The 56,936-nt window shown below is 64.7% G+C and carries 53 protein-coding genes and 3 pseudogenes (1 of these 56 running past the window's edge); 27 read left to right on the top strand and 29 right to left on the bottom strand.

All coding sequences use genetic code 11. The annotated features are described in order from the left end of the window. From GSQ79_RS06055 to GSQ79_RS06045, 3 genes are all read right to left on the bottom strand, one after another. Positions 1-116 carry the start of a bifunctional diguanylate cyclase/phosphodiesterase gene (locus GSQ79_RS06055; protein ID WP_256378989.1) on the bottom strand. The gene continues 853 nt to the left of window position 1, outside the view, so the window shows 116 of its 969 coding nt (coding positions 1-116); it begins with the start codon at positions 114-116; its stop codon lies beyond the left edge, outside the window. 32 nt (positions 117-148) lie between these two features. Beyond that, positions 149-709 (bottom strand): GGDEF domain-containing protein, encoded by a 561-nt coding sequence (locus GSQ79_RS30035; protein WP_158807829.1) that lies wholly within the window; start codon positions 707-709, stop codon positions 149-151. A 324-nt stretch (positions 710-1,033) separates the two neighbouring features. After that, positions 1,034-1,882, bottom strand: coding sequence for a major royal jelly family protein (locus GSQ79_RS06045; RefSeq protein WP_246725131.1), 849 nt, complete (start codon positions 1,880-1,882; stop codon positions 1,034-1,036). A 1,062-nt stretch (positions 1,883-2,944) separates the two neighbouring features. On the opposite strand from GSQ79_RS06045, the gene GSQ79_RS06040 reads away from it, so the two are divergent. The 3 genes from GSQ79_RS06040 (at position 2,945) to GSQ79_RS06030 (ending at position 7,434) form a co-directional block, all read left to right on the top strand. Then, positions 2,945-4,477, top strand: a complete 1,533-nt coding sequence (locus GSQ79_RS06040) for an FAD-dependent oxidoreductase (protein WP_158807827.1) — start codon at positions 2,945-2,947, stop codon at positions 4,475-4,477. A gap of 399 nt (positions 4,478-4,876) precedes the next feature. After that, on the top strand, positions 4,877-6,832 hold the full coding sequence (locus tag GSQ79_RS06035; RefSeq protein ID WP_158807880.1) for a PAS domain-containing sensor histidine kinase: 1,956 nt from the start codon (positions 4,877-4,879) through the stop codon (positions 6,830-6,832). A 134-nt stretch (positions 6,833-6,966) separates the two neighbouring features. Next, entirely contained in the window at positions 6,967-7,434 is a 468-nt protein-coding gene (locus tag GSQ79_RS06030) for a VOC family protein (protein ID WP_158807826.1), read from the top strand. An 89-nt stretch (positions 7,435-7,523) separates the two neighbouring features. Here the strand turns inward: GSQ79_RS06030 and GSQ79_RS06025 are convergent, their stop codons facing one another. Both GSQ79_RS06025 and GSQ79_RS06020 read right to left on the bottom strand, forming a co-directional pair. Then, positions 7,524-8,336, bottom strand: coding sequence for an NAD-dependent protein deacetylase (locus GSQ79_RS06025; RefSeq protein WP_158807825.1), 813 nt, complete (start codon positions 8,334-8,336; stop codon positions 7,524-7,526). Positions 8,337-8,566: 230 nt separating this feature from the next. After that, a complete protein-coding gene (locus GSQ79_RS06020; RefSeq protein WP_158807824.1) occupies positions 8,567-8,707 on the bottom strand; it encodes a hypothetical protein in 141 nt (46 codons plus the stop codon). Positions 8,708-8,868: 161 nt separating this feature from the next. Between GSQ79_RS06020 and GSQ79_RS06015 the strand changes: the two genes are divergently transcribed. The 4 genes from GSQ79_RS06015 to GSQ79_RS06000 all read left to right on the top strand — a co-directional run bounded on the left by GSQ79_RS06015 (position 8,869) and on the right by GSQ79_RS06000 (position 15,480). Then, a complete protein-coding gene (locus GSQ79_RS06015; protein ID WP_158807823.1) occupies positions 8,869-9,633 on the top strand; it encodes an ImuA family protein in 765 nt (254 codons plus the stop codon). After that, complete coding sequence (locus GSQ79_RS06010; RefSeq protein WP_158807822.1) at positions 9,548-11,071, top strand: DNA polymerase Y family protein; 1,524 nt, start codon at positions 9,548-9,550, stop codon at positions 11,069-11,071. Before GSQ79_RS06015 ends, GSQ79_RS06010 begins: the two co-directional genes overlap by 86 nt. After that, complete coding sequence (locus GSQ79_RS06005) at positions 11,068-14,337, top strand: error-prone DNA polymerase (RefSeq protein WP_246725125.1); 3,270 nt, start codon at positions 11,068-11,070, stop codon at positions 14,335-14,337. Before GSQ79_RS06010 ends, GSQ79_RS06005 begins: the two co-directional genes overlap by 4 nt. Before the next feature lie 519 nt (positions 14,338-14,856). Next, the gene (locus GSQ79_RS06000; RefSeq protein WP_158807821.1) at positions 14,857-15,480 is read left to right on the top strand and encodes a hypothetical protein; all 624 of its coding nucleotides are present in this window, start codon (positions 14,857-14,859) and stop codon (positions 15,478-15,480) included. A 194-nt stretch (positions 15,481-15,674) separates the two neighbouring features. Here the strand turns inward: GSQ79_RS06000 and GSQ79_RS05995 are convergent, their stop codons facing one another. The 5 genes from GSQ79_RS05995 to GSQ79_RS05975 all read right to left on the bottom strand — a co-directional run bounded on the left by GSQ79_RS05995 (position 15,675) and on the right by GSQ79_RS05975 (position 19,023). After that, entirely contained in the window at positions 15,675-16,499 is an 825-nt protein-coding gene (locus GSQ79_RS05995; protein WP_158807820.1) for an AAA family ATPase, read from the bottom strand. 281 nt (positions 16,500-16,780) lie between these two features. Then, complete coding sequence (locus tag GSQ79_RS05990; RefSeq protein WP_158807819.1) at positions 16,781-16,990, bottom strand: hypothetical protein; 210 nt, start codon at positions 16,988-16,990, stop codon at positions 16,781-16,783. A gap of 82 nt (positions 16,991-17,072) precedes the next feature. Next, entirely contained in the window at positions 17,073-17,702 is a 630-nt protein-coding gene (locus tag GSQ79_RS05985; protein ID WP_158807818.1) for a hypothetical protein, read from the bottom strand. Positions 17,703-17,821: 119 nt separating this feature from the next. Beyond that, entirely contained in the window at positions 17,822-18,412 is a 591-nt protein-coding gene (locus GSQ79_RS05980) for an RES family NAD+ phosphorylase (RefSeq protein WP_158807817.1), read from the bottom strand. Then, positions 18,409-19,023, bottom strand: a complete 615-nt coding sequence (locus GSQ79_RS05975; protein WP_246725124.1) for a hypothetical protein — start codon at positions 19,021-19,023, stop codon at positions 18,409-18,411. The genes GSQ79_RS05980 and GSQ79_RS05975 overlap by 4 nt, the downstream gene beginning before the upstream one ends. 271 nt (positions 19,024-19,294) lie before the next feature. Between GSQ79_RS05975 and GSQ79_RS05970 the strand changes: the two genes are divergently transcribed. The 3 genes from GSQ79_RS05970 to GSQ79_RS05960 all read left to right on the top strand — a co-directional run bounded on the left by GSQ79_RS05970 (position 19,295) and on the right by GSQ79_RS05960 (position 25,879). Then, positions 19,295-21,895, top strand: a complete 2,601-nt coding sequence (locus GSQ79_RS05970; protein ID WP_158807816.1) for a PD-(D/E)XK nuclease family protein — start codon at positions 19,295-19,297, stop codon at positions 21,893-21,895. Further along, positions 21,892-25,200 (top strand): exodeoxyribonuclease V subunit beta, encoded by a 3,309-nt coding sequence (locus tag GSQ79_RS05965; protein ID WP_158807815.1) that lies wholly within the window; start codon positions 21,892-21,894, stop codon positions 25,198-25,200. Before GSQ79_RS05970 ends, GSQ79_RS05965 begins: the two co-directional genes overlap by 4 nt. 148 nt (positions 25,201-25,348) lie before the next feature. After that, positions 25,349-25,879, top strand: a complete 531-nt coding sequence (locus GSQ79_RS05960; RefSeq protein WP_158807814.1) for a hypothetical protein — start codon at positions 25,349-25,351, stop codon at positions 25,877-25,879. 56 nt (positions 25,880-25,935) lie between these two features. On the opposite strand, the gene GSQ79_RS30030 is transcribed toward GSQ79_RS05960, so the two are convergent. After that, positions 25,936-26,283, bottom strand: a complete 348-nt coding sequence (locus GSQ79_RS30030) for a helix-turn-helix transcriptional regulator (RefSeq protein WP_158807813.1) — start codon at positions 26,281-26,283, stop codon at positions 25,936-25,938. A 90-nt stretch (positions 26,284-26,373) separates the two neighbouring features. Between GSQ79_RS30030 and GSQ79_RS05950 the strand changes: the two genes are divergently transcribed. The 3 genes from GSQ79_RS05950 to GSQ79_RS05940 all read left to right on the top strand — a co-directional run bounded on the left by GSQ79_RS05950 (position 26,374) and on the right by GSQ79_RS05940 (position 27,705). Beyond that, positions 26,374-26,712 carry an HNH endonuclease gene (locus GSQ79_RS05950; protein WP_158807812.1) on the top strand — a complete coding sequence of 113 codons (339 nt, stop codon included), beginning with the start codon at positions 26,374-26,376 and terminating at the stop codon, positions 26,710-26,712. Beyond that, positions 26,705-27,274, top strand: a complete 570-nt coding sequence (locus GSQ79_RS05945; RefSeq protein WP_158807811.1) for a hypothetical protein — start codon at positions 26,705-26,707, stop codon at positions 27,272-27,274. The genes GSQ79_RS05950 and GSQ79_RS05945 overlap by 8 nt, the downstream gene beginning before the upstream one ends. Before the next feature lie 164 nt (positions 27,275-27,438). After that, a complete protein-coding gene (locus GSQ79_RS05940; protein ID WP_158807810.1) occupies positions 27,439-27,705 on the top strand; it encodes a hypothetical protein in 267 nt (88 codons plus the stop codon). 99 nt (positions 27,706-27,804) lie between these two features. Here GSQ79_RS05940 and GSQ79_RS05935 read toward each other — a convergent pair whose 3' ends face one another. Further along, complete coding sequence (locus tag GSQ79_RS05935; RefSeq protein ID WP_158807809.1) at positions 27,805-28,986, bottom strand: hypothetical protein; 1,182 nt, start codon at positions 28,984-28,986, stop codon at positions 27,805-27,807. A 328-nt stretch (positions 28,987-29,314) separates the two neighbouring features. Further along, positions 29,315-31,066 (bottom strand): tyrosine-type recombinase/integrase, encoded by a 1,752-nt coding sequence (locus GSQ79_RS05930; RefSeq protein WP_158807808.1) that lies wholly within the window; start codon positions 31,064-31,066, stop codon positions 29,315-29,317. Here GSQ79_RS05930 and GSQ79_RS05925 point away from each other — a divergent pair, their 5' ends adjacent. Then, positions 31,067-31,612: a hypothetical protein gene (locus GSQ79_RS05925; protein ID WP_158807807.1), complete on the top strand. Its 546-nt coding sequence runs from the start codon at positions 31,067-31,069 to the stop codon at positions 31,610-31,612. It begins immediately after the preceding gene. A 280-nt stretch (positions 31,613-31,892) separates the two neighbouring features. Here GSQ79_RS05925 and GSQ79_RS05920 read toward each other — a convergent pair whose 3' ends face one another. Next, positions 31,893-32,804: a YafY family protein gene (locus tag GSQ79_RS05920; protein WP_158807806.1), complete on the bottom strand. Its 912-nt coding sequence runs from the start codon at positions 32,802-32,804 to the stop codon at positions 31,893-31,895. Positions 32,805-32,975: 171 nt separating this feature from the next. Here GSQ79_RS05920 and GSQ79_RS05915 point away from each other — a divergent pair, with 171 nt between their 5' ends. Together GSQ79_RS05915 and GSQ79_RS05910 are read left to right on the top strand one after the other, a co-directional pair. Continuing rightward, positions 32,976-34,178: a DUF2235 domain-containing protein gene (locus tag GSQ79_RS05915; RefSeq protein WP_158807805.1), complete on the top strand. Its 1,203-nt coding sequence runs from the start codon at positions 32,976-32,978 to the stop codon at positions 34,176-34,178. A 200-nt stretch (positions 34,179-34,378) separates the two neighbouring features. Then, positions 34,379-36,622 carry a CHAT domain-containing protein gene (locus GSQ79_RS05910; protein ID WP_158807804.1) on the top strand — a complete coding sequence of 748 codons (2,244 nt, stop codon included), beginning with the start codon at positions 34,379-34,381 and terminating at the stop codon, positions 36,620-36,622. A gap of 85 nt (positions 36,623-36,707) precedes the next feature. Here GSQ79_RS05910 and repC read toward each other — a convergent pair whose 3' ends face one another. From repC to GSQ79_RS05880, 7 genes are all read right to left on the bottom strand, one after another. Next, positions 36,708-37,919, bottom strand: a complete 1,212-nt coding sequence (gene repC / locus GSQ79_RS05905) for a plasmid replication protein RepC (protein ID WP_158807803.1) — start codon at positions 37,917-37,919, stop codon at positions 36,708-36,710. A gap of 184 nt (positions 37,920-38,103) precedes the next feature. Continuing rightward, positions 38,104-39,135, bottom strand: coding sequence for a plasmid partitioning protein RepB (gene repB / locus GSQ79_RS05900; protein ID WP_158807802.1), 1,032 nt, complete (start codon positions 39,133-39,135; stop codon positions 38,104-38,106). Then, positions 39,132-40,346 (bottom strand): plasmid partitioning protein RepA, encoded by a 1,215-nt coding sequence (gene repA / locus GSQ79_RS05895; protein WP_158807801.1) that lies wholly within the window; start codon positions 40,344-40,346, stop codon positions 39,132-39,134. Before repA ends, repB begins: the two co-directional genes overlap by 4 nt. Positions 40,347-40,630: 284 nt before the next feature. Continuing rightward, positions 40,631-40,816, bottom strand: a complete 186-nt coding sequence (locus GSQ79_RS30275) for a DUF6527 family protein (RefSeq protein ID WP_368669921.1) — start codon at positions 40,814-40,816, stop codon at positions 40,631-40,633. A 185-nt stretch (positions 40,817-41,001) separates the two neighbouring features. Beyond that, the gene (locus GSQ79_RS05890; RefSeq protein WP_158807800.1) at positions 41,002-42,414 is read right to left on the bottom strand and encodes a ThiF family adenylyltransferase; all 1,413 of its coding nucleotides are present in this window, start codon (positions 42,412-42,414) and stop codon (positions 41,002-41,004) included. Positions 42,415-42,416: 2 nt separating this feature from the next. Next, the gene (locus tag GSQ79_RS05885) at positions 42,417-42,836 is read right to left on the bottom strand and encodes an E2/UBC family protein (protein ID WP_210253012.1); all 420 of its coding nucleotides are present in this window, start codon (positions 42,834-42,836) and stop codon (positions 42,417-42,419) included. Between the two features lie 2 nt (positions 42,837-42,838). Then, entirely contained in the window at positions 42,839-43,219 is a 381-nt protein-coding gene (locus tag GSQ79_RS05880) for a multiubiquitin domain-containing protein (protein ID WP_158807799.1), read from the bottom strand. 138 nt (positions 43,220-43,357) lie between these two features. On the opposite strand from GSQ79_RS05880, the gene GSQ79_RS05875 reads away from it, so the two are divergent. Continuing rightward, complete coding sequence (locus GSQ79_RS05875) at positions 43,358-43,690, top strand: helix-turn-helix domain-containing protein (RefSeq protein ID WP_158807798.1); 333 nt, start codon at positions 43,358-43,360, stop codon at positions 43,688-43,690. Then, positions 43,690-44,568: an ImmA/IrrE family metallo-endopeptidase gene (locus GSQ79_RS05870; protein ID WP_158807797.1), complete on the top strand. Its 879-nt coding sequence runs from the start codon at positions 43,690-43,692 to the stop codon at positions 44,566-44,568. Before GSQ79_RS05875 ends, GSQ79_RS05870 begins: the two co-directional genes overlap by 1 nt. Positions 44,569-44,596: 28 nt before the next feature. Here GSQ79_RS05870 and GSQ79_RS05865 read toward each other — a convergent pair whose 3' ends face one another. Both GSQ79_RS05865 and GSQ79_RS05860 read right to left on the bottom strand, forming a co-directional pair. Further along, on the bottom strand, positions 44,597-45,778 hold the full coding sequence (locus tag GSQ79_RS05865; protein WP_246725122.1) for a site-specific integrase: 1,182 nt from the start codon (positions 45,776-45,778) through the stop codon (positions 44,597-44,599). Between the two features lie 103 nt (positions 45,779-45,881). Continuing rightward, positions 45,882-46,277, bottom strand: coding sequence for a hypothetical protein (locus tag GSQ79_RS05860; RefSeq protein WP_158807796.1), 396 nt, complete (start codon positions 46,275-46,277; stop codon positions 45,882-45,884). A gap of 173 nt (positions 46,278-46,450) precedes the next feature. Between GSQ79_RS05860 and GSQ79_RS05855 the strand changes: the two genes are divergently transcribed. Then, complete coding sequence (locus GSQ79_RS05855; RefSeq protein ID WP_158807795.1) at positions 46,451-47,578, top strand: RHE_PE00001 family protein; 1,128 nt, start codon at positions 46,451-46,453, stop codon at positions 47,576-47,578. Here GSQ79_RS05855 and GSQ79_RS05850 read toward each other — a convergent pair. After that, positions 47,554-47,871: a WGR domain-containing protein gene (locus GSQ79_RS05850; protein WP_174243167.1), complete on the bottom strand. Its 318-nt coding sequence runs from the start codon at positions 47,869-47,871 to the stop codon at positions 47,554-47,556. The genes GSQ79_RS05855 and GSQ79_RS05850 overlap by 25 nt on opposite strands. Positions 47,872-48,059: 188 nt before the next feature. Between GSQ79_RS05850 and GSQ79_RS05845 the strand changes: the two genes are divergently transcribed. The 6 genes and pseudogenes from GSQ79_RS05845 to GSQ79_RS05825 all read left to right on the top strand — a co-directional run bounded on the left by GSQ79_RS05845 (position 48,060) and on the right by GSQ79_RS05825 (position 51,208). Next, a complete protein-coding gene (locus tag GSQ79_RS05845; protein ID WP_158807794.1) occupies positions 48,060-48,479 on the top strand; it encodes an ImmA/IrrE family metallo-endopeptidase in 420 nt (139 codons plus the stop codon). 687 nt (positions 48,480-49,166) lie between these two features. Continuing rightward, entirely contained in the window at positions 49,167-49,541 is a 375-nt protein-coding gene (locus GSQ79_RS05840) for an integration host factor subunit alpha (RefSeq protein WP_246725121.1), read from the top strand. A gap of 378 nt (positions 49,542-49,919) precedes the next feature. Continuing rightward, positions 49,920-50,312 (top strand): annotated as a pseudogene (locus GSQ79_RS05835) (IS481 family transposase); the annotation flags it as partial. 36 nt (positions 50,313-50,348) lie between these two features. Further along, positions 50,349-50,471 carry a hypothetical protein gene (locus GSQ79_RS30270; protein ID WP_368669920.1) on the top strand — a complete coding sequence of 41 codons (123 nt, stop codon included), beginning with the start codon at positions 50,349-50,351 and terminating at the stop codon, positions 50,469-50,471. 107 nt (positions 50,472-50,578) lie between these two features. After that, positions 50,579-50,749 (top strand): hypothetical protein, encoded by a 171-nt coding sequence (locus GSQ79_RS05830; RefSeq protein ID WP_158807793.1) that lies wholly within the window; start codon positions 50,579-50,581, stop codon positions 50,747-50,749. 54 nt (positions 50,750-50,803) lie between these two features. Beyond that, entirely contained in the window at positions 50,804-51,208 is a 405-nt protein-coding gene (locus GSQ79_RS05825) for a hypothetical protein (protein WP_158807792.1), read from the top strand. A 166-nt stretch (positions 51,209-51,374) separates the two neighbouring features. Here GSQ79_RS05825 and GSQ79_RS05820 read toward each other — a convergent pair whose 3' ends face one another. Then, the gene (locus tag GSQ79_RS05820; RefSeq protein ID WP_158807791.1) at positions 51,375-51,947 is read right to left on the bottom strand and encodes a hypothetical protein; all 573 of its coding nucleotides are present in this window, start codon (positions 51,945-51,947) and stop codon (positions 51,375-51,377) included. 79 nt (positions 51,948-52,026) lie between these two features. Next, a protein-coding gene (locus tag GSQ79_RS05815) for an IS5 family transposase (protein WP_158807790.1) occupies positions 52,027-52,787 on the bottom strand; the annotation gives its coding sequence in 2 pieces (ribosomal slippage) (positions 52,027-52,454 and positions 52,454-52,787; 762 coding nt in all). Positions 52,788-52,862: 75 nt separating this feature from the next. On the opposite strand from GSQ79_RS05815, the gene GSQ79_RS05810 reads away from it, so the two are divergent. Beyond that, a complete protein-coding gene (locus GSQ79_RS05810) occupies positions 52,863-53,057 on the top strand; it encodes a hypothetical protein (RefSeq protein WP_158807789.1) in 195 nt (64 codons plus the stop codon). Positions 53,058-53,571: 514 nt separating this feature from the next. Next, positions 53,572-54,127 (top strand): annotated as a pseudogene (locus GSQ79_RS05805) (SOS response-associated peptidase); the annotation flags it as partial. An 86-nt stretch (positions 54,128-54,213) separates the two neighbouring features. Here the strand turns inward: GSQ79_RS05805 and GSQ79_RS05800 are convergent. The 3 genes and pseudogenes from GSQ79_RS05800 to GSQ79_RS05795 all read right to left on the bottom strand — a co-directional run. Then, positions 54,214-54,828 (bottom strand): cytochrome b, encoded by a 615-nt coding sequence (locus tag GSQ79_RS05800; protein WP_158807788.1) that lies wholly within the window; start codon positions 54,826-54,828, stop codon positions 54,214-54,216. Between the two features lie 107 nt (positions 54,829-54,935). Next, positions 54,936-55,061, bottom strand: a complete 126-nt coding sequence (locus GSQ79_RS30265; protein WP_368669918.1) for a hypothetical protein — start codon at positions 55,059-55,061, stop codon at positions 54,936-54,938. A 317-nt stretch (positions 55,062-55,378) separates the two neighbouring features. After that, positions 55,379-56,701: pseudogene (locus GSQ79_RS05795) on the bottom strand (ATP-binding cassette domain-containing protein); the annotation flags it as partial. Between the last annotated feature and the right edge of the window lie 235 nt (positions 56,702-56,936).

Here is a 56,936-nt window from a genome sequence, read left to right as displayed (position 1 = left end):
CGATACAGCGCGATATCGGCCTTGCGGAGCAGGTCCGCCGCATCGTCGCCGTCCTGCGGCATCAGTGCGATGCCAAGGGCTCCTCCCACGACATGCGGGCGGCCGCCGGCCTGGATCGGCGCGCCGAGCTCTTCGATGATCCGTAGTGCTAGGCCGGTCGCCGCTTCGGGCCCGTCAGCTGCGTCGCGACGACCGCGAACTCGTCGCCACCGAGGCGGGCGACGAGGTCCCCTTGCCGTACCGCCCGGGTCAATCGCGCGGCGACATGGATCAGCACGTCGTCGCCGGTCCCGTGCCCGAAGACGTCGTTGACGCGCTTGAAGCCGTTCAGGTCCAGCATGATGATGCAGTGGCAGGCGTCGGCGCCAGGCATTGCGGCCGCCGCCGCCTTCAGCGCGTCGTCGAACTGCCGGCGATTTGGCAGCCCGGTCAGCGTGTCGTGGAAGGCCAGGGCCCGGATTTCCCGCTCGGCAGCCATGCGCCGAACGCTTTCGCGGCGTTCGCTCAGCAGACGCTGGATCGCCCAGGCGAGGCCGACCGCCAAGACGCCGCACACCAGGAGCAGTTCGTCCCATTCGAGGGCTTCCGGCGCCTGCGTTTCTCCAGGCGCGTCGCTAAAGATGTTGCGAGTGAGGGCGAAATAGAGGACCGCGAGACTAGCCGTCGCGACGGCCGTGAAGTCGATTAATCGGAATTTATGTCGCCGCACGAATGATCCCACGTTCCGCATTACATCCGACCTTGGCGCGCTTCTGCTGGACGATGGCTGCGCAGACCTAATTTTGGCGCTACGAATATAGTTAAATCCCGGGGGATTCTGTTATGTGCTCATAAAAGAGTTTGCATGCCCACCATGCTGCGCTCGGCCTAGAGGATCAACGCATGAAGACGGCGAGATCTTGCGAAACTTGTAGCGGTGCGTTCGCCGGCGCTCGAGGCTCCGGTGCCGGCGGGTTCAATAATTAACGGCGCTTCTCGGGTTGACGTTCGGTCGGATTGATCTTCGGTGCTTCAAGAGAATGCCTGGCTTCAGCTAGCCGGGACGCCCTGTGACCGCAGCGCCGAGAGGATGTCCGTCGAGGCTTGTCGGCAGGTCCATGGCGAAGACCAGAAATGGCGCGTTCGTTCGATCCTCACCTCCGTCATGCTGGGCGAGATATTCGATTTGCGGCGCTGGAATGTACAACCGTCGATTATGGTCGATGAAGAGCGCGTCCGGACTGACAAGCCTATCGTCGGTGACGAGAACCGCCCGCTCGCCCGTAGGCGCCAAGACCAGGATCTGACGGTTCTCGACATCACTGAGCAGAAGATTGCCCAACGTATCGATGCCGGTGCCTCCGATCGTGGGAATCTCGGCGACGGTCTCGATGAGCCCTGCAAGTCGCTCGTCGGTGACGTTCCGATCCCGAAGAGGATCCGTCGGCAGTCGAAGCAGCGGCCCGGTCGGCGCAGATAGATAGATCCAGTCGCCGGCGTCGGTCACTTCGAGCATGTCGCTGTGCACAGTCGGGCGCTCGTCATGGTCATCCGCAAGGACCCTGCCGCCCTTGCCCTTCATCGCTGCCGTCTTCTGTTGCCGGAGCGACGGGTGTCCGGAAAGTCTCCTAATCGTCCGTCCATTTGCGAGGTCATGAACGATTACGCCACCCACTCCGGAATCGGTGACATAGATCACCTCTCCGTGGACACGGAGATCGTTCATCTGGGCTCCCGGCGGCAGGATGTCCGTGCCGAACCGTAAGACGGACAACAACCTTCCTGTGACTGCATCGACTTGGACTAGCTTCTGCGCGCCGGGCGCCGGTGTGTTGCCGGGCGGCGCACCCTGGTCGACAACCCACAGCGTGTCGTCGTCGAAGACATGGACGGAATTGACCATCACGAAAGCGTCTTGGCCCGTTTCGCCGTGGCGCCACTCGTTCCACGGGCCACCTGGGAAGGGTCTTGGTGTTCCGCTCGTGTCGACCTTGGCCAGCGATGGCGTCTCATCGTGTCCCGCGAAGCGCGGCAAGCCGAGGAAGATGCCGCCGCCCCGCGTGACGGTTACGCCATTGCAGAGCCAGGGCGAGCGCGCGGCGATGGACAGGGCACGAGGCTTGGGGCCGGCACCCGCGGATCCAATCGACAGACACGCACCGGAAGCCACAAGGCCACGCAATGCCCCGCGCCGAGAAAGGAACGCCTGCATGAATAAGATCTCCGGCCAACGTCGGATTCGGCCAACGGCCATCGAAATCATCGTAATGGACCATGGGCCCGTTCAGCAGCCCTTGCAGATGCTTCCTTGAATCTTGTCGTCCTGCTTTTGAACGCCACGATCCATTGCGGTCGTACCCCCGCTTTGAGACGCACCTGGATTGGGCACGGTCTCACCAGTGGACGTTATGTTGCCAGTGCGCCGTCCGGCGTTGCCGGTTGAGGGCGCGGCACTCTGCGAAGTCTGCGATATTGCTGCACTCCCGGTCACGAGGACGATCGCGACAGCTGAACAAAGTCGTTTTATCATAAACGTTCTCCTTGGGTCGGGAACGCACCTTTCGAACTAGGGTTGCAGAACGCATACCTGCCCCAACGTTACAGCCGGTCGAGGCTAGCAGATGGACAATCCCCTCATTATCACCACCGTGCTGCTCTGCGCTTCCATGGCGGGACACCGAAGGACGTCAGTCGGCCCTTAAGCCGATGAACAGCAAGGCAAGGAGCTTCGAAGCAGAGGACACGGCCTCGCACCACCGATACGACTTCTCCATCCTTCGTCGCGACGGGGCCTTCGGATCTAAGTCCGAGCCCGTCAGGCTCGACGAATGGGCACTTCGACTCGCATGCGTTCTCGAAGTCCCCGCACCGATTAACGCTGACTCGATCCAAACCACGAGCCTCGCCGCCCGTTGACTGCGGTCGGACGTCGACCTCGTCTGGAACTCGATCGTAGGATCCTCTGATGGACTATGAGATTTGCGAAGCACACGACCTGGCTGACGGCGCGATGCGGACCGTCGAGGTTGGCGGCCACAAGATACTCCTGGTCCGCGATGGCGGACGCTATCATGCGGTGGGCGCCACATGCCCGCATGCAGGCGCGCCTCTGGCCGATGGCGTTCTGCAGGCCGGCGTCGTGAGGTGTCCGTGGCACAAGGCCGCCTTCTCCCTGTCTACGGGCAAGTGCGTCGAGCCCCCGGCAGTCGACGATCTGCCCCGCTTCGCGGTCCGCGTCGTCGATGGCCGCGTGATGCTCACCGTACCCGAACAGTCGGGTCTCGAGCCGATGGCGCATGGGCCCTCCGACGCCCGTTGCATGGTGATCATCGGCGCCGGCGCAGCCGGTGCGATCGCCGCCCAGACCCTGCGCGGCGCCGGCTTTTCGGGGCGCGTCGTGATGGTAGGCCTGGAAGAGGCGCTTCCCTATGACCGAACCGTGCTCAGCAAGTACGCGCTGTCCGGCCGCAAGGGCGGCGAGAAGACACCTTTGCAGGACGAGGCGTTCTACGCTCGGCATCGCATCGAGCGCCGGACGGGCAGGGTGGTTTCCCTCGATACCGAGGCTCGGACGATCACGTTCGAAGACGGCCGCTCTCTTGGCTACGATTCAGCCCTGCTTGCGACCGGCGGGGTGCCCCGACCTTTCGACGTGCCGGGACACGCTCTGTCCGGCGTGCACCTGCTCCGGACGCCCGCGGACGCGGAAGCCATCGTCAAGACGGCGGAAGGCGCGCGACGCGCCGTTGTGGTCGGCGCGGGCTTCATCGGACTTGAGGCCGCAGCCAGCCTTCGGGAACGCGGCCTGGACGTGACCGTCATCGCGCCCCAGACCGCTCCTCTCGAAGACCGGCTTGGTACCGAGATCGGCAACGTCTTCCGTCGTGTGCACGAGCGCGAAGGCATCGTGTTCCAGCTCGGCCAGCAGGTCGAGGCGTTGGAAGGCGAGGACGGCCGGGTGAGCCGTGTGCGGCTTAAGGGCGGCGCCGTCCTGGAGGCCGATCTGGTCCTTGCCGGGCTGGGCGTCACCCCTGCGACCGATCTGTTTCGCGGCGCTCGACGGGAAGACGGCGGACTTGCCGTCGATGCTCATCTCAAAGTCGTCGACGGCCTCTACGCGGCCGGCGACATCGCGGCGTTTCCGCTTTACGGAGATGGACCTCGAACCCGGGTCGAGCACTGGCGCGTCGCCGAGCAGCACGGCCGGATCGCAGCCCTCAACATGATCGGGCAGGCGACGCCGTACGACGCGGTGCCGGTGTTCTGGACCATCGGCTTCCTCAAACGCCTCGACTACGTCGGGCATGCCGCGACATGGGATGATGTCGTCGTCGACGGGGACCTGGAGAAGCCCGAATTCCTCGCCTTCTATGTCGAGGGCGGCACGGTCAAGGCATTGGCTGGATGGGGCCGCGATCAGCAGATGGCCGAGGCTGTCGGCTTCATGGCGCAACGTCAGGATTGGACGGTGCCGGAGCTGCTGCAAGCGCTCACATAACGGTCCGCTCGTTTGATCGGAACTACGCAGGTGATATGTCGATGTTTCATGGCTGCTCGGCGACCGTTCAGGCGGCCTTGAGCTGTTCCAACTGCATGGCCAGAAGGATCCCGAATTGCTCGGCAATGTTGCTAGCCGACCGTACGGTGGGAAGACATAGCCGACGAGATACGATGTCGTTCTGGGCGGGTCGCGCTTTCGGGGCGGGGGACAGGCGCGCAGGATCCTTGCCTCGGCGCGGTACAAGACGCGACCTTCTGAACCTTCTCGGTCGAAGATGCTTTCGCCCATGGCGAAGCTAGAGTTGGTCGAGTCGTGAAGAACTATGCGCCTCCGTCGGATCGGATCCCCGGTTCGGACAAGTCGATCGATTCGAACGTGTTGGCGGGCGGTGGGCGTATGGGCACGGCCATGCGCGACCACGACTGGGACAGCTCTTACCTCGGCAGACCGGAAAACTGGCCGCAGCCCTTGAAGACGCTCGTCGGAATCTTGCTGGCGGCGGACCAGCCGATGTTCGTCGCTTGGGGCGCGGAGCATGTGCTCCTCTACAACGACGGCTACGCCCCGATGCTGGCGGATCGCCATCCGGGCGCCCTCGGCCGCCCGTTCTTCGAGGTCTGGCCCGAGGTCGAAGCGGAGCTCACGCCCCTCTTCGATAGGGTCGCGGGGGGCGAGCCGATCCACATGGCCGACATATCGCTCGAGCTCGATCGCGCGGGCCGGGCGCGGGAGGCGCATTTCGCGTTCAGCTATACGCCGATCCGCGACGAGGCCGGCCAGGTCGCCGGCTTGTTCTGCGCGTGCACGGAGACCACCGACAGGGTCCTGGCCGACCGACAGTCGTTGGCGGCCCGTAACCGCCTCTTCGAGATGACGAGGGACCTCTTCGGCGTCGCGACCTTCGACGGTTACCTGAAGACGATCAATCCCGCCTGGTCGTCCGTGCTCGGGCGCCCCCATGCGGACCTCATCGCACGCCCGTTCTCGGAGATCATCCACCCCGACGACCTCGGCGAGACCAGCGACGTCGTCGCGGTCCTCCTGAGGGGCGAGCCGGTCCACCAGTTCCGGGTTCGCCTTCTCAAGGCCGACGGCACGCCCGTCTCCTTCGCCTGGTCCGCCATCCCCGACGCGGACCCTGAGAGCGGCATCTTCTACACGGTGGGCCGCGACATCACCGAGGAGTTGCGGCGGGAGGAGATGCTAAGGCAGAGCCAGAAGATGGAGGCCGTGGGCCAACTCACGGGCGGTTTGGCCCACGACTTCAACAACCTTCTGACCGGCATGATGGGCAACCTGGAACTGCTGCAGGTGCGCCTCGCTCAGGGCCGTAGCAAGGACGTCGGGCGCTACGTCGACGCGGCCCAGGGGGCGGCGAAGCGGGCCGCCACCCTGACACACCGGCTCCTCGCGTTCTCGCGGCGCCAGACCCTTGAGCCCAAGCCGGTCAACCTCAACCGGCTCGTGGCGGGGATGGAGGAGCTGATCCGGCGGACCGTGGGGCCCGAGATCGCGGTCGAGCCGATGGTCGGGGCCGCCGGGCTGTGGACAACGTTCGCGGACCCGGGCCAGCTCGAGAACGCGCTTCTGAACCTCTGCATCAACGCCCGCGACGCCATGCCGAACGGCGGCAAGATCACCATCGAGACCGGCAACCGCTGGCTCGACGACCGCGGCGCGCGCGACCGCTCGCTGCCGCCAGGCCAGTACGTGTCGCTTTGCGTGTCGGACACGGGCACCGGGATGGCGCCTGAGACCATCGCCAAGGCGTTCGACCCGTTCTTCACCACCAAGCCCATCGGCGTGGGCACCGGCCTCGGCCTGTCGATGATCTACGGGTTCGCCCAGCAGTCGGGCGGGCAGGTGCGGATCTACTCCGAGGTCGGCCATGGCGCCATGGTGTGTATCTACCTTCCCCGCCACCTTGGCGTGGAGGAAGGCCAGGGGTCGGCTTCCGAGGTTGTGGAGATACCGCGCGCGGAGGTCGGTCAGACGGTCTTGGTGGTGGACGACGAGCCGACGGTCCGGGGATTGGTGACAGAGATCCTCGAGGACCTGGGTTACACCGCGCTCGAGGCGCACGATGGCGCCTCGGGGCTCAAGGTCCTGCACTCGGATGTGCGCATCGATCTGCTGGTGACCGACGTCGGGTTGCCTGGAGGGTTGAACGGTCGGCAGGTAGCGGACGCGGCGAGGGCGTCGCGGCCCGATCTCAAAGTGCTGTTCATCACCGGCTATGCCGAGAACGCCGTGCTCAGCCACGGCCATCTCGATCCCGGCATGCACGTCCTGACCAAGCCATTCGCAATGGAAGCGCTCGCCGGTCGGATCAAAGATCTGATCGGCGATTGAGCCGGCAACAGGGCGCAGGCCATCCTACCGAGCGCCCGATCGACCGATCCCGCCTACGCGACGGCGCTCATGACCGCCTCGAAGGCGTTGGTCGCCCGGTCGATCCATGCGGAAGCGATGACGGAGACGATGCCATGAGCGTATCCAGGCCAAGCCTTGTCGGCCTGAACCACATAGCTCTTGAAGTCGAAGACGTCGAAGAGGCGCTTCGCTTCTACGAAAGCGTTTTCGAGTTCGAGTTGCGGGGAAGCCTGAAGGACGATCAGGGGCGCCTGACGATGGCGTTCATCGACATGGGCGACCAGTTCTTGGCGCTGAGCGGCGGCCGTACCCAGCCTCCGGACACCGGTAGGCACTTCGGCCTTGTCGTCGATGATCGCAGCCGGGTGATGGATCTGGCTAAGGCGGCTGGCGCTAAGGTCGCGGCCGGCGACTTCAACTTCCTCGATCCTTGGGGCAACCACATCGAGGTCGTCGCGTACCGCGACGTCCAGTTCTCGAAGCGGGACGAGGTGTTGCGCGCGATGGGCCTGGATCTGGAGAAGAGCGAGGAGGCGCGAAAGCAGCTCCGCGAGAAGATGCGCTCAGGCGAGAAGGATTAAGGATCGGCTTCACGACCTCGCCCATTTGGTTTCCGCGTTAATGTTGGGCACCGCTCAAAGTTGAAAGCAGGGCGGCATCCTCTTCCAGATCAATCCGAAAGGAAGGCCAACGCCACACCGCAGGGCTCCTCGACCTTGAGGGAGAGGAACGCGTCGGCGCGGGTGAGACCGAGGTTGACCGCCGCGATGGGCTTGCCCGCGCTCGCGGCGGCCTGCGCGAACCGGTAGCCGGAATGGACCATGAGCGATGATCCCACGATCAGCATGGCGTCCGCTTGGGCGAGGTGCGCCTTCGCGGCCTCTAACCGGTCGCGCGGCACGCTCTCGCCGAAGAAGACGACATCCGGCTTGAGCACGCCGCCGCAATGGCGACAGGCCGGTACGATGAAGGACAGGACTTCGGGACCTTCCAGGTCGGCGTCGCCGTCCGGCGCGTCGGATGCCTCGAGGCCAACCCAGGACGGATTGAGCCGGTCGAGCTCATCCTGGAATTCTCGGCGTGGCGAGCACCGATCACACCCCATGCAGCGGACCTGGTCGAGCCGGCCATGCAGATCGATAACCTGGGTGCTGCCTGCGGCCTGGTGGAGCCGGTCGACGTTCTGGGTCAGCACGAGCTCGCTCCTACCCGCCGCCTCCAGACGGGCGAGCGCGCGATGGGCGTCGTTCGGTTGGACATGGCTGAAGTGACGCCATCCGATCGCGCTGCGCGCCCAGTAGCGCTGGCGCGCGTCGTGGTTGCGCATGAACGCCTGGTAGGTCATCGGCTGGGCGCGTTTCCAGTTGCCCTCGGCGTCGCGGTAGTCGGGGATGCCAGATTCCGTGCTGCAGCCGGCGCCGGTCAGGACGAACAGGCGCCGATGCCGATCGATGAAGTCGGATAAGCTGGTGAATGACGTCATCTGGCTTTCTAGCGCGGCCGGTCGCACGTCTCCACGACCTCCGCGTCGGCTCGTTGATGCCGATAGGATCCGCCGGGACGACCGCGGAAGGTCCGGCGCTCGGGGTCAAGAGGTATGATCGCCGGGGTGGCGGCCCCGTAGCCTCATCTATGGTCGGCGTTGGGGTGGGCCTCGGCAGGCTTGAGAACCTCGCCCGGCCCTGACAGGATATCGTCGATGGCCTTCTCGAACTAGAGCCTCTTCTCCGGCGGCACCGTGGTCGCGGCGCTTCGGTGGGATGCCGTCGCCTCATGGGTGCCAACCGGCACCTCCTGGGCGCCCGCGTTGCCGACGAACGCACTCACGAGGATCGCTGCCAATAACGTACGCATTGGAATGTCCCTGCTTGCCCCCGGAACACGTGGGGGGCTCCGGCGCCGCTTCAAGATCACCATGCCGTTCGGCGACACATTGACTCATGGCTCCCATTAAGAACAAATAAGGAACATTCAGTCAGCTTGCGACAGGGAACCATGCGTCCGGGTAGATCTCCATGCACGACATCACATCCGTTAGGCCAGTCATCGCCGATCTCCGTGCGCGCATCGAGCGGCTCGACGGCGGACGGGGACGGGACCGCGCGGTGCTGTCGTTCGGCGTCGAGGCGATCGACCGTACGCTTCCGGGCGGCGGCCTCGCGCTCGGCGCGCTCCACGAGGTCGCGTGCGGCGGGAACGGCGCCATCGACGGCGCGGCGGCAGCGCTCTTCGCCGCCGGCATCGCGGCGCGGAGCAGGGGCAAGGTCCTTTGGTGCGTCACCCGGCCCGACCTCTTCGGTCCCGCGCTCGCCCAGGTCGGATTGCAGCCCGGCCGGGTAATCTTCGTCGAGGCCGGCGACGAGAAGACGGTCCTGGCCTGCTTCGAGGAGGGCCTCCGCCACGGCAGCCTCGGCGCCGTCGTTGCCGAGGTCGCCCGGCTCTCGATGACGGCCTCGCGCCGCCTCCAGCTCGCAGCCGAAGGCAGCGGATCGGTCGGCATCGCGATCAGGCGGTGGCGACGGCAGACCGAAGCCGCCGACTTCGGCCAGCCGACCGCTTCCGTCACCCGTTGGCGGGTCTCCGTCCTGCCGTCCACGCCGCTGCCGATACCCGGCGTCGGCCAGGCACGGTGGCTTCTCGAACTGATCCGATGCCGCGCCGGCGAGAGTGCCGACTTCGAGGTGGACGCGTGCGATGCCCAGGGTCGTCTCTCTCTTCCTGCCGACCTGGCCGACCGATCGGGTCAGAAGGACGCTGGCATCCGCCGCGCCGCCTCGTGACGTCCCCCTCGTGCTCGTTGGGCATGATGGCCGCCGACGCGTGGTGACCGCAGTCGACGTCGCCGCACGCCGCTCGGGACTGCGCGTCGGCATGCCGGCCACGAAGGCGCAGGCGCTCGTCGCCGACCTCGTCGTGATGGACGCCGAGCCTCTCGCCGATGCCGATGCGCTTGAGCGCCTCGCCCTTTGGGCCCTCCAACGCTACGCACCGATCGCCGCCGCCGATCCACCGGATGGGCTGGTCATCGACACGAGCGGCGCGGACCATCTCCATGGCGGCGAGGAGGCGATGCTGGCCGGCATGGTCCAGCGGTTCGCGGACGTCGGCATCGCGGCGCGCGCCGCGGTGGCGGATTGCTGGGGCGTCGCGCACGCCACCGTGCGCCATCGCGCGAGCGGCACCACCATCGTTCCGAGCGCGCATGGCGGCGAGGTGATCTTCGATCTCCCGATCGGCGCCCTTCGATTGTCAGCGCCGATGGTCAAGGCGCTACGGGTCCTTGGCTTCGAGCGCATCGGCGACCTTGCGGCTCAGCCTCGGGCGCCGCTGGCGCTACGCTTCGGTCCCGAACTCGGACGCCGCCTCGATCAGGCGATGGGCCGCCTCGCCGAACCGATCGTTCCGGTCCGTACGCCAGATCTCATCGAGGTCAACCGCGCGTTCCCGGAACCCATCGGCGCGCCGGAAACCATCGCGCGCTACGTCGGCAAGCTCGTCGTCGCGCTGTGCGAGGCGCTTGAGGCGAAGGGCCTCGGCGCCAAGCGCCTCGACCTCATGTTCCATCGCGTCGACAATCGCATCGAGGCGGTCCGCGTCGGCACGGCTTTGCCGGTGCGCGACGTGAAACGTCTAACGCGTCTCCTCTGCGAGAAGATCGAAACAGTCAGTCCGGGCTTCGGCATCGAGATCATGACGCTGACGGCGACGCTCGCGGAGCCGCTGTCCGAGAAGCAGGTGGTCTCGTCTCTGGTCGAGGAGCCTGAGGCTGACGTCTCCGGGCTCATCGACATTCTCGCCAACCGCGTCGGCGAGCATAGGCTTTATCGCCTGGCGCCGTTCGCCAGCGATGTTCCCGAACGGTCCGTCCGCCGGGTCGGCCCCATGTCGGCCGACGACGGCGCGGCATGGCCGAACCACTGGCCGCGACCCATCAGGCTATTAGGATCGCCAGAGCCGATCGAGACCGTCGCCTTGTTGCCCGACCAACCACCGGTGACCTTCACCTGGCGCGGCATCCGACGCCGGGTGCGACGCGCCGATGATCCCGAGCGCGTCTTCGGCGAGTGGTGGAAGCGTGATGCGGAGTTGGAAGCGGTGCGGGATTACTTCCGCATCGAGGACGATGCCGGCGAACGCTTCTGGGTCTTTCGCGCTGGCGACGGCGAAGATCCGGCGACCGGGTCCCATCGCTGGTATCTTCACGGCATCTTCGGATGAGCGCCGCGCGTTACGCCGAGCTTCAGGTCACGTCGCACTTCTCGTTCCTGCGCGGCGCAAGCTCCTGCGAGGAGCTGTTCGCCGCTGCAGCGGTGCTCGAAATCCAGGCGCTGGCGGTGGTCGACCGCAACAGCGTCGCCGGCATCGTGCGCGCCCACCAGGCGGCCAAGGAGACCAGCGTCGCGCTGATCGTCGGCTGCCGCCTCGACCTCGACGATGGCACGTCCATTCTGGTCTATCCGATGGACAGGCCGGCCTACGCCCGCCTCTGCCGTCTGCTGTCGCTCGGCAAGAAGCGCGGCGGAAAGGCCAAGTGCCGGCTCGACTGGTCCGACATCGTCGCCTACGCCGACGGCCTTGTCGCGATCCTTGTCCGGACGACGCCGACGAGACCTGCGGCTTCCGCCTACGCCGCCTCCGCGAGACCTTCGGTGATCGCGCCTATCTCGCCCTCACGCTGCGCCGCCGCCCGAACGACCAGCTTCGACTCCGAGCTCTCGCACCTGGCGATGCAGGCCCGCGTGCCGACGGTCGTGACCAACGACGTGCTCTTCCACGTGCCCGCGCGACGCATCCTTCAGGACGTCGTGACCTGCATCCGGCACAACGTCACCATCGACGGCGCCGGGTTCCGGCGCGAGCGGCATGCCGACCGCTACCTCAAGCCGCCCGAGGAGATGCACCGCCTGTTCGCGCGCTATCCCGAAGCCGTGGAGCGGACAATCGAGATCGCGCGGCGCTGCCGCTTCTCGCTCGACGAGCTCGCCTACCAGTACCCGGAGGAGGACACGATCCCAGGCTTGACCCCGCTTCAGGCGCTTGCGAGCCTGACCTGGGAAGGCGCATCGATGCGATATCCCGAAGGTGTGCCCGACAAGGTGCGCGGCGCGCTCGAACACGAACTCCAGTTGATCGAGAAGCTCGATTACGCCCCGTACTTCCTCACCGTGAACGCCATCGTCCGCTTCGCGCGATCGAAGGGCATCCTCTGCCAGGGCCGGGGATCGGCGGCGAACTCCGCCGTCTGCTACGTGCTCGGCGTCACCAGCATCGACCCTGAACGCAACGACCTGCTGTTTGAACGCTTCGTTAGCGAGGAGCGGCGCGAGCCGCCCGACATCGACGTCGACTTCGAGCACGAGCGACGCGAGATCGTCATGCAGTGGGTCTTCGAGACCTACGGCCGCGACCACGCCGCGCTCTGCTCCACCGTCATCCGTTACCGCTCCAAGGGTGCCCTACGCGATGTCGGCAAGGCGCTTGGCCTGACCGAAGACCTGATCAAGATGCTGTCGTCGCAGATCTGGGGCTGGTCGGAGGAGGGGGTCGAGCAGAAGCACGTCGAGGCCTTGAACCTCAACCTCGGCGATCGCCGGCTTCGTCTCGCCCTCGATCTCGCCCGCGAGCTGATGGGCGCGCCTCGCCACCTGTCGCAGCATCCCGGCGGCTTCGTCCTTACTCGCGATCGCCTCGACGAGCTGGTGCCGATCGAACCCGCTGCGATGGTCGATCGCCAGGTGATCGAGTGGGACAAGGACGACATCGACATTTTGCGCTTCATGAAGGTCGATTGCTTGGCGCTCGGCATGCTGTCGTGCATGAAGCGCGGCTTCGATCTCCTCGCCGACCACAAGGGCATCGAGCTCGATCTCGCGACGATCCCGGCCGAGGATCCACGCACCTACGCGATGATCCGCAAGGCCGACACGCTCGGCACCTTCCAGATCGAGTCCCGCGCCCAGATGTCGATGCTGCCGCGCCTGAAGCCCCGGACGTTCTACGACCTCGTCGTGCAGGTCGCGATCGTAAGACCCGGACCGATCCAGGGCGACATGGTGCATCCCTACCTGCGTCGCCGCGAAGGTCTCGAGCCCGTCTACTATCCGACACCGGAGCTGGAGCAGGTGCTCGGCAAGACGCTCGGCGTGCCGCTGTTCCAGGAGCAGGCGATGCGCGTCGCCATCGTCTGCGCCGGCTTCACGCCGGGCGAGGCGGACCAGCTCAGGAAGAGCATGGCGACCTTCAAGTTCACCGGCGGCGTCAGCGCCTTCAAGGCGAAGCTCGTCGACGGCATGGTCGCCAACGGCTACGACGCCGATTATGCGGAGGCGACCTTCCGGCAGCTCGAAGGGTTCGGATCCTACGGCTTTCCGGAGAGCCACGCAGCGTCGTTCGCCCTGATCGCATACGCGAGCTCGTGGCTGAAGTGCTGGCACCCCGACGTGTTCTGCGCGGCGCTCCTCAACGCGCAGCCGATGGGGTTCTACGCGCCGGCGCAAATCGTCCGGGACGCCCAGCAGCACGGCGTCATGGTGCGTCCGGTCTGCGTCAACGCTTCGCGTTGGGACTGCACGATGGAGAAGGTCGATGACGATGGACGCTTTGCCGTGCGGCTCGGCATGCGCATGGTCAAGGGGCTCGCCAACGGCAACGCCGCCGCACTCGTCGCGGCGCGCGCCGATCAAGCCTTCGCGTCCGTCGACGACCTATGGCGTCGCGCCGCCGTTCCGATCAGCGCGCTCGTTCAACTCGCCGAAGCCGACGCCTTCCAGCCCGGTCTGAGGCTGGCGCGGCGCGAAGCCCTCTGGGCGATCAAGGGGCTTCGAGACGAGCCGTTACCCTTGTTCGCCGCGGCGGCGGTTCGAGAGGCTGGTCCTGTCGCTGAGCTTGACGAACCAGCGGTCGCGCTACGCCCGATGACGGCAGGCGGCGAGGTCGTCGAGGACTACGGACATGTTGGTCTGAGCCTGCGCGCGCATCCGGTGTCGTTCCTACGGCAAGATCTGCGGCGGCGCCGGATCGTCACCTGCACAGAGGCCATGGAAGCGCGCGACGGCCGATGGCTTGAGGCCGCCGGCCTCGTCCTGGTCAGGCAGCGGCCGGGGTCGGCGAAGGGTGTGATGTTCATCACGCTGGAGGACGAAAGTGGCATCGCCAACCTGGTCGTCTGGGCGAAGATGTTCGAGAAGCATCGCCGCATCGTCCTGTCGGCAAGCATGATCGCCGTACGTGGGCGGGTCCAGCGCGAAGGCGAGGTGGTTCATCTCGTCGCCTATCATCTCGCTGACCTTTCCACGGAGCTCGCAGGTGTCGGTCACCGTGAGCGGTCGTTCCCCTTGCCGCACGGGCGAGGCGACGAGTTTCACCGCGGCGGTTCGGGGCCCGACTCGCGACAACCGAAGACGACCGTCATCGCGCCGCGGGACATCTTCATTCCAGACCTGCACATCGATACGCTGAAGGTGAAGGCACGCGATTTCCGATGATGATCGTCGATGCCGATCATGATGGGGATTGCTGGTGCGAAGCCTGCAGGCTCCACCGACGTGTGCCCGTCCATCAGGCGCCGCTCAATCCGATCGTTATCGGCCTACGTCTGAACCTCAGCTGCGCTCGTCGGTTCGACGTGCTGCCTCCAAGACGGACAAAATGTGATGATGATTTCGAGGAAGACGCTGGCTGCCTGCCTGCTTATCCTGATCCCGTCGAACCACGCGACTGCTCAGGGCGCCGGGGCCTCCGGGGCCGGGCCGACGGCGGGGAGCGGCATCACTGGCACAGGTCTCGGCGATGTAACGACCTCGAGCACGCCGCAGCCGGCTGGCGCCGCGACGTCGCCAGCCAATGGCCAGGCTCCGACGGGCAATGCACAGCCCGGAAGTCCGCCTGTCCCTGGACGGACTGCGCCCGGTGACAGGTAGTCTTCTGCTTATTGAATCAGGCCCGCCTGCCGATGTGCCATCAAGCTGATAAGGTCCACCAGCGTTCACTTTGAGAGGCCTGCCATGACCGGCGTCGCGATCAAGCCAAACGGTTTCCTTCTGCCGAACGGTTGCCGGATCACTCATGGGACGGGGGCGACGATCAAGAATCCCTTCTCCACCATACCCCTGACGATGCACGAGCTGGATCCAGGCGGCTGGCTGCCGGTGGCTTCGACAAAGCGCGGGCAGTTTGGCTTTATCCCTTTCAATCACAAGCTTCGGCTACCTCGGCATGTGCATGTATCTGTGGACGACGCGGAGGCCTGCTTGCTGTCAGAACGCATCCTGGTCACGGGCGGGGTCGGTCTCGTCGAGCTGAACGGCAACATCTACGTCATCCCGCACGGGACTCTTGTGGATATACCTGGTGGCGTCCCGCACACCTGGACCGCTTGTCCTCCTGGCGTGCTGCTGCCGGACGGCACCGCGGCGACCGGCGAGTTTCTTATGATTTACGACTACGCGGAACCCACCGCGTTCTTCCCAATACTGGCCACCGGGACGCTGCAGTCGATAGCGGATTACATCCCCTACGTGGGGTTGCTGGAAGACATTTGCTTTCCTGAGCTTTCAGCCCAGCAAATAACAAGCGAAGCCGCGTTCGTGTGGAACGACTCGGTCGGGCAGGGCGCCAGCCACCGATGATGTCGTAGCTTGATTGAGGCCCTGCTGGTTGTCGGCCCTGCGGCCGCCGATCGCGGCTAACGCCGTCAGATACGGAGAAGGTCGAGTCCGGTATGGCGCTGTTCGCGGCTATCGTGGATCCGCGCGCGACCTTCCCGTAGGGCGTAACGAGCCTGTCGCTCGTCACGGCTTGAAAGCCGGCTGCAGTTGGTCATTCAGCGAGCTAGAAAGCCCATCTTCGTGAAGGGTCGCGGATCCTGGACCAGCTCGACAGCACGCTCGACGTCGTCAGCGGAGACGGTACGCCTTCGCCGGGCGACGGTGAAGGCGATGGCGAGATCGACGACCCGGGAGATCGTCCTCGCATTCATCCCGGCCAATCTTTCAACAGCCTCGTCGGCGACGCCTCCGACAAGGTTCGGTGCCCGACGCTTGATCAGGTCGGCGGCGATCGACCGTACGACCCGTCTCGCATGGTCGCCCGTAGGGGCGGCAATTTCGATAACCAGCATCCGATCGATGAGCGGAGCCGATATCGTCTGCGTCGTGTTGGCGCTCGCGATCCAGTTAGCGAACTGCGCCGCTATGGGAAGCCCAAGATATTCGTCAACGAACGCGCTGGCGTTCTCGTCTTCGAGGACGGAAAGGAGCACGTTCAGCGTGCCCTCGTCGCTCGACAACGTCGGTGATTTGTCGAGTTCGTCCAGCAGGAACAAGGGCGAAGCCGTCATGCTGTCGATGAGGATCGCCTGTGCGATCCGGCCGAGCTTTGCGCCCCGCCAAAGCGGGGTGAGCCCGCCGAGTTGGCCGCGGTCACTCGTCCCATTGATGCTTATCGGCACGCACGTCGTCCCCAGCGCTTGGGCGAGGGATCTGCAGTAGAAGGTCTTGCCGATGCCTGGCGGCGACAGGAGCAGGATGGGCGGAAAGCTCAGCGGGCACTCAGTGACGATGCTGGAGAAGACGGCGCGAGATATGATGGATGTGACCTTCGCGAAATGCGGCGACGCTTCCGAGACGATCTCCAGACGCGTCATCATCGCCGGTTCGCCTATCAGATGCGGCCGCAGGCTTCCTCGCGGGTCCGCCAGAACCTCTTCCAGGCAGCGCGCCCAGATCTCGTTCTCCGTCGTTCGAGATCGCGTAGGTCGCTCCTCTTCGACCACGCTCCGATCATCAGTGTCCGGCTCTGCCTGACAACCGAGCGCCTTGCGGAACGAGTCGGGATCGTAGATCCGCGCATACGACTGCTGCGGGTGCCTGGCCTTACGACGTCTCGAGCCCTTTAGGCTCGCCGTCCTCGGGCGTCGTACGCGACCTCTCAGTTCCATTTCATCGCTCTGGCGTCGTGCCTTGTTCCGCGGAAGATCAGATCCGCTCCGGTTGGCGTTCGACCGTCCGTGCCGCAATCGGCAAGGATGACGATGTATTCGTTCTCGTCTGACTGTCCGCGGATGTATGTCAGCAGCGAGGACAGTTGCGAGGAGAGGGCGATCGGCCGGTTCGACCGATAAGCGAAGAAAATCTTCATGATGGGGCCCGGCATGGCCTTGATGCCAAGCCAACGTGCGGAGAGGCCACGCCGGGATGGCGCCGACGGCGTATCGTTGCGGTCACTTCCATCGCGGCAGCCGCCCGTCGCACGCCGCAAGGCAAGCTCCGACCACGATCCACAGGAGGCGCGCTGCATCTTGCGACGGATCCAACACCACGAGATCGGTGACCAGCCTCGCGCCGCGGAAGCTGTTGCCTCGCAGTATGTACCGGGGATGGACAACGATTTTTGCGAAGGGGTCCGAGGCGCTCTGCGCCTCGAGCCAGCGGGGCTGCCGGACGAAGTCCTGAAAGCGTAGCCTGCTCAAGGCTCCCGAAAGCTGTTCGCGCAGTTCCGTCAAGGTGACGCCGCTTGGTAGCGGCAGCCGGATGACCCCGTCTTGGATCACCGCCCCGCACGGCGGCGGGAAACCCGTCTCGACACCGGCCTCCAACTGGAACAATCCCCAGTCGGCCCAGCCGGGCTGCGGCTCCAAAGGCTGAAACGAGCCGGGCCAGAGGGTCCCGCTGCCATGCTGCTTGATGTTCAGCTTGGCGATCGCCTTCTGTGCGTCGCACGAGACGCCGACGTGTACGACAGGGAATCCTATCTCCCCGGTCAGGCGCGCCGTCCCGCTGCAGGCGGCGACGTAGCATTCCGCAACGCGCCGAGGGCGTTGAGCGACGACTTTGTTGGATCTGCTTTTCATGACGGCTCCGGATCTGTTCCGGGACTATCTGGGAAAGATATCTTAGATATCAACAACAAAGAAGTGTTTTTCGGGGCTGAGGGCGCCTCGATCAGTGGTGCGGACCCGTCCGCCTGGCTTCAGGTCGGCGATAGACCGACGCGATAGCGAAGTGCCAGGCGCCAGAACCAGTCCTCATCGAGGTCCACCCGGCGCTCGTCCTCGGTCACCCGCCCCCGGCAGTTGTCGAAGAGCGCGTAGCATACCGCCTCGTCGTCGTGACGAGCGTGGTAGGCGATGCCGTGAATGCCGGCGAAGCTTCCACGGATGGCCTTCGACCATGCCTGCGGCACGTCGTAGGGCAGTCCCGCGTGGACGACCTCCGCGGTAGCACCGAGGATCGCGAGACCCGGTCCGGCGAGCTTTACCAAGGTCAGGTCCTCGATGGCCTCCAGACGTACGTAGGCCCGGTCGGCCAGGAATGCAGGATCGATCAGGTTGCGACCCGGACTTCTCAGAAACGTCTCTGCGAATGCGCCCGCCTCTTCGCACGCGCCGTACAGCACCCCGTAAGAGGCGTCGGGCGCATTGAGGCGGCCGCTCAAGGAGTTATCGAAGAAGATCGGTTCGAACCCTTTCTTGAAGAAGCGATGGATCGGCGCCCCAGCGGCGACGATCGTGAAGTCCGGTGTTCGCGCCGAGAGGTTGGCGGGTGGCAATGGTGGGCTCAAGCGCCCTGCTCACCCATGCGTCGGGCCGCCTCTACGACGACGTCGACGCCGCCTTCCTTGAGGACGTCGATCGGCTTACGCCCGCCGAGCCTGTCGTCGGGATTGGTCAGGAAGTTGAGGACGCTCCAGGGGTTTCGCGTCGGCAGCGCCGCATGCACGGCGCTCAGGCCATCGACGACTGTGCCGTCGCTATTGAACTGTACCGTAGGGAAGCTCTGCCTGTTGCTCGGACCAGGCACCGCCAACAGGCTCCCGTCCTGAACCCGCTTGTGGACGGCCTGTCGCGAGATGCCCCGCATCAACCCCCTCACCTGATCGAGGTCGTAGGCACCGCCCGCCGCCTGCAGATCCGCCTGTGCGATGCGGACACCCTCGAGGATAGCGTGCGCCCGGGCGTCCGGCTCGAAGGCCCTCTTGTTGATCACCGCGGATCGGGCCTTCGAGACCGCATCGGCGTAGACGCGGCGAACGGCCACGAAGTGCTCCCCAGAGTGCTCGATCTCCTTGACCGCATCCGGCCTCGAAGACACGATGGCGACTTCCGCGCCCGCCGGGATCCGGAACTTCCGGAACATCGCCGCCGGGTCGCCAGCCAGGGTGAACATAGTCATCGCCGCATCGCCGGATCTGACGGCCGACGTCTTCGGGCGGCGGTTGGATGCGGACGGGGTGGCTCTCGTCTTCTCTGTCATCGCCGTATTCTAGGTGTGCGTTCACTTCTGTCAACATTGTCAAGCATGACAACTATTTTTGGACTCACTATCGGCCGGGTGATCTGGAAACCAAGCGATGATATCCTAGATATCATCGCCATTGCGGTGTGTCGAAGATGTGCGGGTCCATTTGATCACAAGAACATTCCTGGTCGAGGGGCCACTTGCCATGCGAATGGCCCAACTCGACGCTGCCGCGTGCGGTGCAAACGGTCTGCATGTCTCCGGCATCGCCGATGTCGCGGCTCGTTTGGCAGGCGGCTTCTCGAAAGCCGCCACTCGCCAGGATATCGAGGTCGCGGTCGCGGCGGCCCTAAGCGAAGGCGGGTTCCAGGATATCGAGCAGGTCAGGATGCTTCCGGGAATGGTCCGCGCCGTGACACGCACCATGGCCGACCTCTGGTCCGCCGCGATCACCTTGGATGGACGGGAGGTGAACATTCCACGCCTGGCGGACATCGCGTTGATCGACCGGCGCGTCCGCAACCATCTCGCCGAGGGCGTTCTGGCGCCACCCGACCTCGCCGAGGCTGCTTTGGCCCGCGTCGGATACGCCAAAAGGCTCGTCGGACCTATCACTCTCCTGAGGCTGAGAGAGCCCTCGCCTGTCTGGCACCCCCTCCTGGAGGCGCTGTCCCGGGAAGTGGAATTGGAGTGGCGTGGCGACCGGACGCCTGGCTCCTGGTTCCAGGGCCGGCTGTCGATCGATCGACGGCATCCGGCGAAACCGTCCCGCGTCGTCACCTGCGCCGATCCGCGGTCCGAGGCGATGGAGGCGCTGCGGTGGATCCGCAATCTCCTTTCGTCGGGGATCGCGGCGCCGCACGAAGTGGCCGTCGTCGCCGTAGATCCCGGCGATTGGGATGAGCACATGATGGCCATGGTCGTCGAGTCCGGCCTGCCCGTACACTTCAGCCACGGCGTACCTGCTTTGGCGTCCGCCGATGGGCAGGCGTGTGCCGCGCTTGCGGATGTTCTGACCGAGGGCCTTTCCCAAGATCGCGTCCGACGGCTCCTCGGCCATCTGCGCGGCAACGACGGCGCACTCGGCGCCCTGCCCCGCGATGCCCTTCGTCACGTCGCCGCCGACGCCACGCTTGCGACGCTGGAGCATTGGGCGGCCGCCCTTGAAACGGCGGCCTCGATCCGCAGCGATGGTTTCGACCCGCGCGTCATCCTACCGTGGCTCTCGGATTTCACGGAAGGGCCGACCGCATCTGAACGGCTCGGCTCCGACCTGCTGCGCGGCACCGCGCGCGACCTTTGGATGAAGGCGCTTCGCCAAGCCCCGCCCCAAGCGATGCCCTTCAGCCTCGGCAAGCTCAAGGTTCCGGACGGTAGAGATCCCGGAGCCAACGTGGTCTGGGCGCCCGCATGGCATCTGGCAGGTGCGCCGCGACGCTTCGTCTGGCTCGTTGGTCTGACCTCGGGCGGATGGCCCCGGCCCGTCGTCGGGGACGCTCTGCTCCCTCGCCACCTGCTGGGCAGGGTCCTTCGCGACACGACGGTAACAGAATGCGACAGACACGACTTCGCATCGGTCACGATGGCCGCGACCGGCGCGCTGGTCCTGTCACGGGCGGCCAGGAGCGCACAGGGCGGCGTACTTGCGCCGAGCCCTCTGCTGGCAACCGACGTGACGGCCGACGTCGTGGACCGGAGCCATGTCCCAGTCCATGCCTACAGCGAGGCGGACCGGGTTCTCGCCCGCCCTCGCGAGGCCAGTCTCATCGGTTCGATCGCACTGGCCGGGGCCTGCACCTCCAACCGGCAGTCCGCTCGGCTCGGCACTCACGACGGGATGGTACGGGCCAGGCACCCGGCAATTGTTCGTGCTTTGGAGTCAATTCAATCCGCAACGTCGCTCACCCGGATGCTGCGCGACCCACAAGCCTTCGTGTGGCGTTACGCGCTTGGTTGGCATTCGACGGTGAAGGAGCCGATTGCTCTGTCTCTTGACGAGGGCGACTTCGGTGAGCTGGTCCATGAACTGCTCCACCGGACCATCGTGGGACAGAAATCCCTTGGCCAAGGTCCGTCCGGCGACGTCGAAGCCGCATTGGCCTCAGCCGCCGAATCTATCGCGGCTGAGTGGCCGGCGACAAGGGCGACGCCGCCACAGATCCTTTGGCGGCACGCCATAGATGCCGGCGTACTCATGGCGAAGAGAGCGCTTGCGCTCGACGCCGATCTGCTGCCGGGCACCCGGAGCTGGACGGAACTGCGCTTTGGATCGGAGGAAGGACCCGCGGTGGCCGATCCCGCGATGCCTTGGGACATCAAGAGACCCGTCGTGGTCCCAGGGACGCACGTGCGCATCGCCGGCAAGATAGACAGGCTCGATCTCCTGGCTGGAGACAGGGACGTTCGCCTTTCAGACTACAAGACGGGCAAGACTCCCCCGAATGCACAGACATCGAGCCTCGATGGCGGCGCCGAGCTTCAGCGCGTCATCTACGCGATAGCCGTCCTATCCAACCTGCCACGGGTCGATCGCGTGATCAGCCGCCTCGTACAGCTCGCCGACGACCCGCCTTTGATCCTGAAGCTCAAGGGGATCGGGGATGCCATCGACTTGCTTGCCGCCCACGTCTTGGCCGCAGACACGCTCATCCGAGCAGGTGCGGCGCTGCCCGGGCCCGACGCCAAGGGGGACGACAACCCGTTCAGGCTGGCACTTCCCGCCCTTACGGAGGGCTATTTCTTCGTGAAGGACCGTGCATTTAGGCGCGCCTTCGGCGATTTCGCGGATGTCTGGCGAGCTCAATGATGCCTTCGGATGGAGCCGCGCGCCTGCGGGCGCTGACCGATCTCGACTCGACGCTCCTCGTCGAAGCCGCTGCAGGGACCGGCAAGACCGCGCTTCTCGCCGGTCGTGTGACCTTGCTGCTGGCCAGAGGCGTTCCGCCGGCGGCGATCGCGGCCATCACCTTCACCGAACTCGCGGCGGGCGAGCTCTCGGCCCGCATCCGCCTGTTCGTCGAGACGTTGCGCGCCGGCGGCATGCCCGACGTCCTCAAGGATGCGCTTCCCGATGGACTGGGAAAGGATGGACACGACCACCTTGCGGCTGCGACTGCGACCATGGACGAGCTCACCACGTCGACCATCCACGGGTTCTGCCAGACGATCCTGCGGGATCATGCGGTGAGCGCCGGTGTCGACCCCGGAGCTGAGGTGATGGATGCCGACGCGGCGAAGGCCGCCTTCGACACGGTCTTCGAAGGATGGCTCAAGAGGCGGCTTCAAGGTGATGCGCTGCCTGACGATCCGATCGCCGTGCTGTCGGCCGCCGATCCCAGACGCCTCGCTTCGACGCTGCGAACGCTTGCGCGGTTCCGGCAGGACCATCGGTCCGCGCGTCCCGTCCCGCCGGAAGCCGATGGGCGTCCGGATCTCGATTTCACCGACGCCGTCGATGCGTTCAGGCGCTGGTCGGCGAGCGTCCCGCCACAGCCTGCGACGCTGTCCGTCGTCGACGACCTCGAGAGGCTCGGCACCTTCTACGCCGATTGCTTCTCGCGCCCGCCGAGCTTCGCCGAATTGTGGAGGCTGGCTCATCCAGAGCGGGTACCATCAATGCGCTGGGACAGCCTGGAGATCTTACCGCTCCGCTGCGCGCCCGCCTGGCGAGCTATGGCGGGGGACGTCGAGGGAACGAGGTTGTTCAATGAGGCGAGCCGGCACCTCGAGCGCGCGACAGCGTGTTTCGCAGTCCTCCTCGGCCGCGTCGCGAGCCGTCTGGTCGCGACCCTCTCGAGCGAGTTGGACGAGGTGCTTTCCGCTTACGCGCGCTTCAAGGTGGCGGCGGCGGTAGTCGACTTCGACGATCTGATCTTCGGCGCGCGCGGGCTCATCCGCGATGACGAAGCCGTCCGGGGCTCCGTCGCCGCTCGCTATCGGCACATCCTGGTCGACGAGTTCCAGGATACGGACAGGATACAGGCCGAGATCATCTTCCGCCTCGCTGCGGAACAACCCGCGCTCGATTGGGAGGAAACCGTACAACGGCCGGGCGCGCTCTTCCTCGTCGGCGATCCGAAGCAGGGGATCTACTCGTTCCGAGGCGCCGACCCGCATTGTTACGAGGCGGCGAAGCGGCTCCTGCGGCGTCGATGGCCCGACAACGTCCTGACCGTTACCGCGAACTTCCGCTCGCGGCCGGGCGTGGTCGACTACGTGAACCGGTGCTTCGCGCAGCCGATGTCGCGAGGTGCGCAACCCGGTTACGCGGACATGGCCTCGGTGCGCGGCGAACCGGACCACCCCCTCGCGTGCGCGTCGAAGATCACCCTGAAACTTCCGCCGAAAGCCGCCGCGCGCCTCATGCGCGAGACGGAAGCCGACGCCGTCGCGGACATCTGCTCGGCTCTGGTCGGCGCCCTCGAGATCGACGACGGCAAGGGTGGCGTCAGGCGGCTCACCGCAGGAGACATCGCGCTGCTGACGCCGGCTGGTACGGACCTGTGGCTCTATGAGCGCGCACTCAACAGGCGCGGGTTCTCCGTGGCATCGCAGGCAGGGAAAGGATTCCACGCCCGACAGGAGGTTCAAGACCTCATGACTTTGGCTCGGGTGCTTGCGGATGCGCATGACACCTTGGCCTTCGGCGCCCTCATGCGCGGCCCCCTGGTCGGCCTCGGCGACGAGGTGCTGCTCGATATCGCGGATGCCTTGCACCTTCGCCATGGCGGCACGCCGGCATCGACATTCTCCGTGCTCACCGACGCCGCCGAAGTCGAGGACTTTCAAGACGGCTTGGCGGCGCGACCGCTCCGTATCCTGCAAGCGCTGCGGCGGACCGCCAGCTCGACGACGCCGCTTCAGCTCCTCTGCGAGGCCACGGCGCGGCTGCATCTCCGCACCATCGTGGCGGCGCGCGGCGGCGACCGGCGGCAAAGCGCGCTCGCCAACGTCGACGCCTTCCTCGATCTTGCCCGAGGCTACGCGGTCAGCGGCCTAAAGCGCTTCGTCCAGGACCTCGATGTCGCTTGGAGGGCCAAGGCGAGCCGGCAGGAGGGGCGCGTCGACGGCGGTGCATCGTCCATCGCCATCGTAACGGTCCACGGGGCGAAAGGCGCCGTGTGGCCGGTCACGATCCCCATCAACGCGGCCACGCGCCTTCAAAGCCGCGCGGCTTTCGTCCATCGCGCATCCGACGACACCTTGCACTGGATGATCGGCGACGTCGTCCCGCCGCAGTTGGCGGCGGCGGTAAGGGAAAGGGACGAGGCAACGACGCGAGAACGCGAGCGGCTTTGGTATGTGGCCGCGACGCGCGCGCGCGAGCTTCTCGTAATCCCGGAGATCACGGGGGCCGATCAACGCTCCTGGGCACGCGTCGTCGATCTCGGTCACGCGGCTCTCCCGGCATTCGATCCGCTTCTGTTGAATGACCCCGTGACTTTGGCCGTGTCTACGCCGGAGAATCTTCAGGATGCCGACGCTTTCTTGGCGGAAGCCGCGAGGATCGAGGCTTCGACCCGGATCTTGCAATGGTTGCGTCCGAGTGAGCACGACCCCGATCGGCTTGATGGTGACGGCCCGGATATGGAGCTGCCCGATGGGCCGGCCGGCCTGCACGCGGTTGGCGCGGGCCGCATCAGGGGCCTTGTCCTGCATGCGCTCCTCGAGGAGGTCTTGAACGGTGAGATCATGGAGGATCGCGCCGACCTCCAGGCGCGGGCATCGGTGCTGGTGGCGCGGCTGATGGTTGGCGCAGACTCGACGCCGCCGGATGCGGCGGAGATGGCGGGTACCGTCCTCGCGACGCTGAGGTTGCCCGACGTGGCGAAGATGCGGCCACGTCTCATCGCGGAAGTGCCGATCCACGCCTTCGTGGAGGAAGGTGGCGAGCGGCGACCGATCAATGGCCGGGCCGACGCCATCTGCCTCGGCGGCGGCGGCGTCGAAGCCGTCGTCGATTGGAAGAGCGATGTCGCGCCCGTCGCGAGCGAGGTGGCCTTTCACCGTAGCCAGATGCGCATCTACCTGGCCGCGACGGGCGCACCTCGCGGCGTTCTCATCTATGTGAGCACGGGCCAGGTTCAGTGGGTGCTGAACGACCGTCTTTGAACAGCGGACCTCGTTGATCTCGACTGCCGCACCATAGGTCCGCCGAGGGCAAAGCTGCTGGCCTGGGGAAAAATCCTTGCAGCCTCTTGACGTCTGATGATGATATCTTAGATATCTTTCACGACATTGAACGAGGGAGCGGGACCGCATGACAACCACAGCAGCTTTTTTGGAAAAGACCACCGCGACGAAATTCTTCGCAACCGAAGCGAAGGCAGCCCGCGATGTGGGCTGCGTCGCAGATGAAGCCGCGACATGCACCGCCTACCTGTCGGATCCCGAAGCGGTCGGCGGCGCCGGCGTTCTTTTCGATCAGAAGCGGGCGATCGACGCCTGCGCGCTCTCCCTGGGTCTGGCCGTGTCCCGGTACGTGATCGACTCCGGCCGCGCGGACGACACCACCGTACTCGCCAGCAACCTCACCGCTCTCTTGTCCTCCTGCGCGAACGCGAGCCGCGAGGCCGTGCTCGTCGCCGAAATGGGCTGCCTCCATCGCAGCTTGGACGTCGCCCGGGCGATCGTGACGCACTTCGAGGCCGCCGGCCGGGTCGTGATCGATGCAAGCCAGGCCCGCTTGCCACGCAGCGTCAGGACCGGCCTGCTTTCCGAGGAGGGCACTGCCCACCGTAGCGCGACGATTTCGCGGGCGAAGGTCTGCGCCGTTGCGGCAACGCCGTGATGGCCGCAAGACCTGACGACGCGGAGCTGGCGCCCATGGTAGGTCGGGGCGAGCGATCAGTCTGTGCCCTCTTCCGCCTGCTTCCGGGGTGGCCTGCCTCGAATGGGCGACTTGTACTCGTAGACCCGTTTGTCGGGTCGCGGCTCGGGGCTGGCCGACGTGCGGAGACCAATCGCGGCGACGACCTTGGCGCCGGATGTCGCCTCCGGGTCGAGGAAGACGATCCCGTTCGCCTCCAGAGTTCGTCGGATGACCTCCACCGTCTCGTCGGCCATCTTGCTCCGTCCGGATTCGTATCGCTTGACGGTCACGAGGGTCAGCCCCGCCTCTTGCGCAAGACGCGTCTGATCCCAACGCAGAAGCTCGCGGGCAGCACGGACCCAGGTCTCGTCCCTCAAGACCACCGCGAAGCCCCGTCGCGCCGACGTGGAAAATTGGCACGCGCCGGCTGCCTGCCGATGCCGGGCCCGTCATCGATCGCAGGGAGAAAAGACATGACGGTCGCTCGCATTGCCTACGAGACCTACATTCGAAGCGACGCCTGGCGCAACTCCCCGTCGCGTCTGCTCGAGCTCGAGCGCTCCGGTGGCCTCTGCCGGCTGTGCGGCCGCGGCCAGCCGGAAGTCCGGATCGAAATCCACCATCGGACCTATGCCAACTTCGGCAATGAACGGCCCGAGGATTTGACCACTCTCTGCTCGGCCTGCCACGCCGTCGTGACCGATGAACTGCGCCGTCGACGCGTCCAGATCCTCGTGCTTCCGGTGCTCAGCGACACGCGTCGCTGCCTCCCCGAAACCGCCATCGCGTGCTGGGGGGTGATCGATGCATGACGCCATCACCATGCGCCTGACCGGCATCGCCCCGCTACTGATGCGGGCCGGCCAACTTGCGGACCCGTTGAACGCGCATGCGCAGGCCCTGCACCGCTTCACGTCCAAGCGAGTGAAGACGCTAAGCGATCACCAGAGCATCGCGCGCATCGAATGGCGGGGCTCCCTATGGCTCCGCGATGGATGCCCCTGCGTGCCGGCGGAGGCGATCGAGGCGGCGATGGTCGCCGCCGGCAAGTTCACCCGGTCGGGAAGGCTCGTCAGGGCCGCGGTGATCGTGCGGGAGACGCCGATGCTGGTCTATGACGGACCGGCCGATCTCGACGCCCTCTATGCGGATCCGACCTTCGTCTACCGCTGCGGCGTCCGGGTGACGAATCGCACGACGATGCGCACGCGGCCGTGTTTCCCGGCCTGGTCGCTGGTCACGACGCTTTCATATCTGCCGTCTCTGATCGACGGCGCCACCCTTCTGGAGATCGCGCGGACGGCTGGCGGCACCGTCGGCCTGGGCGATTACCGACCGAAATTCGGGCGTTTCACGGTCGAGACGCTCGAATGACCGCGGCCCCGCACGGCCTGACTCGGCTTGGCATCCTTGGGCAAGGCAAAGGCTTGGGAGGGATGGATCAACGATCCATCCCTCAGGGCCATCCTCCGGGGCAAGGTCGCAGAATACGCATGGCGCGCCCATTCCGCGCCCAGCACGATTTGGAGGATCTATCGATGGCACCTCAGCCGCCACTGCACAGGCTCGTCAAGCGACCAGACGTTAGCGACTGGCGTGACGATGAGCTGCTCAGCCTCGCGGAAGCGATCGCGCTCTTCTTCGCGGACGGTCCGTTCAGCAAGGCGACGCTGCGCATCGCGATCGAACGCGGCGAACTCGCCGCGACGATGGTGTGCGGCAAGACGTTCACCACGCCGGCCGCCATCCGCGATCTCCTGCGCCTCCGTGTGCCGTCGCCCGCCAAGGTCGCGCCGCACGACTAGCGCAGGCTGCCGGACGGCTTCGGTTCGACCCCGCTGGGCTGCTCGGGGTGCCGCCGAGGCGGCATCCCTATCGCGGATGCAGGCCGGTCGCGCGGCCTATCACCTTATGCTTTTGGGCCGCTGCCGGAAAGCCTTTCCCGCACCCTCCTGGAAGCTGCGGCTGAAGTGCTTGTACCGCCGGTTCACGGCATCGCCGGAAAGGCCGAGGGCGATCGCCAGGGCGCGCACCGAGGCGCCCTCCCGCAAGGCCATCGCCGCATGCGTCGTGACGATCATCGAGAAGGTCACGCCCGGCAGGCCCGCTTCGTCGCAGATCCTCTTGAAGCGGGTGTCGGCAAGTCCCCTGTTGTACTTGCCCTTCGTCGTGACATGCACGATGTGCCTGACGTCCGATGCGTCCTGGCGTCGCCAGCGCCTTGCGTGTGCCATCATGCGCCTACCGAGGGCGACCGGCACGTCCCTGAGGTTGGCCGTGCGGGGCGCCTGCGCGCCAAGCCGAAGCAGCCGACCTTCGGCGACGTCGACGTAGCTCGCCGTACCGTCCGGCGTTGCGTCCCACACCAACGCCACACCGGTGGCGACGCTCGTGCCGGCGTAAAGCCCAAGCAGCAGAAGCCGGCGGACGGGAGCAAGCAGCCGGCGGAGCCGTTTACGCGTGCGCTTGTCATGCGGGACCATCCGCAGCTGGGCCGCGTCCCACCTGTACCCGAGACAGGCCCACAGCAGCCGTGCGGTCTCGCTCCTGGTGAGCGCCCGCTCGTTCTGGTGCGGGCTCGAGCGTTTCACCGCGAAGTCGCCCGGTGCCGGAAGGCCATGCTCGCGTGCATGGCGGCGGCTCATCGCCTTGAGCCACCCCGCTTCGGTCAGCGCTGTCTTCTCGCTGATCGGTTCGCCGGTCTTCGGATGCAAGTGGGTCTGACGCTCGAGGACGAGCGCATCCAAGGTGTGCTGCGACAGGTCGCAGACCCTCTTGCCGTCCCAGACCGCGATGATGCCGGCGAACCGCGCCTTCTTGTAGCGCGGCTGGGTGCGGGCCCAGCCGACCACATCGGCGATCGGCGTCGCGTTGATCGATGTCGGCGCCCGGACTTCCTGCGAACGAGCTTCGACGGCGCGCTTGGCATCCGCCTTCTGGTGCGCCACGAACGCCGTGCGCTCCTTCTTGCGCCCGTGACATATGTACCAGTGCTGGCCGCCCTTGTAGGGCAGCAGTACGAGCGTCGGCTTCTTGTAGAAGCTCTTCGGCTTCTCCTGCATTGTCGTCTTCGTCTGCGGTTGCATGCTCTCTCCTTGGGGGTCCACCCACTTGGTTGTTCGAACTTTTCTGCCAACTAAGTGGCATCGGACGTCGTCGAACGGCATCGATCGGCAAGGCGTCCGCAGTCTCAAGAGGGGCTTATCCACCCGCACTTTCACTTGCATTTCCAGTGCTTTACGTTCCTTGTTGTCACGTCCCGTCGCATCCCCGCCTCCCGCGCGCGGGAGGCGGCAAAAGGCCCTATGTGACGAACCACGTTTCGCGGCTTCCCTCGGCACCCGCCCGCCTTCGGGGTCAAAACTGCCGTTTTGCCCCCCTTAGGGCTCTTAGTTGCCAACGGGGCGTGCCGGGCTAGCCGATGCGCTTCAGGCGCGACGCGCGGCAGGCGGCGACGTAGCGGTCGATCGCCTCGGCGACCTCCACCGTGAACGCCGTGTCGACGTGCGCGTAGGTCTTCAGCAGCTCGCGCGGCGAGACGCCGAGGAATTCGGCGGTGTCCTCGATCGAGTAGCCGCCCTCGAGCAGCCACGTCGCCGCGGTGTGCCGCAGCGTGTGGCGGATGACGTCGGCGTCGAGGCCGGCGTCGGCGATGACGGCGGTCCACAGCCGCACCAGGCTCGTCAGCGGCCACTTCTTGCCGGTGCCGTCGTGGATCACCCGGTCGGATCGCTTGGCCGGGTCCGTCGTGTCGCTGCGGTGCCAGCCCTTGGCGAGCACCTTCAGGATCGGCACGAGCTTCACCGGCGGGCAGAGCTTGACGGTCTTCGTCGGGCCCGAGCCCTGGCGGAAGAACACCGCGTCGACGAGGTCGACGTGTCCGAACGCAACCAGCGGCCGGACCGCCGTCTTGCGGCCGCCCTTGGCCCTGCGCACGGCCTCCTTGCGCGCGGCCTCGGCCTTGGCCGCCTTCGTGTTGGCTGCCGCCGACTCCGGCGACCAGCAGGCCTCAAGCATCACGTCGAGCCGCGACCCCGAGTAGAGGCCGAGCATGACGAGGCGTGCGAGGAACCGGCGGGCGGCGATCGTCTCCGCGTCGCGCAGGATCCGCTTCCCGGTCGTGGGATCGACAAGGTAGGCCTTGGTCGCCGGATCCCACGTGCGTCCACGCAGCGCCCAGAGGAAGCGGGCGGCCTCGTGGCGGCGCAGCCAGCGGGTGCGCGGCGACGAGCGGCGCGGCATCCAGACGCTCACCCGGTACCCGGGATCGATCGTCTTCGTCGCGGCGCGGACGTACGCCGCAAGGTCCGCGAGCTCGCCCCGGATCATTTGATCCGTCGGCGGGCTGACGCCGGCCGCCACGGCGCGGCGGGCCTCGTAGTACACCTTCGTGCCGTCGTAGCTGACGTCCTTGGCGGTGCGCAGCGCCCAGTAGGGCTCGAGGCGCTCGCGGTCGAAGTCCGTCATCGGCTTGACCCCGATGGGCGGGTTGCGCAGCAGCTTGCCGAGCTCGATGTCCTCGGCGTCGATCGTCGGCTGGCCGGCGTCGAAGCGCTTCTTGAAGCGCTCGGCCTTCGAGCGGTCGTCGGTGCGGCAATTCACGTGGCGCCGTGAAGGCAGCACGATCAGGAACCAGTAGCCGCGCCCGCCGTGGCGATGGATCTCCCTGTCGGTGATCTCGCCGGGCTGCAGCGGCAGCGGCGGGGCGCGGCCGCTCTCGACGCGCCAGTCGGTGGACGCGGCGTCGGGATCGCCGGCCGCTTCCTTCGCTCGTGGGACGGGCGTACCCGTTCCGCGGTCTTCTTTGTCCGAGGACGGTGCGGCTGCCGGAGGCATCGCGCTCTCCGTGCCGTACAGGTCCTCGTTCGTCGTCTCTTGGGGTAGCTGATGTTTTTCCATCAACCCGTCCGGGCCGATGTCTTCCCTCCTCTCCTCGCGCCGAAGCCTTCGGCAGCGCGCGATGCGGCGGAAGAAACCAGGAACGCGGTGTTCGGCCAGCTCGCCGACCGCTCGGATTCCGACGCCTATCTTGCGATGCGCGGCCTTGCCGCCGATGTCGAAGGGCGTGCGGTACGTTTCGCCGAGCTCGCGCAGGCCATGGTGGAACGAGGCGCCGAGGCGCCGCCTTGGACGCCGCAGGAGATCCTCGCCTTCGAGGCCGGACACGTGTCTCCGGCCAAGACGGGCTCCGAGATGCTGAGGGTCGTCGAAGCCGTCCTCGGCGAGATCGCCCGGGACATCGCCTCCGCGGACGCCTCGTCTCGGGCGGTGCTGAGCCGCGCCGCCGACGAGCGGGAGGTGCAGGCTTGGCTCACCGAACAGCTGCGGCTGCGCGCCCGCGGACGGTTCCACGTCCATCGCGAGGCCGAGGTTGCCGACGGCGACAAGCCGGACATCGTCGTCTCCTCCTCGTCCGCTGGAGTCGAGGTCGCCATCGAGGTCAAGCACGGCAACATGGACTGGCCCGTCAGGAGATTGGAAACGGCTCTGACCCGACAGCTTGCGGAGGCGTATCTCAAGCCGCGGACCCGTCGCCAGGGGGTTTTGTTCGTCTCCCTGCATCGCGCTCGGATCTGGCGCGACCCGCAGACGAAGGCCCCGATCGACTTCGCCGGGCTGATCGTCAGACTGGACGCCCTGGCGCGGACGATCGTCAGGAACGCGCAAGGCGCGATCGAGGTCCGCGCCGTCGGTCTCGATGCATCCAGCTAGCGCCCCCCGTTACGCTTCACGCCGAAATTCCGCGGCGGGCCGGTTGCCGCACGGCCTGGGCACGCTACGGCGCGGCAAACGACGCGGCGCACCGAACCATTTTGGATCTGGTCAGCCATAGGCACGATCTTGCCTACGAGCGGAGCCTTCGCAAGGACGCGGCGGACATGGAACCGGATTGCGTTCTCGAAGGCTTTTCCGACCTTCTGCAGCATTTCAATCCGACATCGCCGCCCTGAATTCCACACTTCCTCGAGCAAGGTCGCCCGGCGATCGCGTCTCAGGCCTTCGACGCCGGTCCTGAGGCAGCCTTTCGAGATGCGATGCGCCGGCAGGATTCTTCCTTGGCCTCTTCGATCGCGGACTGCACCTGCTGGAGGTTCTCGAGGCATATCTGCGCGCGCGACGGTTTGAGGTCCAGGTCGAGGTTCATCCGCATGATGAAGTAGTACGCCATGGACAGCCGCACCTCGACCTCGAGGCGACCGTCGATCATGTTGAAGTCACGTTGGATGGCGAGGCTCTGCTGTTCGTTCAGGCCGTGATGCGGGGCCAGCAGGAGCTTGGTCTTGGTCTTCCACTCGATGTCGTCGTCAGGATCGAAGACCGCGGCCGCGCCGGCTTTGATCTCGACGATCCGGGTCAGCACGAAGTCCCTGAAGTCGTCGCGGTCGCAGGCCCATGCCCGAACATGCCAGCGGTAGCCGTCGAATGCGAGGGCATGGGGAGCGATCTCCCGCCAGCGGTCGTTGGTGAGGGACTGGTAGCGGACCTCGAGGACCTCCCGCTTCGCCATGGCCTGGAGGACGAGGCGAAGACAATCGGGATCGACATGGCGCGCGAGATCCGGCGCCATGTCGATCGAGGGCATGGCCTTGAACCACAAGTCGCGCCGCGGTAGGGCACCCGTCAGCCAGGCCCGGAGCTGGATGAGCAGCCGGTCGGCAGAGACGGTGAGGAACCGCGGTTTGATCCCCGGCGCCGGCAAGAACGCCTTCTCCGTCGCGTTGTAGGAGATGTTGTCGCCGGCGATCTCGCGGTACTGCCTAATGTCGACTGATGCCTGCGGCGTCGAGATGGAGAACGTATTCTCCAGGTCGCTCCGGTTCAGCGCGCCATCCCAGTACAGCTTCCACTCGATGAACTCTAGCCGGCGGTTCTGCATCCACGGGCGTCGTTCGTCATCAGCCATGCAAGTCCCTATAGTATCTTGACGGGTATATTTTTTAGATCCATATATTTCTGATATGGTCGTGTCTGGTTGGCCTACACGACGCTGGACGTCAAGTCGACCTGTGTCGCAAGGAGCGCTCGCTTCTTTGAGCAGGGGATTTTTCGCCCGCTGATTTCAGGAGCTTTTCGGATGCCCAAAAGAATTCTCGTCTTGGCCGACGGCACCGGCAACGAGGGCGGCCTGCTGCCGGACGAAAGCCGCACCAATGTCTACAAGCTCTACCGGGCGACCCGTAACGATCCGGAATCGACCATCGACCCGGCTCGGCAGATCGCCTTCTACGTCGCGGGGATCGGTACGCCGATCGTCGGCCACACCGGGACGTGGCGCACCATCCGGGAGACCGCCGATAAGATGCTGGGCGGGGGCATCACCGGCAAGATCATCGATTGCTACCTCGCGGTGGTCAGCTCCTGGCGGCCCGGCGATAGCGTCTATCTCTTCGGCTTCAGCCGCGGCGCGTACACGGCCCGCTGCGTCGCGCACCTCCTTGAGATCGTCGGCATCCCGACGCGGCAAGCCGGTGGCGAAGCTCTCAGCTTCGCACCTACGGACCTGCGCAGGATCGCCAAGGAGGCGGCCGCCATCCTGTTCCGGTTCGGCCTCGAGCTGCCGCCATCCGACGAGCGCGCGGCGACGGCTGACGCCTTCCGGCGCAGGTATGGTTGCGAGACGGGTCGAGGCGTCGTCCCCTACTTCATCGGGGTCTGGGATACCGTCGCTGCGATCGGCATCGAGCGCTTCGTCAAGGCTGGCTATGACCGTCATCTTCCCCGCGACGTGATGTTCGTCCGCCATGCGATGGCAATCGATGAATATCGCAAGGACTTCGCTCGCGTCCCGTGGGGCCGGACCATCCGCCTGAGGCAGCCCGGCGAGCCCGAGCCTTTCGAGCAGGTCTGGTTTGCGGGCGACCATTCCGACATAGGTGGCAGCTACCCGGAACAGGAGTCCCGCCTCTCGGACATCTCGTTGAAGTGGATGGCCGATTTCATCGCCGAAGGCCTGCCGGTCGAAGGTCGCATCCAGATCGACGATCGGTTTCTTCATCTCCATCCCTCGGCCGACGGCATGATGCACGACGAGCTTATGGTCGGCATGGGCGGCACGCCGCTACGCTGGTATCCGGCGGACCGTGACGTACCCGTCGACGCCGACCTTCACGCGTCGGTCTACGAACGCTTGGCCCTTTCTGAAGTCAGGAACTTCACGAGCTATGGAAAGTACAGGCCGGCGACTCTGCGCAATCATGCTCGAGCGTCAGGCTTCTTCGATGAGCGGCAGGATGGACCGACGGCGTCGCTCGCTGTCGCGCCCTCGGGTCAACCCTAGGACATGGCCAGCCTGCCATAGCGGCCGGCAATGCCATGTGTCGTCCGCGGACGCGCTTGCGCAGGGTCCGGCGCGGGAGCCCAGGCAAGAGCCCGCAAGACGAGAACGGCGTGTGTCGGCGGCAACACGGTCGCGATGTGCGGGACGGGCCTGTATGGTCGCCATGTGGTGCCGGTCGCCACGGCCGGGGAAAGAACTCCATGACGAAGGATGGCGTTCCTACTGGGGCGGCGGGCGGCGGCACCCATCCTTTGATTGATCCGCGACTCGTCTACGGTCTCGTTCTGCCCCCGGGTGCGGACCGACGTATCAGCCTCTTCCAACGTTTTCCTGAAGCCCTCATTCTGCATCGCAGAGCTCTCGAATCGATCGTGCGGCTGCCGGCGACGCTTATGGACCCGGTTATCCCCTTGCCGGACCTGCTAGGTGCTCGGGCGACCGGCCTCTCCGGGTGGCGCATCCGTCCGCTCTCGGCCGAATCCCTTGATGGCATCGACATTCCCGCCTCGATGCCGATTTGGACGTTGTTCTCGGCGACCGAGGACGCCGCCGTATCGATCCGCCGTTTCCAGGCGCGCCAGCTCTACCGGCCCCTCCACGTCTCCCTTCTGGACACCGAGGGCGCGATCAACCTCGGCGATCTTTCCGTCATGCGCCTGCGCGAGCATGTCCTCGCGCTGGTCGAGGCGCATTCTCCGCTCGCCGAGCTAGGGCCTATCGTCGAACGGTGGTCGGAGCGCTCCGGCCAGACGGGCGGGATTAGACGTCTCGGACATTATTCGCTGCTACCCAACCAGATGACGTTGATGTCGGCTGGCATGACGCTCGGCGAGGAAGTGCCGGACTGGACGAGCCGGGACCCAGCAGCCTTTGTCGATGCCATGCTGGAGGGTGTCGCTGAGATAGACGCCTTGCGGGCACAGGCGGAGATCGGACCTGCGATCCGGTTTCTTCCGCCGCGTCCGGACCTATGGCTGGTAGCACCCTCCATGATGCCCGGCTTCAAGGCCCACGTGCCGCTCGACGCCGTCGGCGCGGACGAGCGGCGAGCCGCCGAGGAGCTCTTCCGCCGTATAGAACGGCAGCGTAGCTACAATCCGGCTCGCCCGCCGGCCGAGATCGAGCGGTATGGGCGCTCCGGATTGGCCCAATCCCTAGCGTCGATGCGCAACGCGGAAACCGCCCTCTTCGCGGCCGCCATCGGCACCCGTACCGCCGGTTCGCTCGCCTCCACCCTCCGGCTTCAGCCCTCGATCAATCTCGTGGCCGCCAGGGTCTCGGTCCTGGCCGAGAACATCCGATCCGGCGCGCGGACGCTACCGGCCAAGATCGCGGGCATGTTCGGCGAAATCCAGCAGATGCTGACGGACGCAGTGGGTGAACGCTTCCTCACGCGGATCGCCGAAGCGCCCTATGGGGTGAAGCTGGTCACCGATGCACCGCTCGAGTGGCTACCGGTGAACGGCCTGCCTCTATGCCTGGAGAGCGACGTGTCGCGGATAGCCGCGACGCCGGGCGACGTCACGATGATCCAGCTGCTTGAGCACGAGCCGCTGCGTCTTCGGATCGAGGACTTCAACGAGCTCCTGCTGGTGAGCGCCTTCAGTCCGCAGGACAGGCTGGCACCTATCCTGCGAAAAGCCATCGGGGTGATGGCTCCCCAGCTGGAGGATGCCCTCGTCCTTCGACATGAAACGGTGACGGACGCGTCGCAGTTCATGCGCGCGCTGAACACCTACGACGGTCCTCTGATGATCTTCGACGGTCACGGCGTACACCCCGAGGGCGCCGACGGGATGCTTCGGATCGCTGATCTTGATGTCGACGTCCGACGGCTGCGAGGGCGGGTGCGCGTGCCGCCCATCATCGTGCTGAGCGCCTGCGACACGCATGCGGCGGGCCGGTCAGCCTACACGACGGCTTCCGCCTTTCTGGCTCTCGGTGCGAGGACGGTCCTCGCGACGACGCTGCCTATCGGAGGCGCACCGGGCGCGATCTTCATCGCCCGTCTACTCCTTCGGATTGCACGTTACCTCCCCGCGGCGGTCGGGGCCTACGGCCGCGTGGTTCGCTGGAGCGAGATCGCCGGTGGGATGCTGCGCATGCAGTTCGTGAGCGACGCGCTGTCTCCCTGCGGTCGAGCCGGCGATCTGATGACCCCGGAGGTTTGGGAGGAGCTCGCGCCGTACGCGATGTACATGGCGGGGCGCGCCGGCACGGGTTGGATCCGGTGGTTCGGCGAGGAGCTGCAGAAGCGCGGCACCTGCGACGTCGAGACGTTGACCAGGCGCGTGCACGCCGCGGTGCCGTTCTCCGACACCATCCGCTACGCGCAGATGGGTAATCCAGAGACCATCCTCATCGGCGAGCTCAAGGATCTGCCGGAGGCGGCCCGCGCAGATTTTGATGGGCAGGATGAAGCGTTGCGACCGCAGTGGCGGTAACCTCGTCAAGACTCCTACCCAGGCCGCCGGCTGGGTATCCTTCCCGACGACCTACGGTCGTAGCCTGAACCGCTGACTGCCCAATTCATGCGCGCAGCCTCGACGCCGACCGGCCCCTCAGCAGCGCCATCAGCATCGGCCCGACCGAGAACTGTCCGACCGCCTGTTTGTCCGTCAGTCCCCGCAGGTAGCCACCCGGGCTCTTGATCGCATCGCTCCGCTCCAGGATCGCAGCGATGACTGTCGCCGCGTCTTCCGCTCCGAACGCCTCCTGCGCCTGGTCCCATGCGGACGGGCTGATCCCGAGCATCGACCGCACGAACCCCGCTGTAGCCACCATGTCGCGCCAGTTGCTGATCTCGCCCCCCTTGGCGTAGTCGACGATGGTCGGACAGGCATCAAGCACCATCGACAATGGAAACGATCTCACGCCGGTCTTCAAAGCCTGCCGGTTCACCTCCCCCTCGCCCCTGCTTTTCGTAAAGCGTGGCTCAGATTCAATGGAAGCTTCTGTTTTTGAATTCTGTATGTGGCGCTCGGAATGGGACTCACTGCCGCTTCTTTTCTTCTTTTCTACATGTGTTTCCAACACGATGAGGATCTCCGCTGCAAGCAGATCCAGCTCCTCGATCAGTGGTTCGATCTCGGTACGGGAGGCTGATCTGGGAATGCGCGCGGCGATGCCCCGGTAAACGGTCAGCATGTGGGGCCAGTCGCATGGAACGCCCTCCTCCATGCCCGCGGTGATCATCTTGGTGATGTCGCGTCGGCGGAGCGTCATGCGTTCGCGGGCCATCGTCAGCGCCCTGCGTTCCGCCCTCACCTCCTCGGCGTAGAGCATGTATTCCGCGGCTCTGGCGACCAGCGGCTTCAGGTCGAAGCCGAACGCCTTCTCGATCGCCCCGCCCTGCCCCTTGCGGGCGTAGCGCTTGCCGTTGGGACTGTCGCGTCTGATGATGACGCCGCTGTCCACCAGCGTCCCGATGTGGCGGCGCAGCGTCGCCGCGGCCATGCCATGGGCTCTGAGCGCGAGCTGCTGGTTGGAGGGGAACACGACGAGTTCGTCGGCACCCGTCAGCACTGTATCCGGGTGGAATGTCAGTAACGCGTTGAGGACCGATAGGGCGCGTTCGGAGACCCCGACAGCATCCTTGCCCTCGCAGATCGCACGGAAGACCTCCCACTTGTGGACGGCTGCTCCCGGCGGGCACTCTTTCGCGGTCGTCTGGCTCGCCACCATGGCGAGCGTGAAGGATCGCCGCCCGAAGGGCGTCGTCGACGGCTGATGGATGTCCATGTCTTGACCTCGTTCGAGGCGAAGAAAGGCGGTCGCTGAAGTGGCGCTGGACTTGACTATGATTCGCGGAAGTGGGATTCTCTCGTTGTCACACTAAGAGAGGGCTTCCGGGGCGTCAGCTTCGGGGGCCTTTTTCTTTGCCTGCATGCTCCTCGTTGATCGATTGAAGGTTACGCGTACGCCATCAACGCCGGCGGCGTTCGCCGGCTTCGAATTCCTGGTAGAGCGCCTGCAGCCGGTCGACGACGAAAGCCGCAAAATCCGGCGCGGTCTTCTTGTCGACGGTCAGCGAGACCTTGGTAGCGGTGGTCGTGATGGTGGCGAGGGTCCGACCATGTGCGTCGGTCCACTTGGTCCCGTTGCCCGCTGGCGGTCCTGAGACCTTCGCTGCGGAGAGGACACGCTTCAGCCTCTCGTCACTGGCGAGCGCGTCGAAGCCAGCATCGCTGGCCGCCTCCTCCGCCGAAGCGAGCGCGCCTTTCTTCGCGATGAGGTCCGCAAGCTCGATCCACCCTCTCCTTCCCGAGGATGGCGCGGGACCGATGGCATCGATGAGCGTTGCCGGGATCCGCGACACCACCGAGAGCATGTACGAGAGGTCGCCTTTGTACAGCGACAAGGCGGCGAGCACCGTCGCGCGTCCGAACCGCTGCTCCAGTCGCTGCGCGAAACGTGCCTTCTCGATGTATGAAAGGTCCTGCCTCTCGTTGTTCTCCTGGCCTTGCGCGACGGCCAGCTCCTCGTCGCTCATGATGCGCACGACGGCCCGGGCCCGGAGGCCAAGCTCCTTCACCGCCTTGAGGCGCCGATGCCCGTAGGCGACCTGATATCGGCCCTCGGCCTCCGGGTGCGGCCGGACCAGGATCGGAACCTGCTGACCATGGTCGCGGATCGCATCCAGCAACGTCGCCTGCACGCCGGCCGCCGAGGGCATGCGATCGCTGATGAACGAGGGATCGATCATCGCGGGATCGAGCTCGACGACCGCCTGTCCTTCCGACAGTTGGCGCTCGATGTCCCCCGCGCGGCGCGACCGCTCGTCGGCGGCGGCGAGGGATTGCCCGATCACACCGACAGGCTTTGCTTCCGCGTCCTCGACGAGGTCCGCGGCGCCCAGGATCGGCCTCATGTGCATGCGGGAGGCGCGCGGTGCTCCCGCTTCTCGTTCTGCGACGAGAGGGGCCTGGCCGAGGTTCGGGAAATGCTTGCGGCTCATTCTGCCCTCCCCCAGGCCTTGCGAATGAAGCCTTCGATCTCGGCGTTCACGTTGTTCATGGATTCCAAGGCACGATCGTAAGTGGCCCGGGTGAACTGGTGGCGGTCGACCTCGAAAAGCGTCTGGTTCGTGATCCCGGCGTCAGAGATCGCCGTGCTCTTGAGCATCGGGTGGATCAGCACGTGTTCGGCGAAGATCGACCGGAGGAATGCGACCATCTGGTTCTGCGGCCCATCGGACGGCTCGAACCGCGTGATGACGTACTTCATAAAGTCGTAGGTGGTCGATGCGCCGGCTTTGGCCACCTCGTCGAGCAGATCGCCGGTCATCATGAGGAACTGGGACATGCTCATGACGTCGAGCATCTGCGGATGGATCGTCACGAGGACCGAAGTCGCAGCCGTGAGTGCGGAAAGTGTCAGGTAGCCGAGCTGCGGCGGGCAGTCGATCACGACCACGTCGTAGAGGTTCTGGGCCTGGGCGATCGCCTGCCCCACCCGCGCGAAGAAAAGAGTGTCGCCCGGAGCCTTGCGCAGAAGCGCGCGAGGCGTGTCGTGCTCAAACTCCATGAGCTCCAGGTTTCCCGGAACGATGTGAAGGTCCGGGATGTAGGTCGCGCGCACGACTTCGGCGATGGGCCGGCGCTTGTCGTCGTATCGGATTGCGCCGTAGAGCGTCTCGTTCGGGCCGACGTCGAGTTCGGGCTGATGGCCGAACAGTGCCGACAGGCTCGCTTGGGGATCAAGGTCGATCGCCAGGACCCGGTATCCATGCAGCGCGAGATACTGCGCGAGATGGGCGGATGTCGTCGTCTTCCCGGACCCGCCCTTGAAGTTCATCACCGTCAGGACCTGGAGGTGCTCCGACCCTGTTCGGTGCGGCAGGTACCGACGCCCGCCCCGTGCCCCCTGGTCGAGGATCTTCCGCAGTTCGTGGATGTCCTCGACCGAATAGGATCGGCGGCCGTTTGTAGTCGACGGTGAAGGTCCCCTGCCTTCCGACGCCACCTGCCTCAGATAACCTTCAGCTATGCCGATGAGCTTGGCGGCCTCCGCAGGCGAGAACCGCCGTATGGTTTTCTCCGCCTCTGGCGGGAAGATGCTCCGATGGTGGGCTTGCAGTTGTGCCGAAAGCTCATCACCGTGCCTCTGTACAAGAGCACGAAGCTCCTGCGAAGGCGCAGACTGTGTTTGCGTAGGTATCTGCGCCATAAGCCGGATAAACTCTTTTGTTACTACCTGCGCATTGCGTCGAAGATTGCCGCATTCTGCGCAGTTAGGCGAATAAGAGCCGATTCTTACCCTCTGGCAAGGCCTTTTAAGTTAATGAGAAGTTAACAGAAGTACGGTCTGCAACGGCAGGCGGAAACGCTGATGATACAGGCTGCAAAAGGCCGGCGGTTAGCCGCGGCTAACCCGGATTGCACAAGAGTTAGCCGCGGCTAACCAGATGACTTGTGTGGCGTGGAAGCGCTTCTGCAATGAGCCAACGTAGGCTAGTCGCACCATACGACTTCTCCGCGTCGAAGCCAGAAATGGCACCCACAATCGTGTTTTCTCCAGACGGAGGGAGCTAAGGACGGCAGCCCGTGATTGTGGCGTTGAAGGGTCCACATCGGGTGATCGTCAGGCATGAGATTCAGGTTCAGCGGCGAGCTGCAACGTCCCCGGGGGCAGGCCATGGTCGCCTGGATCTCAACCTTGCCTTCCACAACGACATAGAGCATGCCCGGACGCAGCCTCTCTGGCAGATCGTTGACCTTCGAGACGCGGTAACGCTTTCGGCCCCAAGGGAGGCGGCCCCATAGCCCGACCAGCCATCGCGAGGCTGTCGACCGGACGGTCTGAAGGATTTCTTTGGGAGCCGTCATGCTGCCACCTCGCTCAACTCCGCCTGCTCGAGAAGCGGGACGATGTCGCCCCTGCCAACGTGGCGCGCTAGTATCTTGCATGGCGTGCCCGTCTCCGCCTCGGGATAGAAGGCGACCTGGCTGATGCTCATGCCGATGGTGCCGTAGCACCCGTTCGGTTCGTCGCGGAACCCATGGAGCCGGGCGAGCAGCTCGTTTACGGCCATGCCGGCCAGGACGGCATTGACGCTGATCACGGCCGGGCGGTCCTCTTGGACGTTCTGGATGTAACCAGCCTTCTTGCGTTCGGTGTACTGTTCAGGGTTTTGCCTTTTTAGCGCTTCCGCCGTGACCTCCGCCATCGTGATCGCGCCTCGGCTCAGAAGGCTGGATGCGCCCGGTTGGAGATAGTGAACATAGCCGCATACCTGCGTGATAGCGCCCGTCTCGTCGGCGTCCAACGCGACACCGACGTCGATGTATGGAAGCACGTAGTAGGTCGCCAGGAGGTTGGCCATGAACCGCCCTTCCGCCGTGTCGACGCAACCGAAGACGACGTCGCACCCGGCGACAGCACGCACCGCATCGGCGTCGGCGAGGTTGGTGGCGAACCGCTCGACCTCCGTGCCGAGCCCTACCCGCGCGATGGCGTCGCTGGTCATGTCGACCTTGAGGATCTCAGCCTCTGCGTCTGCCTGGGTCGCGTTGAGGATGCGGTTGAGGTTCAGGCTTTTCACGATGTCGTCGTCGACGATGACGAGGCGTCCGATCCCGAGCCGGACCAGCTGCTCGATGACGATGCTTCCTGTGCCTGAGCATCCGATGACGGCGGCTGACATCCGCCGAAGACGTCGCGTCGTGCGGTCGCCGAAGGCTTGAGCGTGGCGCCTGGTAAATTCCGGCAACGCCGCCTTGGTTTCTGTCGGGGTGAATTCGTCCTCGTGCCATATCTCCAGGTCATCGCCGACGACCATGATCGTTTCTATCGGTTCGAAGATGCCGTCCGCCTTCACGGCCCTGCCGAACATGCGGCCGTCAGGCAGCAGGACGACGCTGGCGTGCGGGACGTCGGCATCGATCCACGAACAGACGCAGGGAAAGAGGGCGGCGTCGGTCTCGTCGTCCATGGTCGAGAAGTGTGCGAGGCCGTCCCGATGCGAGTGGATCTTCACCACGCTGAGGCCGCGGCGGTCGGCCTCCTGGAGCCAGGGCACCATGATGTCGGTCGGCCAAGCCACCGTGTCGACCGACCGCTCGGTGCAGTCGGCATGCGGGACGAGATGGACGGCGCGCGCGACGAGACGGTGCCTCTCGGCGCCGGCGCGTCGACCGCAGAGGGCGATCGCTACCGCTTCGAAGCCGTCCGGCGGAAGGAGGTGTTCGCGAAGTGCCGCGTGTTGGAAGCCTGTAAGGCTGAGCGTGGTGTGCATGTTCAGCGCCTCTCGAATTCGGCTGCGAACCAGGACTGCGCATAATGAATGTGGCTGGCGAGATCGTCCTCTCCCGGAAGCCACGGATTGGCCGGCGCCCTATGGCGCGACCAGCGCTGCCAGGAGCGGCCTTCGATCATCTGCGGGATCTGTGTCTGCGGGATCGGCTGCCCGTCGGAGCGAACCATCCACGGGTGCACGTAAGCCATGTCGAGTTCGCCCGGCGGATACATCGGCGTAATCATGAAGGCGACATCGACGACCTGCTGCAGGTAGCCTGCCGGAAGAACAAGGCCGCGAAGGATCAACCAGCGCGCAGAGCCTTCGACGATCGCCTCCCAAGGCTGTCCGAAGCCGTCGAGGAACGTCTCGTCGTCTTCGGGCAGCCTGAAATGCCGGCGTAGGGCGGGCAGGGCGGTCACGGCTAGCCGTCCTGCGCCGTCTTGAGCATCGTCTTGAACTTCTCGATGCCGTGGAGGACGAAGTCGACGCTCTGGTCGAGCTCGATCTTGGAGAGACCGCCATCCTTGTGGACCTGCCGCAGGATGTACTTCTCGACGGGCATCTTGCCGGCCTTGTCGAGGATCTCGCGCCCGGTCGCATGCGACGTCTCGAAGACATGCTTGTGCTTGTCGACCTTGATCAGGAACCGCTTCGCGCGGCGGTGGATCGTCCTCTTGGCGAGGATCCATTCCTCGACGTCGATCACCTCCTCGATGATCTCACCGTCCTCGACGATGATCGTGTCCTTGACGGTCGTCTCTTCCGCGACGATGCTGCCGCGATGCTCATGGTGCTCGTCCATCATATTTCTCCTTGACGGCCGAGTCCGCCCCAGGCATCTACATGTCGGATTCGCCATCTCGGACATGGCGCGTTCTACATATAAGAGACTTGTCGACTTCGTCAAGTTCATCATGTCGATAATGGTGGAAGCACATGCTTGTCTGACGTATTCCCGGAGCGCCTCAAGAAGGCGCGCGAGCTCCGCAAGCTCAGCCAGGGCGAGGCCGCGACACTGTCTGGCCTCCCTCCGACTTCGATCTCCCACTTCGAAGCGGGGGCGCGGAAGCCCTCCTTCGACAACCTCCGCCGCTTGGCCCGCGCGCTTGAGGTGACGACGGACTTCCTGCTCGGGCTCGCCGAGACCCCGGATGTCAGCACGTCGGCGGACCCGCTCTATCGGCATGGCCAGTTGATGAGCGCGGAGGATCGCAAGCTTGCCGAGGGCATCTTCCAGCTCCTGGCGGAAAAGAACCGGAAGAAGGACGGCTGATGTCGAAGACCGGCGCCCGACGGAATCCGTTGTTCGCCGGCCTGGTCGCCGAGAAGTGGGCCCGCGAGAACGGCATCGTGTCGCTTCCGGTGCGCCCCAAGGAGATCGCAGAAAGCCTCGACATCCTCGTGCAGGCGAAGTCCGACGCCGCCGCGGGCGTATCGGGGATGCTGCTTCGCCACGGCGATGCGTTCTGCATCTGCTACGCCACTCACATCAGGAGCGTGGGCTTCCAGAACTTCAGCATCGCCCATGAACTCGGCCACTACCTGCTTCCCGGCCATCCGGAGCACATCTTCGCGGGCGGCGACGTCCACGCGTCCCACGCGGGGTTCACCTCGTCGGATATATACGAGGCCGAGGCGGATCACTTTGCAGCCGCGCTGCTGATGCCGGACTTCCTCTTCGACGCCGCGTTAAGGAAGGTGGGCGAGGGCCTTGCGGCGGTCGAAGCGATGAGCCGCCTCTGCGAAACCTCCTTGGTCGCGACCGCGATCCGCTACGCTCAACGGACGTCGGTCCCGGCCGCCGTCGTACTCAGCACCGGCGGCCGCCTGGACTTCTGCTTCATGTCGAAGACGATGCAGGAGTTCGGATCGATGACATGGCCGCGCAAGGGCGAACTTCTGCCAGGCGGCGTCGCCACGGAGCGCTTCGTTCGCAACGCCGCCAACGTTACGGAAGGGCACCGGGCACAAGAGGACGGCGATCTGCGGGATTGGTTCGGCTGCAGGAAAGTCGCAATGGAGGAGGAGGTCCTCGGCCTCGGCCCCTATGGCAAGGCCCTGACCGTCATCACCACGAGCACCTTCGCCGACGATGACGCCGAGCTGGACGAGGACGTCGAGGACTGCTGGACGCCGCGTTTCCGTCGCTGAGCTCATCGCGCTGCATTGACGAAGGCCTTCAGCCGAGCCTGGCGGACCGGCCACGTTCCACGTCTGCCTCATTGTAGTAATCCGCCGCCTGCTGCACCGAACGGTGGCGCGACTGCCGCATCGCTTCTTGTATCGGCACGCCCTGCCGAGCCGCCTCCGTGAGATAGCCCGAGCGCAGACCGTGGGCGGAAAACAGCGTCGGGTCGAGCCCCGCGACACGGCAGCGTTTCTTCAGGATCACGTTGACGCTCTGGGCATCCAACGCCTTGCCGCCGACGCGATCGAACCGGTCGACCGCCCTGAAGACGGGACCGTTCCGGATCGGCGCAAGCGCGATCCATGTCTTGAGGGCGGACACCGCCCGGCCGATCAGGATGACCCGCTCGTCTTGTTCCGCGCCTGCGGTCTTCGTTCTCCCTAAGTGGATCGCCAGGCAGGGCAGGGTGGTGGCGGCATCGGCATTGCCGGGCTCAGCCGACACCGGCGCCCGGTCGATCAGGTCTTCCACCCTCAGCCTCGCGACCTCGGAGCGGCGGCGGCCACCCGAAGCGAAAGCCACGAGGAGCAGGGCGCGATCGCGCAGGTCCGCGTTCGAATTGCTTGGGCACGCCGCGAGCAGCAGATCCAGGACGTCGCGCGTCACCGCGTTCTGGCTCTTGCGCATTCGCGGGCGGTTCGAAGCGCGTACGGCGAGGCGGACCGCGGCCCGGATGCTCGCCGAGGTGAACGGACCTTCCATGCCACGCCACCTGTGGAGGGTCGACCAGAGGGCGAGGCGCCGGCGGACGGTCGCCGGCGAATGCGGCCCGAGGATCCGTAGGCACCCGTCGGCTCGCATGAGCCGCTCGACGTCCCCCGGCATGCCGTGTGCGGCGTCGTTCTCACGTTCCGCGGCATCGTAGAGGTGGTGGGCCAGGAATTTCAGCACCAGTCCTTCCGAAGCCGGCCAGGGCAGGGGGCTGCCAAGCGCCGCGTGCGCCCAGGTTTCCAGGTAGTTCAAGTCCGAGGCGAGCGCGCGAAGAGTGTTGCGGCCCATTCCCTCCCTGGCTAGATGCTTGAGGGTGGCGACGTCGTCATCGGTCAGGACCTCCGCCATCCGATCGCGACGGTCCGGCGGGAGTATCGAGGACAGGGCGTCGAGTTCATAGGAGCGCAGGGTAGCCGGCTCTTCATGGACTACGATGTCCGTGTCCAGGTCGTCGGCGTTCAAGATCCCATTTCCTTGTTCGCTGCGCTCAGGCCAGTTGACGGGACGTCATGATGCACTTCAGCCAAGAGCGTTGAAGCAGTTCGACGGCCGGGTTGCCGCCCCTCTACTTGGCTTCCATCAGACGCCTGGCCAAGGCATGCCTGAAGGCGTGGAAAGGAAAGCCTGCATTCAACCCCGCCCAGATCTTGGCCGCAGACCCAAGGACGGCGCCATTCGATCTCAGCCCTCTGTCATATGCCAGAATGGCGATAGCGTCTTCTCCGCCGATCGAGATGGAGCGCTGCTTTGACTTGCCATTGGTCGTCACCACCACCGACGGTGCCGAAGCCTCGTCGGACTGGCTGACGATGTCGGACGAATTGAGCGCGCCTATCTCGGAAAGCCGTAATCCGCCAGCGGCCAGCCCGATCAGGGCGCGGGCAGCCAGGTTATCCGGACCTGCGCAGGCCCGCTTCAACTCGAAGATGTCCTTCGCCGTGGCTCCTTGATCGTAGGCCATTGGGCTCCCGCTCGTCTAACACATCAGCACTTAGTACGGCCAATCTCCTAATCGGTCAAGCTATCGATAAGCTATGATTATCGATGGCTTGAATAGCCAGAATAGGTCTGTTTCGATGATGGAAGTGTATGCCCCCTTGGCTTCCGTTTCCGGTCTTGGTACAATACTTGTCAATGACTTACACGTTGCCCGATCCCATCCCGTGGTCAAAACTCAGCGGTCCGCTCGCCCGCGCGGAAGATGCCCTCGCACGTCTCGACCAAACCCTCGCCAAAAGCCCGATCCGCGCCGGATGGAGCGCCCGCACCCATTTTGCCGACGCTGCCGCCAGCCTCTGGCTCGACGGCTCGCTCATCGCCCAAGACGATCTCGTCCTGCATGACGCGCGCATGGACATCCGCGTCCCCACCCACGAGCTCGTCCGCGCCCACGCTGTTTTGCGAGCCCGCCGTCGCATTGCGTCCGAGCCCGATCCCGCCTGGGCGCTGTCCGCCGCCGGCCTCGCGGCCTTGCGCGATCGCGTGGGGTCCGACGCGACGCAGGGGAGGGCGGTCACACCGGATCCTGGCGACACCGATGCCGACGAGGACGATCTATCGTCCGCCTCGGGGGAGCCTGACGAGGACGATCCGCTGGCTGCCGAACTGGCTGCGCTCGACGCTCTCATCGCCCGCTCCGATCGCGTTCTTGCCGGCGAGCGCAGCAACCGACCCGAACCGGAAAACAAAGAGATCATTTTGTACGATCTCGATTGGGACGAAGACTCGCGACTGGCCGAATGGCAGGATGTTCTGCGGCAAACCAGAGACCTACCGCCGGTTCTTGCCGCCGTGCTGGCGATGCAGGCCTGGACCGCCATCGAACCGCTGCAGCGCGCACCGTGGCTGGGCCGTCTCCTCGTCCCGGCACTTCTAAAAGCCCGTGGGAAAACGCGGGCGCATCTCTTGACGCTAAACTGCGGGCTCAAAGCAGTTTTGCGCGAGCGCCGCATGCATCGCGATCCCACGATCCGCCTGCTTGCCCTGATCGAAGGCATCCAGGCTGCCGCCGATCAGGGTGTCAAGGACCATGATCGCTGGCTGCTCGCTCGCGAGATCTTGCAACGGCGGTTGGTTGGTAGACGGATCAATTCGAGCCTGCCGGCCGTGATCGACCTGGTGATGGCACGACCGCTCGTGTCGGCGCGACTGATTGCGCAAGAATGCGGTGTGTCGCAACGTGGCGCGCTCGACCTCGTCGCAGCGCTCTGCCTTCGCGAAGCCACGGGCCGTGGGCGCTATCGTGCCTGGGGCGTGTTGTAAGGTTTGATTTTAGGTGCCTGCGCGGCGACGGCGAGCACCGGCGCATAACCCCGCTTCTGCTTGCGGCGCAGCCAGGTCACAAGCGCCTCGCACGCCGCGCCGTCGTCTGCATAGAGATTGATCGTGCTGCCGCCGCGCCGCCCGATGCGGCCCCATTCGCGCGTCAGCGCCGCGTCGCCAAACAAACTGGCGCTCACCGACAGCACATAATAGCGCTGACAATTTTGCGCCGGCTCGACGCGCTCGAGCACGAGCATCTGAACATTGGTTTGGGCAGGGCAGGGCAGGTTCATGCCGCCGAGTCTCGGGCAAGCCGGAATCGTCGTCCAATCGTTTGTACGAATCGAAGTTGAGGGAACGATTCGTCCAGCCGATCGATCAGAACGGGCGCGCCGATTAGAAGCTTCGAACAGCCGATGGCAGAAGCGTTATGATCTCGAACCCATCGGAAATTCTTTGGAGGCACCAGCAGGAAGCTCCTGTGAACCTCGATGCTATAGCGTCCGATTTAGACATCCCTGTCTTTTATCGGGATTTACCACGTGATATAGTGGGGAAGATTGCGAGGGATCGACAAAGCCCCTCGCAATTCTCCATTACAATAAACTCGGCCCACCACTTCAATCGGCAGCGTTTTACACTGGCGCACGAGATCGCCCATTTCATTATGCACCGCGATTTGATCGAAAATGGCGTGACTGACAGCGTCATGTATCGAAGCAGCATGAGCGATATGTTTGAGAAGCAGGCAAACAAAAAGGCTGCGGATATCCTTATGCCCGCACCTCTCGTGCGCAGAGAGTGGGCCTCTGGCATTGAGCCTGAGACGATAGCGCGCCGATTTGAGGTTTCAGAATCAGCTATGAAGATAAGTCTGAGGTCTCTCGACTTGATTGATTAAGCTGTCCCGCGCTGCCAGTAACTTTTCACTGCCGCGACACCGCGGTGTTGAGTGCCCGCTGCCCTAGCGCCGTGGCGCTGAGTGCCATTCAGACGCGCCGGATCTTCCTCTCATTACGATCCTGTTCCGGCACAGCTATGTGACAGCGTTCATCGCACGACCCTAAGCGCGCATCGCTGCCGGCAGATCCGGTGGCTTGGGGCTGCCGTGTCAATGAAGAGCGCCGCACACTGCTCCTCGAACGGGTACCGCTGCTGACCCTCACATGGCGCAGTCGTCCGCGAGGTGCGCAAGGACAGCGGCCATGTCGATCTCGGCGCCGTACTTTGCCGCAAGCCGAGCGAGGCGGTATTGCCCTTCGCGACCGCACCTCGAGCACCTGAGCCGGACGACGACGTAGTGGTATGAGGCAAGCGGCGGCATGGTTAGAACGTAAGGGAACGCGCCTGCCTAGTCTATGTGGGTTCCGGTTTATACCGGGGATAGCTGGACGTGCGCTAAGAGGCCGCCGTGCCCGAGCAAGGAGGCGGCCGGGCGACGGCGGCAAGGTAGCGTGCGCGCTATGCTGCACGCAGCTAGAGGTTCGTCTAGGGCGGATAGACGGACAAGCCCGACCAATGCCACTCTGGCGTAATCAGGTTCGGTACTGTCGTCTGGCGACAGACTGAAAGCACGGAGTGCAGGTTCTTGGACACACAGGCTGCGACCACTTCCAAAGCCATCACACGCGCGGACCTGGTTTTGGGAGCGGCCCGAACGGTACGTTCGGCCTCGAACACAGTCGTGCGCGATATGCTCGAAACAATAATTGACGAGATTACGCAGACGCTCGTGCAAGGAAAAAACGTCCAGCTTCGCGGCTTTGGAAGCTTTGTGGTGCGTGCTAAGACCGAGCGGATCGGACGTAATCCCCGAACCGGCGAGCCAGCCACAATCTCGCCGCGTCGGGTTCTCAGCTTTAAGCCGTCTCCGGTGCTCTTAGCGATAATGAACAATGAGGAGGCGCCGGCCGCCACCTTTGACGACTATTGGGATCGAGGCACATCCGGCCCCAAGGGGTAATTTAACGATCTTTTGGCACCGTCGGCTCTGCCGACCGCTGTCGCATATTAACCATGCCGGCAACTCCGGTCTAACACGAAGCATCTGGCCGAGTTTCAAAATCATGGATTCAGAGAATGACTTCCTCATCGCGACTTTAAAGCGGCTCGCTCGGAATGTGGCAGACCTTCGCGGCGCGCTCAATCGACAAGGCTCTGAACTTGACGGCGCCTTCGGATGGCCAGATAGCCTGCTAGAAATCGATCGGATCAGAAAAGATTCAGCGGCCGTCTTAGCTGATCTTTCAGCTCGTCAGGCCTAGATAAGCTTCGAAGCACCTAGGTGTCTAATCCCAGGTTTTGATGGTGCAATCTTTTCCAACGAGTGGAAGGAGGCGCTATGGGCCAGGTTCTTCACGGAAGCGCCCGCACGACTGCGGCAGTCCGTCGAGCGACACAGCATAGTCAAGAGAGCTTGAGGGTGCTGGCTCGCCGTCACGGGATCAACCAGAAGACGGTCGCCAAGTGGAAGAAGCGAGCCTCTGCGACAGATCTGCCGACAGGCCCTAAGGAGCCAAAATCAACGAGCCTGTCCGTCGAGGACGAGGCGATCATCGTCGCCTTTCGCCGGCATACGCTCCTGCCGCTGGACGATTGCCTCTATGCGTTTCAGCCGACGATCCCTCATCTGACGCGGTCGTCGCTGCATCGCTGTCTGGTGCGCCACGGCATCTCGCGGCTGCCCGAAGTCGAGGGCGACAAGCCCGCCAAGAAGCGGTTCAAGGTCTATCCGAAAGGATCGTTACTTCGAAATGCGCGGTCCCAAGGACTGAAGACGAAGGGTGCCGTATGGGTGCGGCCGGACCTGCAGGCGGAGATCGTTTATCGCGGTGTGACGGGATCAGGCGAGTTGCGACATGCAAGTTTCAAGGGGCTTCTCGGCTCGCTCTAACGCAGATGGATGCCGTTCGGACAGCTACTCACTCAAACGAGTGACGCCGCCTCCGTCAAAGCATGCCCCTATGTTGCTGCAACGGTAGCAACTTTGAGGATAGGGCAATGCTGTTCAAGCCTTCCTTGCTGATACATCGTAACCGCGCACCGCGGCAGACGTTCATGATCCTCGCCGTTCTGATAATCGCCGGCGCGACCCTCTACTTTGATTGGCATCGCTCGACGATGCTCGTCGGTGGTGCGGAGAACATGGTTGGTGAGATCGCATCGCCATAGCTCTTGAACGAGGCAGACCATCCATCCACGCGTCGACGAGCAAAGGCATGGGAAATGGAAGCAGCCTGGGTTTTCCGATACCGCTTGGTGTACGTGGCCATATGCGCGGCCACCTTCATTCTGACGTCTTCTGGCGTGACGAGCTCACAGGAGCGTCTGAAGAAACCAGCTTATGCCTGTGACGATCTTGAGCACGCGTTGGCCGGGCCGAAGCAGGAGGCTCTTGGCGGGCGGCCACAGCTAGCAAGCCACGACCCGGACAAGGCGGCCGCCCCCCTAGCTCGATGTAAATGGTTTAAGACCGATCAAGTCGTGGTCGTATTGCGTCGGAAAGAGGATCACCATTTTTCTTGCTTGGCAAGCCTTGGGTACCGCAACGCGATGGATGAGGCGTTCGAGGACGTAGATCAACCGGACTGCTTCTGGACACCTGACGACGCGCTACGCGATGTGCCGTGACCCGGATCTATCTACATCGACCGTAGGTCCGGCTTTCCGTCTGTGATGTGTGTATCCTCTACTCGATCACCCGCGGCCAGGACGCTATGTGTCAGCTCTTCGCGATCTGCCGGGCACCTGTCGCCGATCCTCGACATCTGTCCCGATAACTGGCCGTCCCTGACGTCTAGGCGGTGAGGTATGGTTCCAGTCGAGACACAAAGTCTGGATAAAACCATTCTACTTCGGATCTAATCTCCAGCAGCGCCTCGGCGAGGCGACGCCAGTCAGCACCTCTATAGCGCTCGTGCATATCGAAGGATTTGGCGACGTGGCTCAGGCGATCGCCTCCTGTTAGCGCGCTGAGGCCCGAGGTAGGGTCCTTCGCCACCTCCTCGTAACGCAAGATGCTCTCAGGGGGCAGCTGCGCATACGTTCGAAACAGCCATGCAAGAAGCGTTATCTGCCGACCGAGCTGGTCCGATCTGGCATCTAAAGCCGCCGCCAACTCGGGACAGAACCTTTCTGCGGTGGGCATGCGCCCAAGCCTCACAGGCATATCTACCGTCTGCCATGATGCTAGGACTGCAAGGGGAAACCTGACGACGGCAAAAAGCGGAAAGACGTGCGAAAGAGGGTTTGCCAAGGCGGAGAACATCGCCGGATGTTTGACGAAGAGGCGAAAATCACTGTCGACAGCACGTCCACTGGCGACTTGTCCCTTGGAAGTCTGCGACCGACGCAGACCGAGAGTCGTCAAAGCCGGCTCGAAGGTATTATCGACGATCGCCCCGTCGTAATTTTTTGAAACGGCAGTTCCCGTACTAATGGCTCAGGACTCATTGATCGATCCAGAAGATGACGGTGGCCGCGATGCAGATAGCCGACATGAAGGTGTGAGCGCAGCGGTCGTAGCGCGTGTGGATGCGGCGCCAGTCCTTGAGCTTGCCAAACATGTTTTCGATTCTGTGGCGCTGGCGATAGAGCACCCGGTCGTGCGGGATCGCGACGGTTCGGTTGGCTTTGGATGGGATGCAGGGGATGATGCCGCGCAACGTCAAGGCGGCCCGAAGCCAGTCCGCGTCGTAGCCTTTGTCGCCGAGCAGCACCTTGGCGGGCGGAAGAGCGTCGAGCATCAGCGCGGCACCGTCATAGTCGCTCATTTGGCCTTCGCTGAGCAGCAGGATCAGCGGGCGCCCTTGCCCATCGCACACGGCGTGAAGCTTAGAGTTCAGACCGCCTTTGGTGCGTCCGATACGTCGGGGAACAGCCCCTTTTTAAGCAGACTGGCCGCCGTGCGGTGGGCCTTCAAGTGGGTCGCGTCAATCATCAGTTGATCGGGCTTGCCGCCTTTGGCCGAGAGCCTTGCGAAGATCGCATTGAAGACGCCGAGGCGGCTCCAGCGAATGAAGCGATTGTAGATCGTCTTGTGCGGACCGTACTCCTGCGGCGCATCGCGCCAGCGCAGCCCGTTGCGGATGACGAAGATGATGCCGCTGATGATCCGCCGGTCGTCGACCCGCGGGATCCCATGCGAGAGCGGAAAGCACGGCGCAATGCGACGCATCTGCGCCGGTGAAAGCCAAATCAGATCACTCATGACGGCACCTCCTGGTACCGTCACTGAATCAAGCGATCGTCTCATCCGCAAGTCGCTTAATAGGTCCTGAGCCTAATGATCGCCAGCCGCGCAGCGGCGCAGAAAGTTTCGATCTCTTCAATCGCGCGCGCGGGGTCGCCATGGTCTGGCATCGTCATCGGCTCGACGAGAGCAACGCAATTATGTGCAGTGTTCAAGCAGGCGCAAACGAACGAGGTGCCGGACCGAGGTAATCCGGTGATCAGAGCGGTTAGCATGGTGATGACCTGAGAGAAGAGGTCAGCTTTGCAACATGAAGGCTGGCGGTCCAGGTACCTATCATGACCAGACCAATTCCACGCTACAAAGGTCGATGCAGGTAGTGTGCAACGTTTGGCGAGCCTTAACGTGGCGGACTGACGGGATCGGGCGAGCTGCGGCACGTCAGCTACAAGGGATGGTCGATGTCTAAAGAACCTCGATGATAGGGCTAGCGCTGATACTGGCGCTGGCCGGCGCTTGCTTCTCGGCAAATATCTTCGCAGCGGGAGTGGCGAAACAACCCAAAGCCAAGTTGGCGATCTTTCTCAGCCTGTGCGGTCTTGTCGTGTCGTCGTTCGTCGCTGGAGCAGCCTTCGACTACATCATCACTTTCTGGCATCGGTGGCACTAAACGAAAAAGCCCCGCCATTGCTCGAGGCAAGGACGGGGCAAGTCTTGGGATTTTTACCTGTCGCGCCGATCGGAACCGGCTAGGGATAGAGATTAGGAGAAGAGGCTTGTGTGGGCCTGATCCTGGCGGCGGGCCGACGGCGAGCGTGAGCTGACCGTGATGCGGTGGGGCATGCCTGGGCCGCCGCAGTTCGGCAGTGCACCGATCACCAACATCAGGAACACCACGACGAGTCGGTACTGGCACCGCTGGCTGAAGCCGGAGAACCGCTGCCTGGTGCCCTTCACGTCGTTCTGCGAGTACGCCGACACGAAGCCGAAGAAGACCGCCACGTGGTTCGCCTTGGACGACAGCCGGCCGCTCTGCGCCTTTGCCGGGATCTGGACGACCTGGCACGGCGTGCCGCGGCACGAAGGCAAAGCCGGTCGAGGGCGAGCACCAGCTCTACGGGTTCCTGACAACCGATCCGAACGACGTCGTCGGCCCGATCCACCCGAAAGCGATGCCGGTGCTACTGACGACGGTCGAGGAATGGGACGTCTGGCTGCGAGCGCCATGGCACGAGGCGTCCGCGCTGCAACGACCGCTCCCCGACGAGATGATGAAGATCGTGGCCACAGGCGAAAAGGAGGACCGTTACGACGGTGCGCCTGGGGAAGCGGTCTCGCGTCAGCCTGGCTTGCTCTAGGCCGTCGCCTCTTGTCGGGTTGACGTAAGCGAACGTGGCCGTGTCTTTTCAAGTGTCGCTGCTATGATCCCCACCGGTGACAGGTGCTAATCGTGGTTCGATTGCCGCGGAAGCATGCGCCCGAGAATGTTGTCGCGGCGGACGAACAGATGCCAAGCTGTGCCGGCGAGGTTCAGGATGACCAGGGTGTAGACGGCGAACTGCGCGTAGACGTGGACGATCGCCGCCGTCATGCCCTGCCCCGGCGTAGTGGGCACCTTGGGAAAGTCGATGAGCCCAAGAAACCGTATGGGAGCCTTGTCGCCCGATGACATGATGTAGCCGGACACTGGCATGGCGATGAGCACGGCGTAGAGGAGCCAGTGCATCAAGTGGGCCAGGCCCTTTTCGAACGCGCCCATGGTGCCGGGAAGGCGCGGCGGACTGTGTCGGAAGCGATAGAGGACGCGTAGCGCGATGATCGGGAAAAGCACGAGCCCGACGGTCATGTGGGCGGAGGCGTGATCCGCCGGCGTTCCGGGGAACGGAGCGACGAACGTGTCCGGCGCGCCAGGCTTCGTCTTGAACGCGCCGAAGATCCATCCGAGCGGGATGACGGTGAATACGAGAAGCGCCGTCACCCAGTGAAACCAGCGGGCTCCCAGGCCGTATCTGCGGCGCAGAACGCTTGGCGGCTGGTCTGGCACGGTTGCGTCCCTCATTCTGGCATCCCGATGCCGGTCCCTGCCCGTCATCCCCGTGTTCGCGGACGATGAGCGATCTTTCCGGAAAAGCGCATTCATTGTTTCAGTGAGCTCGACTTTCGGTATCAGCGGTAGCCTGCAGCCTGCAACTCGAACAACGCCGCATATCTGCCGGCGCGCGTCAGTAGCTCGGCGTGGGTGCCCGATTCCGCGACGCGTCCGTCCTCCAGGACGACGATCCGATCGGCCATGCGCACCGTCGAGAAGCGGTGGGAGATGATCAGGCAGGTGCGTCCGCGAGCGAGCTCGCGGAAGCGTAGGAAGACGTCGTACTCGGCTCGCGCGTCGAGCGCGGCGGTCGGCTCGTCGAGGACCAGGACGTCACCGTCACGCATGTAGGCGCGTGCGATGGCGATCTTCTGCCATTCGCCGCCTCGACGCTGTCCTTGAAGCGGCGTCCGAGCGGCTGGGCGTAGCCGAGCGGAAGGCGGTCGATCACCCGGTCGGCAAGGGCGCGCTCCGCCGCGTCCGCGATCCGAGCGTCATCGTCGGCCTGCGCGATGGCGCCGACCGCGATATTTTCGGACGCGGAGAAGCTGTAGCGGACGAAGTCCTGAAGGATGAGGGCGATACGCGTGCGCAGATCCTCGAGATCGAATGCGCGTAGATCGATGCCGTCGATGGTGATGCGCCCCTCGGTGGGGTCGTAGAGGCGCGAGAGCAGCTTGACGATAGTTGTCTTGCCGGCGCCGTTCTCGCCGACCAAGGCGACGACCTCGCCAGCGCGGATGTCGAGATCGAGATGGCGCACCGCCCATCGTTCAGCGCCAATATATCGGAAGCCGACATCCTCGAACCTGATGCCGCCACGGATCGGCACAGGGAAAGCGTGCGGCTCGTCGGGCGAGCGGATCGCCGGCACGATGTCGAAGAAGGAGAAAAGGTCGTCGAGATAGACGGCCTGGGCGGCAAGCTGCGATAGGCCGAGCAGCAAACCTTCGAGAAGGGACCGTAAGCGGAGCAGCGAACCCGCGAGGAAGCCGAGGTCGCCGATCGTTATCGCGCCTTCGAGCGTGCGCCACAGGATGGAGGCGTAGCCGGCGTAGTAGCTAAGCGCGCTGATGGTGGCGAAAAGGCCGCCCCAGAGCGCGCGCCGGGCGGCTAGGCGGCGGGTCTCGCCGTACATGACGTCCGACAGACCGGCATATCGGTCGGACAGGAAGCGCTCGAGGCCGAACAGCTTGATCTCCTTCGCCGTCTCGACGCTGGCGCCAAGGTATCGGAAGTAGTCGACCTGCCGCCGCTCCGGCGTCCGGCCGAAGGCCAGCCGATAGCCTTCGCGGTTGAAGTGCAGTTCGCCGAGCGTCGCCGGGACGAGGGCTAGTGTAAGGAGGAGCAGCAGCCACGGCGCATAGGCGGCGAAGCCGATCGCGAGCGCCACCACCGTCACCGCGTCCTGGGCCTGGCCGAAGACGAGCTGAAGGATGGAGGCGCGGCCGGTGACCTGCCGCCGCGCGCGGTCGAGCCGGTCCTGCTGGTCGGCGGACTCGAACTGCTCGAGGTCGAGCGTCGCGGCGTGTCGCATCAAGGCGAGGCTAGCGGAGTCCGAATACCGCTGGCCGAGGAGATCCCCCACGAACGCGCTGGCGCGGCCGAGGAGATCGGACACGATGCCGAGGCCGGCTTCAGCAAGAACCAGTAAGACGATGTGGTCGAGCCGGCCGGATGTCATCCAGTCGCCGAAGCCAAGGCTGGGATGCGGTAGCTTAGACTCGGCCACGACCAAATCGATGATGAGCTTGCCGACGTATAAGGCTGCGGCCGGTAGCAGGGCGCGGATGAGGCGCAGCGCGACTGTCGCCAGGTTGAGGGTCGGGCTGGTCCGCCACACGAGGCGGAAAAGCTTCGGGAGGTTGCGCAAGGTGCCGAGGCGGTCACGAAAGGCGGCGATGGGATTCACGGGATCGACGCTACGACGGAGGAAGCGTTGAAGGCCACATGTTTGGCTTCGTCGATTCTAGAACCCGAGGACGAAGGTCGAGGACGATGGGTCCGAGATCTGGTCCGAGGCTATGAGCCCGACCTGAAATTGGTTGACCGGCCTCGCGGCCTTTGATTCTCCGAGT

Origin of the sequence: Beijerinckia sp. L45 (assembly GCF_009765775.1) — a bacterium.
GTDB lineage: Bacteria > Pseudomonadota > Alphaproteobacteria > Rhizobiales > Beijerinckiaceae > RH-AL1.
This window is presented reverse-complemented; position numbering and strand designations above follow the sequence as displayed.

Coding starts and splice junctions, on each gene's coding strand:
- GSQ79_RS06045 (WP_246725131.1), bottom strand. CDS start 1,882: ATGGTCAATTCCGTCCATGTCTTCGACGACGACACGCTGTGGGTTGTC.
- GSQ79_RS06040 (WP_158807827.1), top strand. CDS start 2,945: ATGGACTATGAGATTTGCGAAGCACACGACCTGGCTGACGGCGCGATG.
- GSQ79_RS06035 (WP_158807880.1), top strand. CDS start 4,877: ATGGGCACGGCCATGCGCGACCACGACTGGGACAGCTCTTACCTCGGC.
- GSQ79_RS06030 (WP_158807826.1), top strand. CDS start 6,967: ATGAGCGTATCCAGGCCAAGCCTTGTCGGCCTGAACCACATAGCTCTT.
- GSQ79_RS06025 (WP_158807825.1), bottom strand. CDS start 8,336: ATGACGTCATTCACCAGCTTATCCGACTTCATCGATCGGCATCGGCGC.
- GSQ79_RS06020 (WP_158807824.1), bottom strand. CDS start 8,707: ATGCGTACGTTATTGGCAGCGATCCTCGTGAGTGCGTTCGTCGGCAAC.
- GSQ79_RS06015 (WP_158807823.1), top strand. CDS start 8,869: ATGCACGACATCACATCCGTTAGGCCAGTCATCGCCGATCTCCGTGCG.
- GSQ79_RS06010 (WP_158807822.1), top strand. CDS start 9,548: ATGCCCAGGGTCGTCTCTCTCTTCCTGCCGACCTGGCCGACCGATCGG.
- GSQ79_RS06005 (WP_246725125.1), top strand. CDS start 11,068: ATGAGCGCCGCGCGTTACGCCGAGCTTCAGGTCACGTCGCACTTCTCG.
- GSQ79_RS06000 (WP_158807821.1), top strand. CDS start 14,857: ATGACCGGCGTCGCGATCAAGCCAAACGGTTTCCTTCTGCCGAACGGT.
- GSQ79_RS05995 (WP_158807820.1), bottom strand. CDS start 16,499: ATGATGACGCGTCTGGAGATCGTCTCGGAAGCGTCGCCGCATTTCGCG.
- GSQ79_RS05990 (WP_158807819.1), bottom strand. CDS start 16,990: ATGAAGATTTTCTTCGCTTATCGGTCGAACCGGCCGATCGCCCTCTCC.
- GSQ79_RS05985 (WP_158807818.1), bottom strand. CDS start 17,702: ATGAAAAGCAGATCCAACAAAGTCGTCGCTCAACGCCCTCGGCGCGTT.
- GSQ79_RS05975 (WP_246725124.1), bottom strand. CDS start 19,023: ATGACTATGTTCACCCTGGCTGGCGACCCGGCGGCGATGTTCCGGAAG.
- GSQ79_RS05970 (WP_158807816.1), top strand. CDS start 19,295: ATGCGAATGGCCCAACTCGACGCTGCCGCGTGCGGTGCAAACGGTCTG.
- GSQ79_RS05965 (WP_158807815.1), top strand. CDS start 21,892: ATGATGCCTTCGGATGGAGCCGCGCGCCTGCGGGCGCTGACCGATCTC.
- GSQ79_RS05960 (WP_158807814.1), top strand. CDS start 25,349: ATGACAACCACAGCAGCTTTTTTGGAAAAGACCACCGCGACGAAATTC.
- GSQ79_RS05950 (WP_158807812.1), top strand. CDS start 26,374: ATGACGGTCGCTCGCATTGCCTACGAGACCTACATTCGAAGCGACGCC.
- GSQ79_RS05945 (WP_158807811.1), top strand. CDS start 26,705: ATGCATGACGCCATCACCATGCGCCTGACCGGCATCGCCCCGCTACTG.
- GSQ79_RS05940 (WP_158807810.1), top strand. CDS start 27,439: ATGGCACCTCAGCCGCCACTGCACAGGCTCGTCAAGCGACCAGACGTT.
- GSQ79_RS05935 (WP_158807809.1), bottom strand. CDS start 28,986: ATGCAACCGCAGACGAAGACGACAATGCAGGAGAAGCCGAAGAGCTTC.
- GSQ79_RS05920 (WP_158807806.1), bottom strand. CDS start 32,804: ATGGCTGATGACGAACGACGCCCGTGGATGCAGAACCGCCGGCTAGAG.
- GSQ79_RS05915 (WP_158807805.1), top strand. CDS start 32,976: ATGCCCAAAAGAATTCTCGTCTTGGCCGACGGCACCGGCAACGAGGGC.
- GSQ79_RS05910 (WP_158807804.1), top strand. CDS start 34,379: ATGACGAAGGATGGCGTTCCTACTGGGGCGGCGGGCGGCGGCACCCAT.
- repC (WP_158807803.1), bottom strand. CDS start 37,919: ATGGACATCCATCAGCCGTCGACGACGCCCTTCGGGCGGCGATCCTTC.
- repB (WP_158807802.1), bottom strand. CDS start 39,135: ATGAGCCGCAAGCATTTCCCGAACCTCGGCCAGGCCCCTCTCGTCGCA.
- repA (WP_158807801.1), bottom strand. CDS start 40,346: ATGGCGCAGATACCTACGCAAACACAGTCTGCGCCTTCGCAGGAGCTT.
- GSQ79_RS30275 (WP_368669921.1), bottom strand. CDS start 40,816: ATGGCCTGCCCCCGGGGACGTTGCAGCTCGCCGCTGAACCTGAATCTC.
- GSQ79_RS05890 (WP_158807800.1), bottom strand. CDS start 42,414: ATGCACACCACGCTCAGCCTTACAGGCTTCCAACACGCGGCACTTCGC.
- GSQ79_RS05880 (WP_158807799.1), bottom strand. CDS start 43,219: ATGGACGAGCACCATGAGCATCGCGGCAGCATCGTCGCGGAAGAGACG.
- GSQ79_RS05870 (WP_158807797.1), top strand. CDS start 43,690: ATGTCGAAGACCGGCGCCCGACGGAATCCGTTGTTCGCCGGCCTGGTC.
- GSQ79_RS05860 (WP_158807796.1), bottom strand. CDS start 46,277: ATGGCCTACGATCAAGGAGCCACGGCGAAGGACATCTTCGAGTTGAAG.
- GSQ79_RS05855 (WP_158807795.1), top strand. CDS start 46,451: ATGACTTACACGTTGCCCGATCCCATCCCGTGGTCAAAACTCAGCGGT.
- GSQ79_RS05850 (WP_174243167.1), bottom strand. CDS start 47,871: ATGAACCTGCCCTGCCCTGCCCAAACCAATGTTCAGATGCTCGTGCTC.
- GSQ79_RS05830 (WP_158807793.1), top strand. CDS start 50,579: ATGCTGTTCAAGCCTTCCTTGCTGATACATCGTAACCGCGCACCGCGG.
- GSQ79_RS05825 (WP_158807792.1), top strand. CDS start 50,804: ATGGAAGCAGCCTGGGTTTTCCGATACCGCTTGGTGTACGTGGCCATA.
- GSQ79_RS05810 (WP_158807789.1), top strand. CDS start 52,863: ATGATCGCCAGCCGCGCAGCGGCGCAGAAAGTTTCGATCTCTTCAATC.
- GSQ79_RS05800 (WP_158807788.1), bottom strand. CDS start 54,828: ATGAGGGACGCAACCGTGCCAGACCAGCCGCCAAGCGTTCTGCGCCGC.
- GSQ79_RS30265 (WP_368669918.1), bottom strand. CDS start 55,061: ATGGCCGATCGGATCGTCGTCCTGGAGGACGGACGCGTCGCGGAATCG.